The 42,887-nt window shown below is 41.8% G+C and carries 29 protein-coding genes; 18 read left to right on the top strand and 11 right to left on the bottom strand.

All coding sequences use genetic code 11. The annotated features are described in order from the left end of the window. Nucleotides 1–279: 279 nt before the first annotated feature. From gatB to ebsA, 6 genes are all read right to left on the bottom strand, one after another. Entirely contained in the window at nucleotides 280–1,755 is a 1,476-nt protein-coding gene (gene gatB / locus ACE1AT_RS22690; protein WP_374872454.1) for an Asp-tRNA(Asn)/Glu-tRNA(Gln) amidotransferase subunit GatB, read from the bottom strand. Nucleotides 1,756–2,140: 385 nt separating this feature from the next. Then, a complete protein-coding gene (locus ACE1AT_RS22685) occupies nucleotides 2,141–3,505 on the bottom strand; it encodes a serine hydrolase domain-containing protein (RefSeq protein ID WP_374872452.1) in 1,365 nt (454 codons plus the stop codon). 285 nt (nucleotides 3,506–3,790) lie between these two features. Beyond that, nucleotides 3,791–4,909 carry a bifunctional DNA-binding transcriptional regulator/O6-methylguanine-DNA methyltransferase Ada gene (gene ada, locus ACE1AT_RS22680; protein WP_374872450.1) on the bottom strand — a complete coding sequence of 373 codons (1,119 nt, stop codon included), beginning with the start codon at nucleotides 4,907–4,909 and terminating at the stop codon, nucleotides 3,791–3,793. 329 nt (nucleotides 4,910–5,238) lie between these two features. Continuing rightward, entirely contained in the window at nucleotides 5,239–5,904 is a 666-nt protein-coding gene (locus tag ACE1AT_RS22675) for a DNA-3-methyladenine glycosylase family protein (RefSeq protein ID WP_374872448.1), read from the bottom strand. Between the two features lie 196 nt (nucleotides 5,905–6,100). Beyond that, nucleotides 6,101–7,195 (bottom strand): phosphotransacetylase family protein, encoded by a 1,095-nt coding sequence (locus ACE1AT_RS22670; protein ID WP_374872446.1) that lies wholly within the window; start codon nucleotides 7,193–7,195, stop codon nucleotides 6,101–6,103. 180 nt (nucleotides 7,196–7,375) lie between these two features. Continuing rightward, the gene (gene ebsA / locus ACE1AT_RS22665; RefSeq protein ID WP_374872460.1) at nucleotides 7,376–7,750 is read right to left on the bottom strand and encodes a type IV pilus biogenesis protein EbsA; all 375 of its coding nucleotides are present in this window, start codon (nucleotides 7,748–7,750) and stop codon (nucleotides 7,376–7,378) included. 290 nt (nucleotides 7,751–8,040) lie between these two features. Here ebsA and ACE1AT_RS22660 point away from each other — a divergent pair, with 290 nt between their 5' ends. Then, entirely contained in the window at nucleotides 8,041–9,015 is a 975-nt protein-coding gene (locus ACE1AT_RS22660) for a radical SAM protein (RefSeq protein ID WP_374872444.1), read from the top strand. Beyond that, nucleotides 8,969–10,375, top strand: coding sequence for a glycosyltransferase (locus ACE1AT_RS22655; RefSeq protein ID WP_374872442.1), 1,407 nt, complete (start codon nucleotides 8,969–8,971; stop codon nucleotides 10,373–10,375). The genes ACE1AT_RS22660 and ACE1AT_RS22655 overlap by 47 nt, the downstream gene beginning before the upstream one ends. 157 nt (nucleotides 10,376–10,532) lie before the next feature. Here the strand turns inward: ACE1AT_RS22655 and ACE1AT_RS22650 are convergent, their stop codons facing one another. The 3 genes from ACE1AT_RS22650 to ACE1AT_RS22640 are packed head-to-tail and all read right to left on the bottom strand — an operon-like array spanning nucleotide 10,533 to nucleotide 14,713. Beyond that, complete coding sequence (locus ACE1AT_RS22650; RefSeq protein ID WP_374872440.1) at nucleotides 10,533–12,836, bottom strand: PAS domain S-box protein; 2,304 nt, start codon at nucleotides 12,834–12,836, stop codon at nucleotides 10,533–10,535. Nucleotides 12,837–12,849: 13 nt separating this feature from the next. After that, a complete protein-coding gene (locus ACE1AT_RS22645) occupies nucleotides 12,850–13,293 on the bottom strand; it encodes a response regulator (RefSeq protein ID WP_374872438.1) in 444 nt (147 codons plus the stop codon). Then, nucleotides 13,253–14,713, bottom strand: coding sequence for a GAF domain-containing protein (locus ACE1AT_RS22640; protein WP_374872436.1), 1,461 nt, complete (start codon nucleotides 14,711–14,713; stop codon nucleotides 13,253–13,255). Before ACE1AT_RS22640 ends, ACE1AT_RS22645 begins: the two co-directional genes overlap by 41 nt. A gap of 761 nt (nucleotides 14,714–15,474) precedes the next feature. Between ACE1AT_RS22640 and ACE1AT_RS22635 the strand changes: the two genes are divergently transcribed. Continuing rightward, nucleotides 15,475–17,412 (top strand): iron uptake porin, encoded by a 1,938-nt coding sequence (locus ACE1AT_RS22635; protein WP_374872434.1) that lies wholly within the window; start codon nucleotides 15,475–15,477, stop codon nucleotides 17,410–17,412. On the opposite strand, the gene dnaX is transcribed toward ACE1AT_RS22635, so the two are convergent. Continuing rightward, on the bottom strand, nucleotides 17,409–20,621 hold the full coding sequence (dnaX, locus tag ACE1AT_RS22630; RefSeq protein WP_374872458.1) for a DNA polymerase III subunit gamma/tau: 3,213 nt from the start codon (nucleotides 20,619–20,621) through the stop codon (nucleotides 17,409–17,411). The two genes, ACE1AT_RS22635 and dnaX, sit on opposite strands and share 4 nt — an antisense overlap. Nucleotides 20,622–20,853: 232 nt before the next feature. Between dnaX and ACE1AT_RS22625 the strand changes: the two genes are divergently transcribed. From ACE1AT_RS22625 to ACE1AT_RS22595, 7 genes are all read left to right on the top strand, one after another. After that, nucleotides 20,854–21,558, top strand: a complete 705-nt coding sequence (locus tag ACE1AT_RS22625; protein WP_374872456.1) for a hypothetical protein — start codon at nucleotides 20,854–20,856, stop codon at nucleotides 21,556–21,558. Between the two features lie 527 nt (nucleotides 21,559–22,085). Next, complete coding sequence (locus ACE1AT_RS22620; RefSeq protein ID WP_374872432.1) at nucleotides 22,086–22,970, top strand: phosphotransferase family protein; 885 nt, start codon at nucleotides 22,086–22,088, stop codon at nucleotides 22,968–22,970. Nucleotides 22,971–23,284: 314 nt separating this feature from the next. Then, on the top strand, nucleotides 23,285–27,088 hold the full coding sequence (locus tag ACE1AT_RS22615; protein ID WP_374872430.1) for a tetratricopeptide repeat protein: 3,804 nt from the start codon (nucleotides 23,285–23,287) through the stop codon (nucleotides 27,086–27,088). Nucleotides 27,089–27,234: 146 nt separating this feature from the next. Then, nucleotides 27,235–27,738 (top strand): hypothetical protein, encoded by a 504-nt coding sequence (locus ACE1AT_RS22610; RefSeq protein WP_017310875.1) that lies wholly within the window; start codon nucleotides 27,235–27,237, stop codon nucleotides 27,736–27,738. A gap of 301 nt (nucleotides 27,739–28,039) precedes the next feature. Next, entirely contained in the window at nucleotides 28,040–28,420 is a 381-nt protein-coding gene (locus ACE1AT_RS22605) for a hypothetical protein (RefSeq protein WP_374872428.1), read from the top strand. 157 nt (nucleotides 28,421–28,577) lie between these two features. Continuing rightward, on the top strand, nucleotides 28,578–29,072 hold the full coding sequence (locus ACE1AT_RS22600; RefSeq protein ID WP_374872426.1) for a hypothetical protein: 495 nt from the start codon (nucleotides 28,578–28,580) through the stop codon (nucleotides 29,070–29,072). Nucleotides 29,073–29,127: 55 nt separating this feature from the next. Further along, nucleotides 29,128–29,907: a photosystem II S4 domain protein gene (locus tag ACE1AT_RS22595; protein WP_374872424.1), complete on the top strand. Its 780-nt coding sequence runs from the start codon at nucleotides 29,128–29,130 to the stop codon at nucleotides 29,905–29,907. A 79-nt stretch (nucleotides 29,908–29,986) separates the two neighbouring features. On the opposite strand, the gene ACE1AT_RS22590 is transcribed toward ACE1AT_RS22595, so the two are convergent. Beyond that, the gene (locus tag ACE1AT_RS22590; protein WP_374872422.1) at nucleotides 29,987–30,763 is read right to left on the bottom strand and encodes an SDR family NAD(P)-dependent oxidoreductase; all 777 of its coding nucleotides are present in this window, start codon (nucleotides 30,761–30,763) and stop codon (nucleotides 29,987–29,989) included. A gap of 508 nt (nucleotides 30,764–31,271) precedes the next feature. Between ACE1AT_RS22590 and ACE1AT_RS22585 the strand changes: the two genes are divergently transcribed. From ACE1AT_RS22585 to ACE1AT_RS22550, 8 genes are all read left to right on the top strand, one after another. Beyond that, nucleotides 31,272–33,602, top strand: coding sequence for a GMC family oxidoreductase N-terminal domain-containing protein (locus tag ACE1AT_RS22585; RefSeq protein WP_374872420.1), 2,331 nt, complete (start codon nucleotides 31,272–31,274; stop codon nucleotides 33,600–33,602). An 88-nt stretch (nucleotides 33,603–33,690) separates the two neighbouring features. After that, nucleotides 33,691–34,755 carry a DUF6765 family protein gene (locus tag ACE1AT_RS22580; RefSeq protein ID WP_374872418.1) on the top strand — a complete coding sequence of 355 codons (1,065 nt, stop codon included), beginning with the start codon at nucleotides 33,691–33,693 and terminating at the stop codon, nucleotides 34,753–34,755. A gap of 288 nt (nucleotides 34,756–35,043) precedes the next feature. Beyond that, on the top strand, nucleotides 35,044–36,006 hold the full coding sequence (locus ACE1AT_RS22575) for an NAD-dependent epimerase/dehydratase family protein (RefSeq protein WP_374872416.1): 963 nt from the start codon (nucleotides 35,044–35,046) through the stop codon (nucleotides 36,004–36,006). A 96-nt stretch (nucleotides 36,007–36,102) separates the two neighbouring features. After that, complete coding sequence (locus ACE1AT_RS22570) at nucleotides 36,103–37,233, top strand: alpha/beta fold hydrolase (protein WP_374872414.1); 1,131 nt, start codon at nucleotides 36,103–36,105, stop codon at nucleotides 37,231–37,233. 124 nt (nucleotides 37,234–37,357) lie between these two features. Next, a complete protein-coding gene (locus ACE1AT_RS22565; protein WP_374872412.1) occupies nucleotides 37,358–39,550 on the top strand; it encodes a family 1 glycosylhydrolase in 2,193 nt (730 codons plus the stop codon). Between the two features lie 389 nt (nucleotides 39,551–39,939). Then, entirely contained in the window at nucleotides 39,940–40,209 is a 270-nt protein-coding gene (locus tag ACE1AT_RS22560) for a GlsB/YeaQ/YmgE family stress response membrane protein (RefSeq protein ID WP_374872410.1), read from the top strand. A 465-nt stretch (nucleotides 40,210–40,674) separates the two neighbouring features. Beyond that, on the top strand, nucleotides 40,675–41,412 hold the full coding sequence (locus tag ACE1AT_RS22555) for a class I SAM-dependent DNA methyltransferase (RefSeq protein WP_374872408.1): 738 nt from the start codon (nucleotides 40,675–40,677) through the stop codon (nucleotides 41,410–41,412). Nucleotides 41,413–41,497: 85 nt separating this feature from the next. Beyond that, nucleotides 41,498–42,736 (top strand): sulfite exporter TauE/SafE family protein, encoded by a 1,239-nt coding sequence (locus ACE1AT_RS22550; protein ID WP_374872406.1) that lies wholly within the window; start codon nucleotides 41,498–41,500, stop codon nucleotides 42,734–42,736. The last annotated feature ends 151 nt before the right edge of the window (nucleotides 42,737–42,887 follow it).

The following is a 42,887-nucleotide window of genomic DNA, read 5'->3' as shown; positions in this document are numbered from 1 at the left end:
GTTACTCTGCGATCAGCCGCGCAGGGCGCGTCTACGTTCCTCAAACGCCAGGTGCTACAACTCTTGGGACCCCCGCAACGCACTGGCTCCCCAACCTACGCTAGTTTTAGTTTTTAGCCTTAACTGAACCGTATTGGGTTAAGAGCGTTGTAGCACGTGGCGTGGACAAGGGAGATTTGTCTCCCCTTGTCACTCACTCTCCCTTGTCACCGCGACTTCTCCCGTTCGCGTAGCGTCTCCGTAAGGAGAATCCCCTTTCCCCTTTCCCCAATCCCCGACCTATGCATTCAACTTTTTCTCTACCAATTGGTTAGTGAGCTTGGGATCGGCGCGTTTGTTGGTCTTTTTCAGGACTTGTCCGACGAAGAAGCCTTTGAGATTGACGTTACCGTTGCGGTATTTCTCTAATTCTTTGGGATTTGCAGCAATCACTTCATCAATGATGGGTTCGAGGACGCTGGGGTCACTGATTAACTCTTGACCTGCAAATGCTTTTTCTGGAGAAACACCACTGAGCAAATCGGGCAATTTTTCTTTAGCTTGGGCGTTGCTAATTTTACCCTTTTCAATTCGACTGATGACGTCGGCGAGATTGACGGGAGTGAGGGCGATTTCGGTAATGCTGAGTTTATTTTTGTTGAGGTAAGCAGCGATATCTTGAGTAATCCAGTTAGCAGCAGCTTTGGGGTTAGCACCGAGAGCGATCGCACTTTCAAAATACTCAGCAGTAGCGCGTTCCTCAGTCAAAACTCGCGCATCGTAGGTTGAAAGACCCAACTCATCTTCGTAACGACGGCGTTTTTGGGCGGGGAGTTCCGGTAATTCAGATCGCCATGTGAGTAATTGTTCGTCTGATACTTCAATTGGTGCTAAATCTGGTTCTGGGAAGTAGCGATAATCGCTAGAACCTTCTTTAGTTCGCATACTAATTGTGCGTTGAGCGCCTTCTTCCCACAAGCGGGTTTCTTGAATAATGCGTTCACCCGCTTCTACGGCTGCAATTTGGCGTTCGATTTCGTATTCAATCGCCTTTTGAATGGCGTTGAACGAGTTCATATTTTTAATTTCTACTTTCGTGCCAAATTTTTCTTGACCGACGGGACGCACAGAGATATTAACATCACAGCGCAGTGAACCTTCTTGCATATTGCCATCACTGACACCGAGATAACGCATGATCCGGCGTAACTCTTGGGCGTATTCCGCAGCTTCTTGTCCAGAACGCAAATCTGGTTCTGAGACAATTTCTACCAACGGCACACCAGCACGGTTGTAGTCTACCAAAGAATAGGACGAACCAGACAGGCGATCGCTACCCGCATGTACTAATTTCCCTGCATCTTCTTCCATGTGCAGACGAGTAATACCAATTTTTTTACGGAAGGGATTACCATCTGCATCTACCAACTCAATTTCTAACCAACCGTGTTCGGCAATGGGTAGATCATATTGAGAAATTTGATAATTTTTAGGAAGGTCAGGATAAAAATATTGTTTGCGATCGAACTTGCTATACTCAGCGATTTGACAATTCAGCGCCAAACCTGCTTTGACGGCGTATTCTAGAACTTTTTCGTTGAGTACAGGTAATACACCAGGCAAACCCATACAAACGGGGTCAATATTAGTATTAGGATCAGCTCCGAATTCTGTGGAACTAGAAGAGAAAATTTTAGTTTTGGTACTTAGCTGACAATGGGTTTCTAGACCAATAATCGCTTCGTACTCTGTTTTTACAGTCGTAGCAGCAGTCATAAAAACACAAATTATGGTTAATTCTGGTTCAGGCTACTATTTTAGACTGGGATGGACTGTGCTTGAATACGGTTTTTCGGTAGAGCAAAGCGTACTATTGGTTCAACATATTAGACTTCTTGCACGAATGCAAAACTTGCCCTCATCCCCAACCCCTTCTGGTCAAAATTGACCAGAAGGGGAGCCAATTTCAAAGTCCCTCTCCCAAGCTTGGGAGAGGGATTTAGGGATTTAGGGTGAGGGTAAAGATTCATGCAAGAGGTCTATTGATTTTGATGGGTTCGTAGTGTAGACGCGGTAGCGGCTTCCCATACGCCGTCGTAAGGCGTTCCCGTAGGGTAGGGTACGCTTAAGCGCTCATAGATATAGAGGACTAAAGTCCTCACTACAAACCAGTACTAGTTTTCTCTTTTGTGGAACTACTCTCCGGTAAGGGTTTAGCTGTTTTCTTTGCCACTTCTGGTGGTTTTAAACGAATATGTAGCTCAACTCCTGCAACTGTTCCTTCTGTATTTTTTATAAATTGAAGCTTGGAAAAACTATTTGATTTGAAAATAAATTCGATTGGGGAAATTGCTATAAGTTCTTGGGGAGTAGAACTTTTTCCTTGGCAGAAAAGGGTATTTTGCTGGCAGGTAATAATGATTTCTAAAGCTTCATTCAGTTGGTAGACACCAGTATACGTCGCAAGAATTTCTGAATTTACCTGAACTGCTTGTGGTTCTTGATATGGTTTTCCAATGGTGAGGGCGACTATTTTCACTATGAGTTGTTGGATAACTGAACCTTTACTTTCACTATTTGAGAGTACAGCTACAAAAATTTGGTCATCTGGTACGCGGATAGCGTGGGTGGAGAAACCGTTAATTGAACCACTATGTTCTACCAATCGATGTCCTTCATAATCAGAAATAAACCAACCATAACCGTAATTAGTCAATGAACCATCTATTAATTTATAGGTTGTAAATGCTTGCTGGAGTGTTTTCTGTGGGACTAATTTATTTTTGTAAAGTGCTGCATCCCAGATTGCTAAGTCATCCACATTTGCAGCTAAGGAACCCGCAGCATAGGGTTGTGTCATACTCAGATAGTTGGCATTGAGATAACCATTTGCTCCAGTTTGATAACCGCAAACACGCTGAGGAATAATACGTTGTGCCACATCATAGTAGGAATGCTTCATTCCCAGCACATCAAATATATGCTGCTGAATAAATTCCCCATAAGTCAGCCCCGATATTTTTTCGATAATCGCGCCCAGTAAAATATATCCTGAATTGTTATAAATCCATTGCTTTCCCGGTGCAAACTGCATGGGCTGATATTTGAAAAAATCAATTAATTCACTGACGGTGAAATCTTTTGTTTGTAAAGACCACCACTCAGGTATAGTGGTATAGCTCTTGATCCCAGAAGTGTGAGTCAATAAATGTTCTATTGTAATTAAGTGGTCGTGAGTAGGATAATCAGGCAAAAACTTAGTAATTGAGTCGTCAAGGGCGAGCTTACCTTGCTCTAGTAGAATTAAAATAGCCACTGCTGTGAACTGTTTGGTGATTGAGCCGAGGCGGAAAACCATGTCTGGCTGAATCTGCACACCAAGTTCCAGGTTTGCCATTCCATAGCCTTTGCGATAGATAACTTCGCCAGCTTGAGTAACAATGACTGCTACTCCAGGTTCATCTTGAGTGAAAGCTGATTTTACAAGATCATCTATAACTATTGAGAGGTCGTGACTGGTTGGCATTGACGACTCCTAGTTGAGTATTGTTATGAAGACTCGTAACTTAAACTCTTTTGGGTTAACTTGCTTGATTATGGGTAAAGCTAAAGCTTATGCGATCGCCCAACAAATCGCAATGTAAGCCCATACATTAACAATGTAAGCCCATACATTAACAATGCAAGCTGATACATTAACAATGCAAGTCGATACATTAACAATGTAAGCCAATACATTAATAATGCAAGCTGATACAAAATTCCTATTAGATTTTTGTTAGCGTAGCCTGCGTTTAAAAAACTCAGTATTCTACTCCCCGTTCCCTGTTCCCCCTTCCCTCTTCCTTGTAGTCCCTGCTTCTTGTGCTAACAAAAATTGTTTGCGTTCAATACCCCAGCGATAACCACCCAAGCTACCATCAGAACGAACGACGCGATGACAAGGGATAATTAAAGATACGGGATTTGTCGCACAAGCACGCGCCACAGCCCTAACAGCACTGGGTTGACCAATAGATTGAGCAACTTCACTATATGTTTGTGTGCTACCACTGGGAATTTGACGTAAAGCTTGCCAAACTTTAGCTTGAAAAGCTGTAGCTTGAATATCAAGGGGTAATTCTGAGAGATGGGAACTCGGTTGTTCGCCATTGAGGTATTGTAGAAGTGCGTAGAAGCTTTGCTTCTTGTCGTCAGACATCGCCCACTGACTCAACTTATCTTCATTTAGCTCACATCGGTAAATCTTAGCCGCCGGAAATTCTTTGAGCAAAGCAGTTTCTAATCCTGTATCAGAATCACCCAGACTCACCATGCAAATTCCATATTCAGTAGCAGCTACTAGCAAGTAGCCCAAAGCAGAATCTACAATCATGTAGTTGATTACCATACCATCGCCGCCGCGTTTGTACGTAGCAGGAGTCATACCAAATTGTGTTTTTGCACACTCATAAAGACGACTACTTGAGCCATAGCCTGCATTGTAAATGCTATCAGTGACACTGCTTGTAGTTTTAAGTTCTGTTTTTAAAATTTGCATTCGTTGTGCTTGTATATACTGCTTAGGTGTCACACCCATGACTCGCTTAAACATTCGCTGCAAGTGAAAAGGGCTAACATTAACCTGGGCGCTGAGTGTTGCTAAAGTTAGTGACTCTGTCGGTTCGGCTTCGATAATAGCGCACACACGCCGCACTATTTCTGTTTGCGGGTCTATTGGTTTTTGCGGTTCACAGCGCCGACACGGACGAAAACCCTCATCTTCAGCTATTTGCGACGAAGCAAAGAAAACAACTTGCTCTCTTCGTGGCTTGCGTGCTGGACAAGAGGGACGACAATATATACCAGTAGAGCGCACTGCATACACAAATACACCGTCAAAGCAAATATCTCTGTTTAATACAGCTTGCCAAAAGTCTGCTTCACTCATGGATTTATTGCAATTTCAAATGGAGAATTGGTATAACTCACCCACGCTCCCAATCATAAGCAAAGCAAACAAGTTGAATCTATCTGAATCTTGCGGTCAAACTTTGCAATTAAAATCATCACTCTTTTCCTAAAGCACTTAGTTCAACCACATTTAATTTTTTAGCTTGTGCCATACTTCTGTAAACTTGTTGTCCAATCTGTCAAAACTTTGGAAGAGATGTATTTACCCCGCTCCTTGATTAAGGTATTAGCCATTGGCAAAGAATACAGGTAATATACACATCAATCCAAAATCCACAATCCAAAATCCAAAATCAGATGACCAATTTAAGACGATGAACCTGTAGAATTTTTTCTTGGTTGTGGCGATCGCTCACTCAAATAATAATGCCACAACAACCGCGTCGCTACTGCTCTCCAAGGACGCCAATTCTCAGCAATAATTTCGATTTCCTTTGGTGTGGGTCGTTGTGCTAATTTCTTCACTTTTTGGATTGCTAGTATTAACCCTAAATCTCCCTTTGGTAAAGCATCTGGTCGCCGCAACGCCATTAATAAATATATGTCTACTGTCCAATCTCCAATTCCTTTAAGTTGTTTGAGGACACTACGAACATCTTCATCACTCATGGTGTTGAGAATATCTAAATCAACTTGTCCAGCAATAATTGATTCTGCTAATAAACTTCCATAAATAGCTTTTTGGCGACTAAAACCAATTGTTTTTAATTCTGTATGATCAAGTTGAAAAAACTTTTCGGGAGTAATTGGTGAGATTTTTGCTTGCAATCTTTCAAAAACTGCTTTTGCGGAAGCGAGAGAAACTTGTTGTTCGAGAATGATTTGAATCAGAGTTGCAAAACCTGGTTCTCGTAACCAAAGTGGCGGTAAACCAAAAGTATTGAGAATGTCAGCTAAGTCATGATCATTTGCTGCAAGTACATTTAATGCGTGAGTAAAATTCTCCTCACTTAGGGTTTCTAAATAATTCATTATTCACGCCTGAGATAAATAAAAATTACGATAAAGATATTTTTTGGAAATCAAACACCGATGCACACAGATATAGCAATCCTATATGATTTGTGATCATTGCAAAGCGCAGATCCCCGACTTCTTAAAGAAATCGGGGATCTTGTGTCTCACGAATGATTTAGGAATGCTATATCTTCCAGAAAAACAGTATAGTTTATGGCAAGGCTGCTGCTGGACTTAAATCTAGGAGACTGAGCAAACGAGTAATATCAAAATGTTCAGCCATAAGATTACGAATACAGTGAACTTTAATCGGTTCGTGAACGCGTACTTGACCAAAAGTCCGATCAATAATTTCCACAGTAGTCAGAGTATCCAAATCTACTGATAAAATGGGGATTTCTAGTTCTTCGGCGCGGGTGAGAATAAAATGAGGTGGTGGTAGTTGTCCAGTTAGAATCAGACATTGGGTGGAAGTTTCCAATGCTGCTTGCTGAATTTCAACGCGATCGCCTCCTGTGACAACCGCCATATTTCGACGTTTGCGAAAATACTTCACGGCGGCGTTTACATTCATAGCCCCAATCGCTAAACTTTCCACCATTAAATCTAAGCGATCGCTGCGACAAAGAACTTCCGCATTCAATTGATGTACGAGTTCGCGGACACTGACACTACGTAACAAGTCACTTTTTGGCAAAATTCCTAACACAGCTATATCCTGCTGTTCCAAAAATGGACGGATAGTACTATCCAGCGCTGGTATTTGTTGTGCAGGAACATCGTTAATCACGACACCAATTAGGCGTTTTCCTAATCGCTTTTTAGCAGACACTAAAGACTCAACCGAAAGCAGCGATTGATAGCGGCTGACTAACACCACAGCAGCATCAATAATTTCAGCCACTTGTGGTAAAGACAAGTTAAACAAACTGCCTTCTTCCAGATTACCTGGCCCTTCTAGCAACACCAAATGACCAACCGAGATTGGTAGATATTGTTGTGCTAAAGATTGACGATAATCGGTTTTGTCTTCCCCGCGCAGACGTTTTTGAATTGTGGCTTCATTTAAAGCCAATACGGATGGTACGATGCGGTTTTCAGGAAGATTGAGGCTAGCCGCAATAAATTGGACATCATCCTCAACCATGCTACCAGCAGATTCACTCAAACAGGTGCCTATTGGTTTGCCATAGGCAATATCTAATCCTTTTTGCTGTAGCAGATGAGACAAACCTATAACAGTTGCAGATTTGCCACAGTAAGCCTCAGTCGAACCAATTAGCAAATGTTTAGCAGATTTCGGCACACATGCACTCCTAAATTCAAAAGTCGGCACAACCTTTGCTTGGTGTTTCCCCATTTTAGGACTAACCAATGCGATCGCGTTGTCGCAAGAGAAGACAAAACAAGTCAAAAGTCAAAAGTCAAAAGTCAAAAGTCAAAAATTTCTTAATTATGCCCAATGACTAATGACCAATGACCAATATTATTCGTCTATTCGTAAGAGTTTACGGTAAAAAGCTTGAGAAAAATCAGTGAGGCGATAGCGTTTGTAATATTCCATCATTTCAATTAAAAAATTTATAAACTCGAAGCTAGCCATCATCACTTCATAGCTGAGGTCTGCGTTGCCTTCAAACTGGACTCGACAACGGGTCAGGTCTGAGGGTAAGGTAGCAGTATTCCAAGTCGCTACAAAAGGAATATTCTCACTCCCTTCTATTTTGCGCTGTCCTTCTAAAATACCTTTGTGATAGAGACTGATGGCGTATGGTAAAAAATTACGCTTGCTGCTTTGAATGTATGGCAAGTAGACATTAGCCTGTTGCGGCGTAGCAGGTTGAAGTTGCTCAAAAGACATACTAAGTATTCCTTCTGTTGCTTGATAAACAAGCATATTAGTGATTTCACATAGTATTCCCAAAAAAGTATTTTGATACACAGTTGATTTGGGGATTGGGGAAAGGAGACGAGGGGGAGTAGGGAGACAAGGGAAAGTGGGGGGAGAATTATTTCACAAGTCTCTTCCCTTTCCCCTTTCCCCTTTCCCCGATCCCCAATGACAAATAACTAAATAATTGTTGACTGTGTGTAAACTACGTTTAAAGATGTCTTAAGGAAAACTTTAGTGGTTGAACACTATAAGATTTTATGGCTCCACTAGTTGCAAACTATTACTTGACTTATCGCTGTAATGCTAGATGTCACTTTTGTAACATTTGGGCATTAGAACCTGGGAAAGAAGCTGATTTTGAGACAATTAAGCATAATTTGAATGATTTACGCCGTCTGGGAGTCAAATATGTGGACTTTACAGGTGGTGAACCGTTGCTGCGGCAAGATGTGGGTCAGATTTATACTGAGGCAAAACGCCAAGGCTTTTATACCAGCATAACCACAAATACAATTTTGTATCCGCAGAAAGCAAAAGAAATTCAGGGGTTAGTGGACTTTTTGAATTTCTCTTTGGATGGGGGGGATGCAGAAACTCACGATCACTCACGTGGAGTGAAGATTTTTGACAATTTGGTCGAGTCGGTAAAAATTGCTAAGTCTTTGGGAGAATTCCCAGTCCTCAATCATACCGTTACTGCCCAAAACTACGAACGTATAGATGAAGTGGGTGAACTGGGTAAAAATTTGGGTGTGCGCGTCTGGCTGAATCCTGCTTTCACAGCCCATGAACACTACAACTCAAATAAAAATCCTACTCCTCAAATGGTGGCAGCAATCGAAGCTACTGCCAAGAAATACAAGAATGTCGGGTACAATAGGGCTGCATTGGCTTTTATTGAAGCTGGAGGCAATGACACTAAAAATCCTCGCTGTAAGGCGGTAGATGCAGTCATTGCAATTTCTCCTAATGACGAACTGTTGCTACCTTGTTACCACTTTGCCCAAACTGGAGTTCCCATCCAAGGACGGCTTTACGAACTTTATCGTGAATCAGAGGAGGTAGAAAGTTACCGCCAATCTCAAGGTAAGTTAAAAGTGTGTGAAGGTTGTACAGTTTGGTGTTACCTGATACCCAGCTTCTTTATGGGTGTTGACAAATATTGGTGGTTGAATCAAGTGACCTATGCCAGCGAATTCCTGGCCCGAAAACGATTCTTACAAAGAGCTTGATCCGCTCGACTCTTTACTTTCTGATTTATCAATGGAAGAGGAGTTAGAAGAAGAGACATCGCCTTGTGTGTCTCTTCCATCCCGGTTTCAAGGTCGCAGACGCAAAGCTGCTCTAGTTCTGACAATGGTCTGGAGTGGCACGATCGCTTTGCATCTTGTTTCCTGGGGTTATTTGTTCGTACTAGGACTGACTACTATCATCGGGCTTCATGTATTTGTGCTGGTGTTTGCTAGACCGCGCCATAGTCATGAAGGAATAGAGGGTGATTATCCTTATGTTTCGGTGTTAGTAGCTGCGAAAAACGAGGAAGCTGTAATTGGCAAACTCGTGAAAAACCTTTGCAATCTGGAATATCCAGAAGGAAAGTACGAAGTTTGGATTATTGATGATAATAGCAGCGATAGGACGCCGCAGTTTTTAGCAGAACTTGCTCACGAATACGAGCAATTAAAAATTCTGCAACGATCGCCAGGATCTGGTGGTGGCAAATCTGGAGCCTTGAATCAGGTTTTGCCACTCACTAAAGGTGAGATTTTGGCGGTGTTTGATGCTGATGCTCAAGTCTCACCAGACATCCTGCTACAAGTTGTACCTTTGTTTGAACGTCAAAAAGTGGGGGCGGTGCAAGTGCGAAAAGCGATCGCCAACGCCAAAGAAAACTTTTGGACAAAGGGACAAATGGCAGAAATGGCAATAGATGCCTATTTACAAGAGGGACGGACTGTCATTGGTGGTTTTGGCGAACTACGGGGTAACGGTCAATTTGTCCGGCGAGAAGCATTGAAACGTTGCGGTGGCTGGAATGAAGAGACAATCACCGATGATTTGGATCTAACATTCCGCCTCCACCTAGATAACTGGGATATAGAAAATGTCTTCAACACCGCAGTTGAAGAAGAAGGTGTAACGAATGCGATCGCTCTTTGGCATCAGCGTAACCGTTGGGCAGAAGGTGGTTATCAACGCTATCTGGATTATTGGGATTTAATTCTCAAAAACCGCATGGGTAGCCGCAAAACTTGGGATATGCTGGTTTTCCTGCTCAGTCAGTATATTTTGCCCTCAGCAGCAGTACCAGATTTATTGATGGCGATCGCTCGGCATCGTCCACCAATACTCAGCCCCATGACGGGCTTGACCATTACAATGTCTATGGCAGGTATGTTTGCTGGTCTGGTAAGGATCAGAAAACAAAAAGGGCTGAATTTATCTAGTTATTTTGTGCTGCTGCTTCAGACTTTGCGTGGTACTTTCTATATGCTTCACTGGCTAATAGTCATCAGTAGCACCACCGCTCGCATGTCTGTGCGTCCTAAGCGTTTGAAATGGGTGAAAACTGTACATACAGGAAATAAGTGAACTACCCAGCGCTCACGCTTAGTGTAGAGCGCGGGTCTTCCTGGTTCATTTTTCTAGTTGATTTTGAATCTGCCCAAAGCTCAAGACTGCTATGACTTTCTTGAGCAATTTGTTATAGGGTAAAAAGTGCGATCGCTACCTTGTTGTCTAGCATTGTCTACGATTGGTGTAGTACCTTCTGTAAAGCGCTCAGTAAGGCCTGGTTTGTGAAAGGTTTAGGCAAGAATTCTTGGATATTCAGACTTCTGTTGTGAAGATTAGTCCAACTGGGTATTAGTCCACTCATGGCAATGATTTGCACCTGGGGATTAATGCGTTGTAAGGTGAGAATCGTAGTAGAACCATCCATCTCTGGCATCATCAAGTCTATCAATACCACACTAATGTCGTCCTTGTACTCAGAATAGAGTGCAAGTCCACCGATTCCATCGCTGGCGCTTAAAACCCTATAGTTATGAGTTTCCAGCATCGTTTTAGTAATCTTGCAGATTGTGATTTCGTCATCTACTATCAAAATCAATTCGCCATTGCCCTTTGGTAGTTCTGCATCAACTGGTGTTTGGGGTTCAGTGGCTTGGTTACTCGGCAGATATACCTTAAAGGTGGTGCCTTTTCCCACCTCGCTATAAACATTCACAAAACCGTTATGATTTTTAATAATGCTCATGGCAGTGCAAAGCCCTAGACCAGTTCCCTTCCCTAACTCTTTTGTGGTAAAAAAAGGGTCAAAAATGCGGTCTATAATTTCTGGTGCAATCCCTGTTCCGGTATCAGCAATAGTAATCACAATGTAGGAGCCTACCTGAGCATCCACATGCATCCGAGCATAACTTTCATCAACCCAAAGGTTTTCCGCACTAATACTCAGGATACCGCCATTGGGCATGGCATCACGAGCATTGACTGTGAGGTTCATTAGCACCTGATGGAGTTGAGTTGCATCTGCAAAAATCGTCCAAAGATTGTGTGCTAAATCAGTTTGGGTTTCAATAGACTTTGGGAAAGTTTTTTGCGCGATCTGTGCGACATCCGCAAGCAAATGCCTAGCTTGGACGATGGTGCGAGTCCCTTCAATTCCTCGACGACTAAACGAAAGAATTTGCTTGACCAAATCAGCACCTCGTTTGGCACTGTTTTCCAAGATTTCCAACAGTTGCCGACTTTTTTCATCCAAGTAGGGGAATTTGATGGGCAGCAGTTGAGCAACTGCCAAAATGGGAGTAAGGATATTGTTGAGATCGTGGGCAATACCACTGGCGAGAGTACCAATACTTTCAAGGCGTTGGGCGCGGAGAAACTGCACTTGGAGTTGTTTTTTTTCGGTAATATCAGTACTGACAGTCAGAATGGATTTGGGATTACCTGCTTCATCGCGCACAAGTGTCCAGCGACTTTCGACGATGATGTTCTTTCCATCCTTGGTGACTTGCTGCAACTCACCTTGCCATTTACCCTCTTGAGTCAGTATTGTTTGTATTGCTTCAAATTGCGCCAAATTTGTGCTATTTTGATACAAAACTTCAACGGCTTTCTTGCCCAAAATTTCTGCTGCTTCCCATCCGTACAGGTGTTCAGCACCTTTATTCCAAAATAAGAGACGCTGCTCCAAATCTTGAACAAAAATCGCGTCGGTGGCGACATCCAACAAAGCAGCTTGTTCGCGGATCTGTTGTTCTGCCAGCTTACGAGCGGTAATGTCCTCCGCAATTCCCACAACTCGGTGAGGTTCGCCAAATTTATCTCTAATGGGGAAACCGCGATCGCGTATCCATCGCAACGACCCATCGGGACGGATAATGCGATACTCCTCGTCATAGTTGCCCGCTAGTGACTGCTCAAAAAAGACGTTCTGAATGCGTTGCCGATCTTGGGGATGAATTGCCTCTAGCCAGATCATAAAGTTGGCATCCAAGCTCTCACAAGTACGTCCCCAGATGGTTTCGTAGGCAGGGCTGACGTAGAGTAACTGACGTTCTTTGGGGTCTGCCATCCAAAAGACCATCTCAGTTATATTCTCTGCCAATTGGCGAAACCGTTCTTCGCTTTCCTGTAGAGCCTGTTCTGTGATCTGCTGTTTATAGCGTTCCTGTGCTTCCCGCAACTCCCGTTCCACTGCGGGTACTAGGCGAGTAAGATTACCTTTGATCAGGTAGTCGTGAGCTCCGGCTTTCATCGCAGCAACAGCAATATCCTCACCAATCGTACCGGAAACAATAATAAACGGTAAATCTAACTTCCGACTTTGAAGAAATTTCAGCGCTTCTGGGGCAGTAAAAGCAGGCATATTGTAATCTGCAATCACGATGTCCCAAGTCTGTTGCTCTAGAACTTCCTGCATGGCACTTGAGGTATCCACCCGCACATAGTCTACGGTGTAGCCACCCCGACGTAACTCCCGCAGAGTTAGGAGAGTATCATCTTCCGAATCTTCAAGAATCAGAACACGCAGGTGAGAGTTCATCTTCACTACCTCGTTAAATCGGTGGTGCTTCGTTCAACAGTAACCAGTACATCCCCAGTTGTCGTACTGCTTCCGTAAATTCGACAAAATTTACAGGTTTGCGGATGTAACTATTACACCCCAAGCTGTAACTATTGAGCATATCTTGTTCTTCGCTGGAGGTAGTCAGAACCACCACAGGCAAAAGTTTGGTGCGATTATCTGATCGCAAGCGGCGCAGTACTTCAATGCCATCAATGCGAGGCAGCTTGAGATCCAACAAAACCACTGTAGGTTGGACGCTAATATCCCGTCCAGTATAAACTCCAGTTCCAAACAGATAATCTAGGGCTTCAACACCGTCATGAGCCACTACAATCTCATTACTGATGTGATTTCGCTTGAGAGCTCGAATAGCCAAAGCTTCATCATCAGGATTATCTTCCACCAGTAGAATAGTTTTGTTGCTCACCCTCATCCCCTGCCTTATCTAATATTAGTGTAAAGTAAAAGGTAGCCCCTTGTTCCACGGCCCCTTCTGCCCACACCCGACCGCCATGCCGATGCACAATTCGTTGCACAGTGGCGAGTCCGATTCCATTACCCGGAAATTCATTCATACCATGCAAACGCTGAAACGGTCCGAATAATTTGTTGGCGTAAGCCATATCAAAGCCTGCACCATCATCTCGCACAAAGTAGACTGGGATGCCACTTTCACTATTGATCGCTCCAAACTCAATCTTTGCTTGGGGGTGCTTGGAGCTAAATTTCCAAGCATTGCTCAGTAAGTTCACCAACAAAACTCGTAGCAGACGGCTATCCCCTTCGGCTAACAACCCTGTTTGAATGACAAACTCTACCTGTCGCTCTGGCTGACTCTGCTGTAACTCAGTACAAATATTACTAGCTAACAGGCTCAGATCCGCAGTTTCCAAGTGCATATCGCTGCGCGTCACCCTAGATAAGTTGAGGAGATCATCGATCAATTGCCCCATCCGGTGAGTCGCTAAACGAATTCGTCGCAGGTAGTCCTGTCCGGTTGCGTCCAGCACGTCAAAGTAGTCTTCCAGCAAAGCTTGACTGAAGCCGTCAATACCCCGTAAAGGAGCGCGCAGATCATGGGAAACAGAGTAGCAAAAGGCTTCCAGTTCTTTGTTTACTGCCTGTAGTTCAATGATTGCTCGTTGTAGCCCTTGGTTTAAGGATTGAACTGCCTGCTGTGCCTGTAGGCGCTCCAGTACTTCTGCCCGTAGATCAGCCAAGAGTTCTGCGTGTTTGAGAGCTACACCGAGGTGGTTAGCAATCTGGCTAACAAACTCGATTTCTGTTGTTTGCCACTCTCTAGGAGCGCGACATTGGTGAATACAGAGCAATCCCCAGAGCTTTTGACCTTGTAGAAGCGGCACCACTAGGTTAGCTCGGATTTGAAATTGGGAGAGGATTTGAATGTGACACTCACTCAACCCATAACTATAGATATCTGCAACCGCCTGAACCCGGCCCTGCTGATAATGGATGGCAAACTGCTCCCCAAAGCAGTGGTCGTGAATTTTTTGCGCCATAGCTGACCCAAAAGCAGGATCTACATCTTCAGAAACAAATTCCCCATCATCCCAGCCTGAGTCTGGGTAGAAACGAAACATCCCCACTCGGTCTGCTTGCAAGAGTTGGCGAACCTCAGTAGCTGTGGCTTTAAAAATCGTTTCCAAATCAATATGTTCCCGCAGGCGGGTAATCACACGGAACAATGCTTTCTGCTGCTCAACCCGGAAATATGCTTGATTGATTTCCTGCTCTAAGTGTTGGACTTCGCCTGCTAGGATCTGCTTGGCATCCTCAAATGCCGCTTCATCTCGACACAAGCTCCGCAACCTTGCTAATATTTCTGGGTTCATTTGTTTTAGCTAATTAGCTCAAAAAATCACTGAAAGATTAGACAAACTTTTGGGTCAGCTAGTTCAGATAACTGCTCCAAGTGTTCAAAATAATGTAAAAATATAGCATACAGATGCATTAGTTACTTAAAAATATAATATAATTTAATTGGATGATAAAGATTGTTTAATAATAAAAAATCAAGGCTATTATTAGGACTAATATTTGATTTTTGAAAAACTACCTAATTAGAATTTTCCTATATAAAATTTGTAAATTATATCAAGATTATAGCTATAAGTAAATCGATGAGAATAAACTAAACCATGTTAAGTAATACCAATTCTTCGTGAAGCTGCATAGAATTTTACCCCTCCCCCAACCCCTCCCCGCTTGCGGGGAGGGGTGGCGAAGCCGGGGAGGGGTCTTTGTATGCGTCTTCATATAGAATTGGTATAACGTAAAATTATTAAAATAAGTTCGTAGTAAGGACTTTAGTCCTTACTACGAACCTTTGATTGTTATATGGTAATCATCAAAATTATAAATAATTCCTAGTGTTAACTTATAATAAAAATAGTATTTACTAGAATTTAATACTTGCGATACGATAAATATCTACACAGTAGCACAGTAAATTCAGTGAAATAATTTCCTGAGTTAAATCATGTAAAGCAGGCAAGTTTTATTTGCAAAATAACGCTTTACATCTACTTGTCTATTGGTGTTAAATATCGTAGTCAAATTTCCCATATCTTCTGTATATCTGTGAGGAGTTATCATGACGAGATATCTGCTAGCCTCTTGTGGTGGAGCGGGTTTATTGTACTTACTTTTGGGATTGTTACCAGTGCAAGCCCTAACTAAGTCTGAGGTTTTAGATAGCAAGCTAGTAGAAAAATCTTCTGAAAAATTAGTAATTGCTAAGAAAGAGAACAGGCATGAAATAATAACAAATAATGGTGGTGTCTTACCTCATAAACTGAAGAATCAACCAGTTATAGGTAATAATAAACAAGATTCATCGGTTTTAAGCCAGAAGCAAGAGAACAGAAACATAGAATTAAATTCTGCTCCTAATTCTTCATTACAAATTTATCCAACATCTGCAAATTCATCTCAGATATCAAACAAAATCGCCCAAGTCACATCCGTATCACAATTGTCTGATGTCCAACCAACAGACTGGGCTTTCCAAGCATTACAATCTTTGGTTGAGCGTTACGGTTGTATTGCCGGGTATCCCAATAGTACCTATCGGGGTAATCGTCCCATGACTCGCTACGAATTTGCTGCTGGCTTAAATGCTTGTCTTGATCGAGTCAGTGAAATAATTGCTACCGCAACTACTAATTTGGTAACAAAAGAAGACTTAGGCACTTTACAGAGATTGCAAGAAGAATTTGCTGCGGAATTGGCGGCACTACGGGGCCGAGTAGATACACTAGAAGCTCACACAGCAGAACTAGAAGCAAATCAGTTTTCCACAACTACCAAACTCAATGGTGAGGTAATTGTTGCAGCGATTGGTGCTACAGGAGGTTCTCCAGGTACGGATGACCCTAATATCATCCTGACAAATAGAGTGCGCTTGAATCTCAACACCAGCTTTACAGGTAAAGACTTATTAATTACTGGTTTGCAATCTTATAACTTTTTGGGCGGTTTGGATGGTCGTGGTAGTTTGCAAGAATCTTTGGGATTAGCTTCGCCCCTACTTAGCGCTAGTAGCGCCCGTACTAGTTTTGAACCTCAGTTTCCTGGTATTGACGTTAAAACTTTATCGGATGTCGGTGCTAATGATGTTGAGCTTTACAAATTGCTTTATATCTTTCCGGTTGCTGATAAATTAACTTTGTTTGCTGGAACTGCGGCGGAAGTTTCAGATGCTTTTCCTGCGATTACACCTTTCTATGGTGAAGGACAAGAGTCGATTTCTCGCTTTGGCAACTTGAACCCTGTAGTACGTGTTTCCGGTGGTACTTCTGGTTCTGGTTTGGCCTCAGCTGTAGGATTTATTTTTAATATTTCTAACCAGTTGGACTTAAGAGCTTTATATGGCAGCGTCAATGCTAATATTCCTCAAAATGCTCCAGATATCCTACCAGGAGTTTCTGGAACACCTTTAGGATCTGGTTTTTTTGGTGGTAGTAGCGTCATCGCCACACAACTAACCTTTAGACCAACTAGTTCTATAGATATTGGTCTTAACTATGCCAATAGTTATCACGAAATCAATATCTTGGGTACAGGATTAACTAGTAGTGACATTGGGGCTTTGGCTGGTGTTTCACTAGGAACACCCGTCAAACTTAATTCTTTTGGTGGCACAGTAACTTGGCGATTTTCCCCAAAAATTGCTTTATCTGGTTATGGTGCAGCAATATTTGTAGATGATTCTGCCCGTGATGTCGATGCTTCTAGTACCTTCACTAGTTGGATGGTAGGGCTTCACTTCAATGATTTATTCCACCAGGGAAATAACGCAGGTATTTTGTTTGGACAGCCACTGTATCGGACTTCTGCTGATGGGGATGCTGAACTTGCCTCTACAGGTGTTGATCGGGCTACTCCTTACCATTTAGAAGCGTATTATCGCTTGAAAGTGAGTGATAATATTAGCATTACTCCTGGGGCATTTGTGCTATTTAACCCCGAAGGTGACAGCAGAAACGACACAACAACTGTTGGTGTACTCCGTACTACCTTCACTTTTTAAAACTCATCATCTGCTTCTGCTTCGTTTTCCCAATCAGAGGTAGCTTTAGAGTCGGTAACTTCTACTACATCATCTGCAAAGCGAATAATTTCCCCATCAAAAAATTGTGCCAGACGTTGGGCTGCGATCGCTCCTTCATCACTTTCCCAATTAGGTGGTGACATCTGAGGTTGTGGTGTGGAGAAAGTTGACGCCGCATGAGTAGTATTTGTTACCGATTCTGTTTTTGTGATTAGTGGTTTTGTTGGTTGATGATTTTCAGTTACAGGTGGTTGTGGTTGTTGGTTGTAACTAGGTGGAGAGGGCTGATGAGGTTGAGGAGTATTATTTTGAGGAAAATCTTTTTTTTCATTGCTAGTTGAGGGTTTTGCCTGATTTGCAACCAAGCTCACCTTATATTTTTGCTGAAAAACTTTGACAAAAGCGGCTTCTACATCAGCTAATTTACCTTGAGCAAGTTTGATTAGCTTTGGTGGTACACCTACAACAGCAACACCATCGCCAATACTTAATAAGCGTCCGTGCTGATTCAAGAGTGCTTTGGCAGGTATTGGCAAGGATTCGACTATTTTTTGCCAAGTTGCTTCCAATGATTCTTCAGTGGAAGATGGGGAAGTATTTGGAGTGTGGGAGGTGGGGGGAGTGTGGGGAGTGGGGGAGGTGGGGGGAGTTTGAGGAGTTGTCGTATCTTGTTTATTGGCTGTGTTACTGTTTGTCTGTGTCACCTTGCCGTTAGAAACTGGGGAAGGTGGGATGATAGAAGGAGTTGGTAATGGTGAGACTGCGGGTGCTACAGGTCTTGTTGTTGCTGGCTGAGTGTTAATAATAGTTGCTGAAGGTAGCAATCCCAGTAATGTGACTTCTAACCACAAGCGCGGTTGGGTGGTGTTTTTTAGTTGCACCTCGGCAGTTCTCAGGTGTTGTTGTCCTTGTAATATTGTGCTGATATCTAAATTTTGAGCAGAATTAACAAGTGCTTGCCAAGTTTGGGGAGTACAAGCAACCAAGTTTTGACGGTTGGGTGCTGTTTTAGCTATGAGTAAATCGCGATAAAAAGCAGCCAGATTTTGGAGAATAATCAGAGGTTCTCGACCACGATCTAGAATTTGACGAGTACAATCTAGAACTGCTTCAGGGTTGTCTTTGGCGATCGCACTCAAAAGTGTGAGTAAATCTTTTTCACTTACTGATCCTACCAAATCCCAAACTCGATCCGGTGTCACTTCCCCTGATAATAAACTTAGTTGATCGAGCAAGCTTTCAGCATCCCGCAATCCTCCCTGAGCAATTTGAGCTACAAGTGTAATCGCTTCCAAATTAATATTTATATTTTCGTTGGTAGCAATAGTACTTAAATGCTGCACCATTGCTTCTAGGGGTATCCGACGAAAGTCAAATCGTTGACATCGGGAAATAATTGTGGGTAGTACTCTTTGCGGGTCTGTTGTTGCGAGGACAAAGACTACATGCTTAGGTGGTTCTTCGAGAGTCTTAAGTAGTGCATTAAACGCCGCGGTACTGAGCATATGACAATTATGCACCAGTAGTCCATTAGCAACAAAGTTGTGATTGTCTGCTACTTCAATATCATAAACTCGTTCAACCCCAGCGAGGTTGACAGATTCGACCGTTGCCAAACTTGTAGTCCATTGAAGGGATGGAATACTGTTTGAGGTCTGCCAACCATTTTCTACTGGCATCTGCGCCCATCCATATGTACCAGTATGTTTTGCCAGTGTTACGCCTGGTGTAAAATCTTGCTGCTGCTGGATAACCGGAAGTTGTGAGCCAACTGGCAATAATTTGATTTTCTTCTGGGGAGTATCCTTCCGTATGAAATTGGATTTGTGGACTTCCTTGTGGAGTGAGACTGAGAGATCCGTCATCCATGTACCACCAAGCAAGTCCTTCTGAAGTGACCTGATTGAGCCAAGCCATAGAGACGAGTTTTTTATCCCCATTTGGCTTGACGATATCAAAAACATCTTTAAGTTGGGGATGGCAGGATGTGTTACATGTAACTGATGTTTTACCGTATCCCCTGTTAGGTGATAGTCGTAATTTTGGTTGCAGTTCTTTAAGACAACAGACCTTGTATTCCAGCCATTTTTGCTGGCTTTCTGCGTGTGTCCAAGCCAACCTGGGGAATCTACTGTATTGATTTGGGTAACAGATGGAGCAATCTCCGAGTAGTGTTCCGTAGATAAGTCCCAGTGTTTCTGTTGATAAAACTTCCGCATCAGTGAGGAATTTTTTTGTTCTAAGTTCCCAAATACCGTGTCCTTTTTTGTATGGATGTCTTTGCCAATGAGATTGAATGCTACTAATTCCTTTACCTTTTTTCTGTAAAAAGGCTGGAATATCAAGCTGTTCTCCACACCCACAAGCGCACATAGGTCGGAGTAATTCAGCTTGTTGCAGGATGGATTTGAGATTATATGTTTTTTGCCCGTAGGTATTACCTTTAAATTGGTGTCCACGAACAAATCGCCGGACACCTCCATCTGTCCCATATTTGTAAATGGGAGTACCACATCCGCATTCGCAGGGGACAGTATCCTCATTCCTTCTTTTACGTCTTTTGCTGCTATCCATCCCCTATCTGTCCTAATTAAATGATTGCTAGTACATCTGATTTCGCAGCTAGTTGTCTTAATAACTAAGGTTTGACGTTCGCCTCGATCTAGCCAGCGAATAACTTTTTTATACTCCCATTGTCCTGTAGAGTCGTTATAACTGAGTACTTTTTTACCTTTAATTTTGGGATTATCAATTCTGATCAATCCTTTATCAGTCAATACCAAAGAATCTCCTGTCAGACACTCATCGACCACATACACTTTGTAACGACATTGAACAGGGGCAAATTGCGCCCTTTCGATCATCTCTCTGATGTTGTCTACGCCTGTGTTGCTGGCAGCGTCTATTTCAATTACATCTAAAGAATAACCCTTGGTGATTCCCTGACAAACATCACACACACCACAGGGTTCAGCTGTGGGTTTATCACTTTTAAGACAATTGAGTGATTTAGCTAAAATGCGGGCGCTGGAAGTTTTACCTGTACCTCTTGGCCCTGTAAATAAATAGGCTGGTGCAATTTTGGACGCACAAATAGCATTAGTGAGAGTGGTAGCGATCGCTTCTTGCCCTACCAGTTCAGCAAAACTCTTTGGGCGATACTTATGGTGCAGAGGTTCGTAAAACATGGATGGCAATGCCTTTTCTGTTTTGGGAGTCGCACCCAGTCGAGTTTGGGATTCAATCATTTTAGCTAAAGAGGGGAATGGGGAACGGGGATCGGGGAAAGGGGAACGGGGAAAGAAAGGGGACAAGGGAGAATAACCAATGCCCAATGCCCAATCCCCATCCAAATGCGTAGCGACTGGTCGTAGACATCGCTACAATCTTAGGGTAAACAAAACTCAGGGGGTGCCGGAGATGCTCAAACGGCTCATTCAATGGTTAAAAAGGTTTTTTCAACGCTTATTGGGCAACCAAAAGGCTCCAGCAGCATTTGGAGGTGATTATCAAAAAGAACCACCTCCAACCCTAAGCGATACAGATTTAGAATTTCTGTTCACAGAACTGTTAGAAGGAGTACATCAAGCCAGAGGACAACACTGGGCATTGAAGTGGCTACATAATATTGAGCATCGCGTCTCAACAGAACGTTGGATAGAGTGGTTGCATCGCTTTGGTGAAAAACTGTTAGCATCACCCACTCCTAATACTGAATTAGCCGCTCGGATGGTGCAATTAGGCGAATTAGAAGTTGGAGAAGTGGGAGATTTTGCCCATAATATAGGGATGCAATTATTGGAACGTAATCAAGGAGAACCGGTATGGGAATATGAAGGCCCAGACGCCCAAATTGGAACCTCTACCTCAGCAACAGATAGTGGTGTAGAAAATTTCCCAACCGAGCAAATTTTCCAAGTAACAGATGAAGTACAAAATCTCCCTGAAGGAGAATTTCAAACTGTAACCCTGGATGAATTGCTGATTCTGATGCAGCAGGATGAGAATTTACGTCTGATGATTGCTCAACAATTGGGAATTGAGACTGAAGATCCCCAAATGATTATCCAAGCTTTGATTGATCAATTTCATGCTGCTAATCAATCAACTACAGAACATGGATAAACTATTGCGCTCCTGGTGGGCGCAGTTCAAATACTGTAGTAGAAAGCAAGAGCTTGTAAGATTTATCTTAAACATCTTGTGTACGTAGTTCATAATCATCGCTCAATAGCTAGATTGATATTTTTAGTGAAATTCAATAGTACATATATACTAAAATATTCCCAGAGAAAATGTCAAAGTTTTTAAAAAATTATATTTTGTAAATTTTTGTAATGATATTCAAGAATGACTGTAATATTTAAGTAAGTCGGTGAGAAAAAATCAAACTATATTAAGCAACGTAAAATTATTGAAATCAGTTCGTAGTAAGGACTTTAGTCATCAAGTAAGGACTAAAGTCCTTACTACAAACCTTTTGTTATTTGCGCTGTCTTAGTTATATTTGCGATAGTCTTGTGAAATAAAATTTAAATCAAAGTGGTACGTTAAAGCAACAAAAGAAACAGACAAATTATTGGATTCGCTTCAGTCGGGCAAAAAGTCCGAAATAATTGTGTTTTTTGTTGCTAAACTTTGTTGGAGCCACTGTGAAAATACCTGTATACTATCTAGACAAAATTCGTGCTGCATATCCCAATATTGAGTTTGAACATCTGGATTTTAATCAAGATGGGATGGTTAATGATGTGGTAGTGGTCAATCACGAGCTTGTTTGTCGCTTTGCTAGAGAAGATTGGGGGAGGGAGGTTCTTGTTCAGGAAGCAAAATTATTAGAAGTCGTCAAACGCTATGTAGATTTACCTGTTCCCCAATTTGAACATCTGGAAGCAGGTTTTGTTAGCTACTCATATATTCCAGGTAAACCGCTTTCTCGCAACACCCTATTGAAATTAAGCGATACTGTGCGATCGCGTATTATTTCACAACTCTCTACATTTCACTACCAGTTACACAGTATCCCGACAGAAATTTTACTACAGGCTGAGGTATCTACCTCTAGTACTGTGCGATCGCGCCAAGATTGGTTACAACTTTACGAACAAGTTCAAGAAAATCTGTTTCCCCATCTTTGGCGCCATCAGAAAACTTGGATACAGGAACTATTTGCGCCTGTGGTGTCGGGTGAACTCGACTTTAACTACACACCTGTACTCATCAATGGTGATTTGGCAGTTTATCACGTTTTGTTTGACCCTGTATCAGAAAATATTAGTGGTGTGATTGACTTTGGTGTTGCTGGTTTTGGCGATCCAGCTTGTGATATTGCTGTTCAACTCAGCAATTATGGAGAGAGTATTGTCTTGCAAATGGAAAAAGATTATCCCATGCTAGGAAACGTAATCGACCGGGCGCGATTCTGGGCAGGGACTTTAGAGCTTCAGTGGGCTAATTATGGTCTCAAGTATAACGATACTTCCCTATTGCTAGCACATATTGGTTTGGCAAGAGACATTCAACTCATAAATAAATGATTTTTGGGTTCGTCGAAATGGTTTATAAAGTCTTCTTTATGTATTTGTGGCTCTGTCTCCCTTGTCCCCGTTCTCTGTCCCTTATTCCCAAGTCAGATTTTCACAGAGAATTATGTATACTATGGACTTGACCTTCACTGAGGGAATAGCTATAAATTTTAGACCAGTATCTTACTGTAGAATTAGTGAGATATTTTGGTTACATTTTTACAATTTTTCTCTGTGAAAAATCTAACGGGTTTTTACGTAATTGATGAGTTTTTTCAAACATCGATCGCTAAAATCTATATGAAAATCACCTAAGAGTTTCCGAAATGCTCAAGTGGCTATTACAGTGGGTTAAAAAGTTATGGAAGTCCCCCTATGGCAGAAAGCAGACTGCTGGTAGTAAAGCTATGGCAGGATATCAGGTGGTACAGCAGCTACCAGAACTGACAAACGCGGATCTGGAATTTTTGTTTACCCAACTGCTCGAAGGCGTGTATCAGGCGCGAGGACAGCATTGGGCGATCAAATATCTGCAACGGATGGAACACCGGATCAGTACAGATCGCTGGATAGAGTGGCTGTTAAATTTTGGCGAGAAATTACTCACCTCACCCGCACCAAATAATCATCTAGCAGAAAGGATGGTGCAACTAGGTGAGTTGAGGATTGGCATGATCGGAGACCTTGCCTATGATATAGGTATACGCCTGTTAACACGCAATCTAGGCGGAGAATTTTGGCAAACTGATGCACAAAAATTGGAAATCCCAGCCCCCGTACCTACGCCTGTTCCCTTACCACAACTAGAATTGACCTCAAATCTACCAAATCAAGATGAGGAAAACACTATACCTACACTTGTTCCGGAAACTCCAGGTATAGATTTGATACGCAATCTTGGAGAACTGTTGTGGGAGTATCAGGAAGATCATGTAGCAACCAGAACACTAACTAATTTTGTCCCACCCTTGGATATAGTAAAAGAGGATACTGTTTGGCAAGACTATGAGGAAGAAACTTGGGTCAGAGAAAGTCTCGCAGCCACAGCACTAGATGAATCTTGGAAAAATGCACCGCCAATAGTAGACACTTCACTGGATGACTTATTGGTGAGGTTAGAGCAGAGTACTAATTTAGTACAACAGTTAGCTGTGGGATTGGGAATTCAAACCAGCGACACTCATGCGATTATTGAGGCACTCAGCGATGAAGCAAATGGAAATAGTGTCCAAGCAGAAGCATGGTTTTACGAAGGTCTGCAACAAGCTAAAATAGGTGACTTGGCAGGAGCGTTGAAATACTATAATAAAAGCTTAGAATTAAATCCCGATGCTTATGAATATTGGTTTAACCGGGGTTTAACACTATTTTATTTAGGAAATTTTACCGAAGCGATCGCCTCTTATGATCAAGCAATTCAGATAAAAGCTGATTTTTACAAAGGCTGGTACAACAGAGGTGCAGCCTTAAGTGAGTTAGGAAATTTTACCGAAGCGATCGCCTCATTTGATGAAGCTTTAAAATTGAAAGGTGACTACCAAGAAGCTTGGTCTGCACGAGGCTTGGTACAGTTAAAGCTAGGAAATTTACACGAAGCAATTGCTAGTTTCGATGCTTCATTACAAATACAACCCCAAGATCCAGAAAGCTGGTATTTCCGGGGAACTGCATTAGCAGAAGCTGGACAAAATTACGACGCGATCGCCTGCTACAATCACGCCCTTGAATATTACCCTGAATATGATATGGCTTGGTATAAGCTCGGCGTAGCACTATTTCACATCGGTAACTGGGAAGACGCGATCGCCAATTATCATCAAGCCATTCAAATTAACCCAGAATTGTACCAAGCTTGGTATGGGTTGGCTGGTGTCAAGGAAAAATTAGGCAAAATTGAAGAAGCGATCGCAGCCTATGATCGATGTACACAAATTCAACCCAACTTCCATGAAGCTTGGATTGATCGAGGCGTCATCTTAGCCAGTTTGGAAAAATGGGAAGAAGCGATCGCCTCCTGGGATAAAGCCATAGCGATTAATCCTGATTTTTATTTAACCTGGTTTAACCGGGGTGTAGCCTTAGACAATTTAGGACGTCGCCAAGAAGCGATTTCATCCTACGACAAAGCCATAGAAATCCAAAGCGATTTTTACCTTGCGTGGTACAACCGGGGTTTAGCCCAATTTTATTTAGGACAATTTGAAGAGGCGATAGTCTCTTATGATAGCGCTTTACAAATTCAACCAGACTACTGGGAAGCTTGGCTAGGTCGAGGTAATGCTGCTGGAAATGCAATTATGCTGGAATGGCAGTCAAATGTTTATAGTAGCATCGCCGCCGATAATCATGCCCTCAACGAACGTGGCTATGAGGGAAAATTGGCCAGTTATCAAGAAGGGTTGAGATATGTTAACCCAAATACTCATCCTGAAGGCTGGGGTAGATTACATCTGGCGATCGGTAATGCTCACTATGATCGGGGTAAAAGACATCCTGTACCCCGTCATTATTGGCTAGAAGCTGCTGCTGCTTACGAAAATGCACTGATTACCCTGACAGAAGAAATCTTTCCTCTGTTGCATTTGGAGACTCTGCAAAATCTCATCAAAACTCTAGTTGTTTTGGGAGAAACACAACCAGCACACCAATACCAACAACATAGTATTTATTTATTGCAAAGTCTGTTAAATGAACCTACTCGCAGCGATGCAGACAAAAAACAACTGGCTTTAAGATTTGCGGGTTTAGGACAATTAGCAGTTGATATCGCCATACTATTTGGAGAATTAGCACAAGGTTGGGAAATTGCCGAATATGGCAAAAATGCTTGTTTTACCTGGCAACTTTCTGATTTATCTCAGCAAATTAACTCACCCAATTACACTGAAATTCACCAATTACTTAATCCTAAAACCGCAATAATTTATTGGCATATTAGCCCGTGTACATTACGCACTTTTGTAATTAAATATAAATCGCCTGAACCAATTCCAATTTTTACACCTGTACTCAATTTTGCCTCAATTAATGATTTACCTGTACCTGAAGCCGTCGCACGTTTGAGTGCATTTGAAGATTGGATGGAACAATGGTATCAACAATACCAAGAATATTTCAGTCTCAGTGAAGAAGAACAAAGCAGAAACAAGTATTCTTGGGACTTAGACATTGAACGTAAGCTGCTACAACTCAAAAAAATACTTAATATTTCTGCGATTGTCCAAGAACTAGAAGACATCAACAAATTAATTTTGATTCCTCACCGTGACTTGCACAAATTACCTCTTCATGCACTTTTTGAACTAGATTATCTTGGTGAAGAAGAATCACAACATGTGTCATCTCATTTCACAATCACTTACCTGCCAAGCGCACAAATGGGTTTATCTTTGAAAGCAAACCCTATAGAAAAAACAGTTCAAAAGTCGATGTTATGTGTTGAACAAGCTACAGGTTCCTCAAAACAAAAATTTACCAAGTTTGAAACTGAAGTAATTAGTCAAATATTTGCTAATTTCCAATGTATTTCAGAAACACGAGCGACTAAAGAATATGTAAAAAATTGCCTACTCAAGGATTACAATATCTTTCATTTTATGGGGCAAATAATTGAGAATAATAATCAACCATATGCATCAGAATTAGTATTAGCCAATCAAGCGAAAGTCACTCTTGCAGAACTTGATATCAATCAATTGGCAAACTACAAATTGCTTACATTATGTAATAATGAAACTACTTCTGTTGGTTCCCAAACTATTACTACTGAATATATTGGTTTAGCTACTGGTTTGCTAAATTTGGGAATTCCTCATATAGTCACTAATCTCTGGAATGTAGAATCTGTGGCTAGCACTTTGGTGATCATCGGATTCTATCAACGAATCAAGCAAAATAAATCACCTGCGATCGCTTTGGCAGAAACAATACTATGGCTGAAAGAATTAACTGCTTCTGAACTAACACGATGGTATGAACAATTGTTAGAACAAATGCCTTCAGAGGGATTAAGAATCAAAACCCATCTAGCATCGGAACTATACAGAACTAGTCAAATGGCACCAGAGACAAAAATTTATCATCATCCCTATTATTGGGCAGGATTTAAGATTACAGGTCAATTGGACTAGTCATTAGTCATTTGTCATTCATTATCTACCTTGCTTGCGCTCCCCGCTCCCCCTTCCCCTAAAACAACATATAACTTAAAGCAGCTTTGCGTTTCCTCTGAGTCTGATAGAATATCTAGGTTGTTTAATTCTGATTCCGTCCGTCTTTGAGCCAGTCAATAGACCTTATTAACGTCGATACATTAGCCCAAGAACTGGCGACCATCCAGCAAACTGGTTCTAAACGAATCGCCTTATTGGGTTCACGTCATGTCCCGATTACGCATCAAAATCTCATTGAGATGATGACTTTTGCCCTGGTTTTATCAGGGAACCAGATCATCACCTCTGGTGCAACGGGAACTAATTCAGCTGCGATCAAGGGAGCTATGCGGGGCGATCCCAAATTGTTAACTGTGATTCTGCCCCAAAGCTTGGAACGCCAGCCCTATGAATCCCGCCTGCAACTAGAACAAGTTATGCATTTGGTGGAAAATCCCAGCAATGATCATCTGTCTCTCGCAGAGGCTAGTTACCTGTGCAATAAGGAGATTGTCTCCCGTTGCCAGCAGTTAATTTGCTTTGCGTTTCATGACAGTGGTATTCTGTTGCAAACTTGTCAAGAAGCAGAAGAACATAGAAAATTGGTGACGCTGTTTTACTTTGATTAGTCATTGGTCATAATGCCAGCGGTACACTCTCTTCCCCAACCATAAGGAGTGAGTGTTTTCAACTGTAAGACTAGTGACTTTTGAGTAATGATTAAGCGTAAACACTATGGACACGTGTGAGTCAGAAAAACTGATCTTGCAAGTGTCCTTGAGTTTGTTTTGCTGCTAATAGGCTGTGCGCCCTTACTAACCACTAACAATCAATACATTTATTTCAACTAGGTTACGGAATAAATTTTTCGGTCAAATTTGGAATAACATAAGCTGAGTGGTCAATTGCTCGGCTAGGAAAAACGTTTTTATGACAAAAGTCACAGCGCAAGAAATAGCACAGTTTCGCTCTCAACTAGCAGAATATCCGACAGTGATGGAAGCACTGGACGTAATTGAAGATTGTGATGGCGATCTGGAAGATGCAGCAATGACATTAGCTATTCGAGCTGGACAAGAACCAGAAACAGGTAATTCAGAGTGGTTAGATGCTTTGGCGAAAAAGTGGCGTGCTGTGATTTGTGAACAAGAATTTCGCGAAGATTTGCTCCAAGGTTCAGTCCAAAGCTTGATGGCACAAATAAAAACAATATCTACATTTCCGCAAATTTTAGCAACACCAGTTTTGATGTATATCTTCAAACAAGGTGTAAACTCTTTTTGTGAACCACTAGATGAAGTTTTGGAATAGCATTCCTAAATCTTTCGTGAGATTCAAGATCCCCGACTTCTTGTAGAAGTCGGGAATTTAGGCTTTGCTATTCTCATAAATCAAAAATTTTTACTACTTACCCCTGATACCCTGGTAAATAGGGCAAATATTAATTAAGACAAGTGTTGTTACATAAATGAATTACCTTATTGCCGTATTAGCAGATCGTATTCAAGCCGAAGCAGCTTACTTAGCCTTAGAGAAAGAAGGGATAAAAGGTACAATTCTCGGTAAAGGCTATAAAAGTGCCGATGAGTTTGGCTTAATTGACCCCAAAGAAGTTGCTCAAAAGCAAGCAAGACTCATGGCTTTCTGGCTAATACCCTTTGGATTTTTTGCAGGAGCAACTTTCAGCCTGATCACTGGGTTAAATACCTTTGCTTGGGCAGGTGAAATTGGTAATCATGTAGTAGGGGGATTGCTGGGAGCAGCGAGTGGTGCTTTGGGTAGTGTATTTGTTGGTGGTGGAGTTGGGTTAGTTGCTGGTAGTGGGGATGCTTTACCTTACCGCAACCGTTTGAATGAAGGTAAATACTTAATAGTGGTGCAAGGTACTGAAAGTGTTCACCGTCAAGCAACTCGGATTTTACGTCAGTTTGAGCCAGAAAATATTCAAGGTTATAAAGAGTAGGTTTTGTTTGTTGTTTGGCAAAATCACCACTAACCACTAACACAATTATTTAATAATGCTACCAAGAGAAGAACTTTTAAAAGGTGTTGAAAATAGAGATACTGTTGCTCGTGTAATTGATCAAGCGGAACAGGCGATTAAAACTTGGGAAGTTGTCTTCACAGATTTTGTATCTCCTCCAGAATTGGCGGAAGTTCAACGGGTATTTAATCGGTTAACTGAGGTGCAATTACAGGTGTGGGGAGGATATCCGCAAGCAGAACGTCAAAGAATTGCGATCGCACGTTCGGAACTTCCTTTAGATGTATCTCAAGTGGCGATCGCAGCACTAGATATTGCGGGAAATTTTCTGTTTGATACGGCGACTCACCGCGACTTTTTAGGCGCGATGTTAGGAACTGGTATTATCCGCGAAAAGACTGGGGATATTATTGTACTAGGCGAACGGGGAGCGCAGGCGATTGTCGTACCGGAATTGGTGGAATTTTTAGAAATGAACTTGAAGCAAGTGCGTTCAGTTCCAGTGAAAACTCAACGCATTGACTTAAGTGAATTAAAAATCCGAGAACCGAAGAAAAAAGAATTAACCACCGTTGAAGCTTCCTTAAGATTGGATGCGATCGCCTCAGCCGGATTTGGCATGTCCCGCAGTAAAATGGTGGAATTAATTGATGGCGGTGATGTGCGCGTCAATTGGAAAGAAATCACTCAAGCTAGTTCTCAAGTCAAAACCGGTGATTTAATTGCTATTCGCGGTAAAGGGCGTTTGGAAATTGGGGACATTGCGATTACCAAAAAAGACAGATATCGTGTCCAACTAACTCGTTATATGTAGTTGTTGGTTTTTTGGTTGGTAGTTGGTTATTTTTTGGAACAATCAACAATCAACCATCAACAACCAACAATCAATACTTTTAAGCTTTAAATTGCTTTTCCAAAAGATTCAGCAAGGTTTCTCGTGGAACTAAATTAGCTACTTTTGTGAGTACGTGAGTAGAAAAGCCACCAATCACAACGGTAGAATCTCCTCTTTCCAATGCTTTGAGGGTTTCTTGGACTACTTCTTCTGGAGTTGATATTTGATTGCTTTTATTGGCTAGCGTTGGCGGAAATTTTGCTTCTGTAAAAAAATCAGTTTCCGTTGGACCTGGACAAGAAACTAAAACGCGGATACCATATTGACGATTCTCTGCCCACAATGCTTGACTGAAATTACGAACAAAAGCTTTGCTAGCAGAATAAACAGATAGATATGGCATTGGTTGAAATGCAGCAATTGAGGATATATTAATTATGCTGCCAGAACGGCGTTGTCGCATCAAAGGTAAATATTTATGCGTTAAATCTACTAATGCTAAAATATTGAGTTGGATCATTTTAATTTGCCGTTCTTCATCAGTTTCGGCAAAATCTCCATAGTCTCCAAAACCAGCATTATTAATTAATAAATCAATCGTCAATCCTTGTTGTTGAGTAAATTCAAATACAGAATTAGTCGCACCTGTTTCTGTTAAATCCTTAGCTATTATATCAACTTTAACTTGAAATTTTTTGGATAGTTGCTCTGCTAATTCATTTAATTTCTTCTCTGAACGAGCAACAAGAACAAGATTATGATTTTGTGCAGCTAGCTCTTCAGCAAAGGCTTTTCCAATACCACCAGAGGCTCCTGTAATTAAAGCAGTTGGCATTTTAAATAATTAGGATAAATTTTAGTCATGTTATATATATTAACAATACTTGCTTGATATTTTACCTGCCCAGAGTCATAAGCCAAAAAGCTCAAAAACATGATGAAGCGCTCTATGTAATTTTTCCACTGCTGATGGGAAGAATAAAATCATGAGATAGAGAATCTTTAATTATGTACCGTCTTAACAACCGAGCTTTTGAAATTTTAAAAACCTACACTTGTCAGGCGCTGAGGGTTAGGGCTTGTACCGATGATTCCAGCAGGGTTTTATACCTATTCTCTATAATCTCGCAACAGATCAATCTCCGCGTCTTGGCGTCTTTGTGTCTCCGCGTCATCGAAGTTGTAAATATGTACATTTGCAAATTTTGCGGAACCGCTTTTTGTGTTTTTGAAGTACACAATAACCCAGCAATCTCAAATCAGCGTTTCACAGATTTTTGGCTTCCTTATGTCTTTGTTGGGGCTGATGTAGTAAATTTCGCTGTGCCAGGGGAATATATAGCATGACTCGTTTAGCAAGTCCTATTGAAAACATCAAAAATCACTACACAGTAGTAGTAATTGGTTCTGGATATGGGGGTGGAATTGCGGCTTCACGCCTCGCCCGTGCTGGACAACAGGTGTGTGTCCTCGAAAGAGGTAAAGAGTTTCAACCTGGGGAATATCCAAATGAACCAAAAGAAGCAGTCAAAGAAATGCAAGTGGATTTACCGAATGGTAAACGCATCGGTTCACCCACAGGTTTGTATGATTTCCATATTAATAAAGATATTAATGTTTTCGTAGGTTGTGGTTTGGGTGGCACATCATTAGTTAATGCTAACGTCTCTTTGCAAGCGGAACCCCGTGTTTTTGCAGATACCCGCTGGCCGAAAGGTTTGCGTGATGATGTAGATACTTTATTGGCAGATGGATATCGGCGTGCGGAAGAAATGCTCAAACCAACTCCTTATCCAGAAAATTTCCCACATCTACAAAAATTACAAGCCTTGGAGAAATCTGCTCAATACTTGAATGAGAATTTTTATAGACCACCAATTAACGTTACTTTTGAAGATGGGGTAAATCACGTCGGTGTAGAACAGAAGGCTTGTAAGCTCTGTGGTGATTGCGTTTCTGGTTGTAATCATAAAGCCAAAAATACTGTACTCATGAATTATCTGCCCGATGCTAAGAATCATGGTGCAGAGATATATACGCAAGTATCAGTACGTTATTTAGAACGGGAAAAAAATCGTTGGTTGATTCACTACCAATTAATGAATACAGGACAGGATAAATTCAACGCGCCGACAATGTTTATCAGTGCTGATATGGTAATTTTGGCGGCGGGTACGTTGGGGTCTACAGAAATTTTATTACGTTCTCAAGCCCAGGGTTTGCCTGTATCTCATCAGGTAGGACACTACTTTACAGGTAACGGTGATGTCTTGGCTTTTGGATACAACACCGAACAAGTAATTAATGGTGTTGGCTTTGGCGATCGCTCTGCTAATGAACAGGAACCTGTAGGGCCTTGCATCACTGGGATTGTGGATATGCGTCAACAGCCCGTCTTAGACAACGGTATGGTGATCGAAGAAGGTTCCATTCCTGGCGCACTTGCTCCGATCCTGCCGAGTAGCTTTGCTGCTGCTGGTAAAATCTTGGGTGAAGATACCGATCAAGGTATAGGCGATCGCATACAAGAAAAACTCAGAGAAGCAGAAAGTTTAGCTCACGGTGCTTACACCGGTGCAATCCGCAACACTCAGACTTACTTAGTCATGACTCATGATGATGCAGCCGGACGGATGTACTTAGAAAATGATCGTCTCAGTATCGAGTGGGAAGGCGTAGGTAAACAACCCATCTTTCAAAGAGTCAACGATCGCCTAGAAGAAGCAACCCGTCCTTTAGGTGGTACGCAAATTCCTAACCCGATTTGGACTAATGTTTTTGGTCACGACTTGATTAGCGTTCATCCTTTAGGTGGCTGTATCTTAGCAGAAGATGCTGAACATGGTGTAGTTAACCACAAAGGACAAGTATTTTCTAGTCAACAGGGTACAGATGTCTACGAGAATTTGTACGTTGCTGATGGTTCAGTAATACCTCGTACACTAGGAGTTAATCCGCTACTAACTATTTCTGCTGTAGCTGAACGTTGCTGCGCTCTAATTGCCAAAGATCGAGGTTGGACAATTAACTATGATCTATCTTCTGTACCAACACCAACAAACCCCACACCCACAGCCAAAGTTGGAATTCAGTTCACAGAAAAGATGCGTGGTTTCTTCTCTACCAAAATCAAAGATGACTATCAAAAAGCAGCACAACAAGGTAAAAAAGATGCCTCACCTCTAGAGTTTACCGTGACAGTCATTGCTGATGATTTAGAGTTACTCCTCAACGATCCTCAGCACCCTGCCAAAATCATTGGTACAGTCACAGCCCCGGTAATTTCTTCAGATCCACTGACAGTAACCAAGGGTGATTTTAACTTATTTATCGAAGCAGAAGATCAGCCCCAAACCCGTAAGATGTGCTATGGCATGTACATGACCGCAGAAAACGGGCAAACCTACTATTTTGAAGGCTTTAAGCAAATTCACGATGACCCAGGTTTCGATGTCTGGGCTGACACCACCACTCTCTACGTCACTGTGTATGAAGGTGACAGCAACAAAAATCCTGTGATTGGTAAGGGTATTCTCAAAATTCAACCTGTAGACTTCATTAAGCAAATGACCACTCTGAAAGTCATTAATGCCAAAACCCGTTGGGAACAACTGCAAGCAATAGATCGCTTTAGTCGCTTTTTTGCTGGTACCTTAACTAAAATTTACGTTTAAGAAAAAGTGAGTGGTTAGTAGATAGTGGTTAGTAGTGTTTGACAATTAACTACTAACCAAACTACTAACCATTAACAACTAACTATATATGCAAATCGACTTTCATCATGGTGTTACTTATGTAGTCGCACGACTAGCCGGATTTGAACATCAAACCGCTAGTATCATTGCATATTGCGCTCAATACGTAGATGATGCCACGAATGCCGGACTTATCCGCTTTGATAACGGTGCGCTGTTTAGTCGCATGAGTTCGGCACATAAAATGCTTGACTACCGTAACTTTAAGGAACTAGCAAATCATCGCGTTTGGATTCCCTTTCATTTTCTACCTGGAAATGGTGAAAAAAAAGCAGAAGAAAATCTTACAGGTAGCTTTATTGACAAGCTCATTTGTCGTCCCAACAGTTACATAGCTCAGGATATGGTTAACGAATGCATTCGTCGCCGCGATTCTATCTATGGACTGCATCGCTTGGGAATTACAATGCATGTATATGTAGATACTTGGGCGCACCAGGGTTTTGCGGGTGTCAATCATCGAGTTAATGAAGCGAAAAAGCTGGTTGATGAATATGGTAATCCCGATCGCAGTCTCATGGATCGTCTCAAAAACTACTGTGTCAGTGAAGCTTTACCCCTGGGACACGGTGCAGTTCTGAGTCATCCAGATAAACCTTACTTACGTTGGGGTTACACCAATGGACGAGGCGAGAAAATTACCAGAGACAATCCGAAAGATTTTCTGGAAGCAGCAGAGCATATGTGTAAAGCTATGCAACGTTATATTGCAGGTAATCCAGATGCAGATGTACCAGGGCTGCCAGAATCTGATCGGGATACAATAGCTTCTATGCTCAAAAATCTTACTGTAAACAAAAGTCATTTTAGACACAAAGAATGGTTGCAAGCGATCGCTCAAGGTAAATTTAGTTTTGGTAAAGAATATGTCACCTATATCCCCAAAGGCAAAAATTCTTGGAAATACCAAGCTCTTGGTACAGAAGAATATATAGACCGAGAAAACGAGATTTTTTCTTATCACACCACCTTTTTAGCCAGTGATTGGAAACTATTTCACGATGCTTTACAAGCACATCACTTTTATATTATCCACGAATTATTACCTATGTATGGCATTTGTGTTGCATAGCACTTAAAATGATGAAAATGTGGCATTGAGCTTCAAAGTATAGTTGTCTTAGTGTCTTAGTGGTGAACAAATAAATCTTAATTTAACCACTAAGACACCTTAGACGCGCAAGCGACTTCCGTAGGTAGACGCCAAGTCAAATCGCAAACAATCAGCCCATAAAAGCAGGTTTTTACCCACTTTATAGGTATGGTTAACCAACATCCAACAACAATTTCCGGAAATTACTATTTATAAATTGTAGGTACAAGGCGTATAGCAGTGACATATTTATAATCGAGGTGTTTTATGAATATTTTTGTCACAGGCGGTTCAGGTTTTCTTGGCAAGAGATTAATAAAACGTTTAATTCGTGATAATAACAATGTTACAGCTTTAGCTAGATCAGATTCTGCACAGAAAACAATTGAGCAGTTAGGCGCAAAAGTTATTAAAGGTAATTTAGACAAGATTAACGAATGGGAAGCGCAACTGTTAGGACAAGATATTGTGATTCATTGTGCCGCACCAGTTGAATTTTGGGGTCCTTGGGATAAGTTCTATCAAGAAATCACTCTGGCTACGAAAAACTTATTAATTAGTGCTAGTCAGATGAATGTGAAAAAATTCATCTATATTAGTTCCGAATCAGTTTTACAGGATGTTTCTCCTTTAATTGATATAGATGAAACATATCCCTATCCAGCAGAACCTAATTCCTATTATGGCAAAGCTAAAAAATTAGCAGAAGCAGAAATTTTAAAATTTTCTACAGATATGGAATGTATTATCCTGCGTCCTACTTATATTTGGGGCAAGGGTGATAAAACTCCCCAAACATTAGCCGAAAAAGTTAAGTCTGGACAATTTTTATGGATAGATAACGGTGAATGCGTAATTGAGACAGTTCACGTCGATAATTTAGTAGAAGCAATCTCTTTAGCTTGTGTCAAGGGAGAAAATAAAGAAATATATATAGTTACCGATGATGATCCAATAACTGTGAGAGATTACTTTACTAAACTTTTCAACATCAATGGGATTAATCCTCCAAATACTAATTTGCCAAGTTTTGTTGTTAATTATCTGGCAAATATTTTAGAAGCAATCTGGAAATTATTCAAGATTAAAACTGTACCTCCTCTTTCTCGATTTGAAATTTCTTTTGTGGCTATGCCGAGAAAATACAATATTTCTAAAGTGAAACGGGAGTTGGGTTATAAACCTATTGTTACAAGAGAAATGGGGTTGCAGGAGATGATGAATGGTTAGTGGTTATAACGACAATAAATATTAAGAAACGCAACATAATTTCGGAGATTTTGGAGGGCTAAATCCCTCACTACAAACTTAGATTGAGGTAATTTTATGAAACGTGAAATACCGCTTTATACTTTAGAAGGTGTGAAGAATGCAGAAGTTTCTACACATCATTTTTCTACGGAAGATATGTTGGGATTGAGTATGTTACGCTTCCAACGTGCAACTTCTGATGATGTAGTTTTGATTATTCACGGTTTGACTACATCAACTGATATGTTTATCATGCCTGAACATTACAATCTCGTGCAGTATTTGTTGGACAACGGGTTTGGTGATGTTTGGACTTTAGATTATCGGATGAGTAATAGACATTCCTATAATTTGCAGATGCATCGGTACAACATGGATGATATTGCGCTGTTTGATCATCCCGCAGCGATCGCAAAGATGCGCGAACACATAGGTAATCGCCGTATCCATGTGATCTGTCATTGTTTAGGTTCTGTATCTTTTGTCATGAGTTTATTTGCCAAAGCTGTCACGGGTATTTCCAGCGTGATTGCTAATAGTGTGGCATTGACTCCACGTGTGCCTAACTGGTCGCAAGTTAAATTAACTTTTGCACCTTTCTTGGTGGAATATGTTTTGGGAATTCCTTATATAAACCCACGCTGGAGTGAAGATCCAGGTTTGACAAAAGGTAAAATCTTCTCTAAAGCTGTGTCAGCATTTCACCATGAATGTGATGTCCCAGCTTGTCACATGTTGAGTTTAATGTGGGGAACTGGCTGGCCTGCTTTGTATAGCCATGAAAATCTTCATGATGTTACCCATCGTCGAGGCGGCGATTTGTATGGTGGAAACGGGTTACATTACTATCGCCATGTCCGCAAAATGTTGGAAAACAATAATACCGCAGTCAAGTTTGAGCCAAATAATCTTAAATATGATCGCCTACCGAATAATTATTTTGAGTATGCAGGGGAAATTGAAACTCCTGTTTTATTTATGACGGGCGATCGCAATCATGTATTTACCGATTCTAATATTGTCTGTCACCAAAGACTTGAGCAAATTGTCCCAGGTAGACACGAACTTCATGTATTTCCTGGTTATGGACATCAAGACGTATTCATGGGTAAAAATGTCCACGTCGATATCTTTCCTCGACTGCTGCAATTTTTGAACAAGCAACAATCCAAACACATAAACCAAAGCACAGTAGCAGCTGGCTAAGACTAGGTAATTCAGCACAAATGTAGAGACACGTTCGCTTTTAGCGTTCCCGCAGGGTAATTTCGCGTCTCTACTTATCCCCAATCCCGAATTTCCATAACAACTAAAAAAGGGAAATTTAATCATGAACAATCTTGCACCATTTCCAGAATCATTTATGTTTGGTGTTGCTTCTGCTGACCACCAATGCGAAGCTTATGATCCTAACTTTGAAGATATTCGCGATGTTTGGGAACGTCGTCGTGCTATGACGCTACGGGGTCAGGCTACAGACTTTTGGAACCGCTATGCTGAAGATATTGCGCTCGCTAAATCTCTTGGTTGCAAGATGTTCCGTTTTTCTCTTGCTTGGTCGCGGTTAGAACCGGAACCAGGACAATTCAGCGATTCAGCTTTTGACCACTACCGCCAAGTGATTGAAACCATCCGTTCTCATGGTATGGAACCTATTGTTACCCTACACCACTTTACTCATCCGTTACATGTAGAAAAACGGGGTGGTTTGATTGCCAAAGATTTTCCCACGATTTATGCCAGTTATGCCACAGAAGTTGCTAGACGTTTAGGTAATTTAGCCCGCTACTGGATTACTTTTAATGAACCTAGTCAATTAATTTACGGCTACGTCAAACCTTGGTGGGAACGGGCTTATTTTATGCCTCCTGGGCTATCTCGTGGCGCTTCCATGTCAGAACAAATGTCCGCAGTGGGTGATTTGATGCGGAATTTGTTCATTGCTCATACTAGAGGTAGAGCCGTTCTCAAGCAATTTAACCCAGATGCTCAGGTCGGAGTCAACCCGATGTTACTAGGTTTACCTCTATGGTTGCAAAAAATTGCGGATTACAACGTCACTCGTCTTCGCAGCAAAGAAGATTTAATTGCTCAGGGCAAACGTTTCACTGAGCGGGCTTTACTAGAAAAAGGGCAAGTAGATGTAGTGATTGCTACGCTCACTGTCAGCCAAGAACGGGAAGAAGAAGTGGCATTTTCCGAGGTTTATTATCTAGCAGGTGAAGTTTTATTGGTGAAGTCCCGCAGTCAAATTCAAGAACTAAGTGATTTTGCTGGGAAAAAAGTCGCAGTGATTAAAAGCACGACTGCTGAAACCAATATCTACGCAATGTTACCTAACACAGATGTAGAGGTGTTCTCAGATTATGAAGATGCCCTCAGAGCCTTGGACTATGATCAAGTCAGTGCAATCTTGGCTGACGATGCCATTCTGTTAGGAATTATCCAACAGCATCCAGAAGAGTATCGAATTGTTAACCACAGATTGACAGAAGAACCCTATGCTGCTGCTGTCGTGAAAGGCGATCGCTTTTTACTCAATGCTGTAGATCAAGCAGTGCGTCGCTTTAAAGAATCTGGGGCTTGGTCACAAAGCCTTCAGGAGCATTTCCCCGGTCAACCGATACCAGAACCACCGAAAATGGGTAGACGTTCGACTTTAGGGGATATTAGCAGTCAGAATAGAGTAGAAGACGCGGGGGATTCCCTTGCTAAACCAGGAACAGCGTTACGTCGCATTCAAGATCGGGGTTATTTGATTGTTGCAGTTAAAGATAATGTCCCCGGTTTTGGCTATCGTGACCCAAAAACAGGCGAATTTAGCGGTTTGGAAATAGATTTGGCGCGGACAGTCGCAGAGCAAATTTTTGGCGATCGCACCAAAGTCCAATTTCGTCCAGTCAAGTCTGAACAACGTTTACCCCTATTGCGTTCTCTTGTTAGCATCTTTGACCCAGTGCAGAAGATTTTCAGCATCTTGTCAACATCCTTGACTAGTAACTGGTGGCACCTCGGTATGGCAGGAAAATTACCAGAATTCCTCTGTCCCAAAGAATGCATCGGTCAACAGGATTTTGTCGGGTTTGACTATTACTGGGGTACTAGCAATTTACAAATCCACCGCGTTAAACAATTGATGGACGCTGCTTTCGGACGGTATAATAATGCACCCGTTTGGTCTGGTGTACTCTACGATATGCTCAAATTCCACGCCAAGCTATTCCCAGACAAAGAGATTATGATCGTTGAGAATGGTTGCGTTGATGTCGCAGATGATGTGAAGCGCGAAGAGTACCTGCGTCAGCACATCCAGCAAGTGCAACGCGCTTGTAACGAAGGCGTCAAAGTCATAGGTTATGTCTGCTGGAGTCTGACCTCTAATCGCGAGTGGGGTTTGAAGTTCAACTCAGCCAGCGACTTTGGACTGTACCACATAGACCTAGACAAAGACTTGCATTTAAAGCGCATCCCAACTCAAGCGGCGGCTACGTATCGAGAAATAATTGAAAAACGCAGTGTGTAAATTCATGAGTCGTCACCGCTATATCGCTTGGTTAGCGGTGGGAGGATGTCATTAGCTATGACTCACCAGGGGCGATCGCACACTTCTACATCTGTGAAAAAAGCCTAATTTGAACTTGAGCTTAACTCTTCAAGTAGAGTTAATAATTGATTAAAAATGCATATACTGCAATTACTAAGCAAGAATTCTATCAGTCCCTAGTCTTAGACCTACTGGGGACTTTTTCTAATTTATGATCAATTTCCAATCAGGCGTATATCAAAAGAAATGGCAGCAATTTAATTATTACTTAGGGCTAATTAATAATTAGTACTGTTGATAGATTGGATGTCAATTTGTGACTGTTAATCTGTATTTGTTACTGAAAAACGTTTACCAAATACAGAACAATGAATATTCTTGCTTGGATTGTTTTAGGTCTCATCGCTGGTGCTATTGCCAAAGCTATCTACCCCGGTCATCAAGGCGGCGGCATTTTAGGAACAATTCTTTTAGGAATTATTGGTGCATTTGTTGGTGGTAGTCTAGGTGTATTCTTCGCTACAGGACGCTTTGCACTGGCAGCTTCAAGTTTGAGCATTCCCGGTATTTTAGTGGCAGTTCTTGGTGCAATTGTTGCCATTTTCTTGTGGAACGCATTAAGTCGTCGTACTGTATAAGCAATTAAATTGCACTCAATTTATAGTAAACTTCAGGGAATTCATTTCACTATATTTTCTCCCTGAATTTAAATAAAGCAGTAGCGCCTGCCTGTATTGAGGTTGGCGCTATGATTATTTTTAATAAACAAAATAACTGGGTGCGATCGCTTGATTGAACTACATAGATAATTGGTATAATAAAAAACTTCTGCCTTTATTGTTGTAATGCATCCCAATACTGCAAGGGATAGGATTTTTCGTCATAATTTTGGGGTTGTAGAGACGCGATATATCGCGTCTCTACAGGATTTAAATGTCAATTGATTTGTCTTATCCGAGCAGTATTGTAATGCATCCGTGCTTTTTATATATAGCTTTCAGCTTTTTAACCCAAACATAGCAAAGCTACAACCAAGTATAATATAGTACAAAAATACTAATATGCCTATGAGGCCATCAGCGTACTGTGGAGGAACAGCATCTATGGAGCAAGCAGGCCCAGACTTCTATGACGATGAGGCAGTTTTTGCAAGCTACATGAGCCATCGTCAACGTGTAGATACGCCTAACGATACGCTGGAAAAGCCAGTGATTATGGATCTCATTGGATGCATTACTGGCAAGCGTATCCTCGATCTGGGGTGTGGCGATGCGGCAATTGGGCGAGAACTCCTCCATCACGGCGCTGCGAGCTACACTGGTATTGAAGGCTCACACAAGATGGCTGCCGTTGCGAGCAACAAACTTGCTGACACGGCAGGTCTGGTCATTGAGGAGACGATTGAGAATTGGACGTATCCCTACACAGCGTTTGATCTAGTTATCGCTAGACTCTCCCTGCATTATGTCGCTGATCTGGCACCAATTTACACACAGATATTTCATGCACTCACACCTGCGGGACTATTTGTCTTTTCGGTCGAGCATCCCGTGATCACTTCCTGTTACCAAGGCTGGACTTCTGGGACACTCCGCCAAGATTGGATTGTCGATAACTATTTTACGACCGGAGTGCGAGTCACCCATTGGCTTGGCGGCACGGTGCAAAAATATCACCGTACGGTCGAAGACTATTTCCATCTCCTCAATGAAGCTGGATTTATGATTGAGGATCTACGTGAAGCGCGTCCGCAACGCGAACACTTTCACGACGTGCAAACCTACGAGCGGCGAAAGCGTATTCCACTATTTTTGATTCTCGCAGCACGCAAGCCCGTATAGCCTTCAACCTTAAATTTGACAGTTCGTCTTTTGACAGGCGCACAAACTTAGCTTAAAGTCTCTCAAGAAACACAGCTAAGTTAACATGCTCGATTTGTGGCTACTCATAACTTTAGGATTCCTGGGAAGTTTTGGACATTGCTTAGGAATGTGTGGCCCTTTGGCTGTGGCTTTTTCTCTGTCTCATCAACAAGAAACTCGTAACTGGCGACAACAAATCAAATTTCACACCCTGCTAAATTTAGGGCGGATGCTGAGTTATACCCTAGTTGGCGGAGGAATTGGGGTATTAGGTTCTGTATTACTTGCCAGTAGTCAAATGGCAGGCGTTGGTAGTCAATTACGCCAGTGGGTTGCAATCTTGACTGGTGTGATGTTGATTTGGTTTGGGTTAGGACACATCAAACCCGACTTACTACCGCGCATACCAGTATTACACCCTCTATTACAAAAAAGTTTGCACAACCGCTTGAGTAGTGCAATGGTCAAACTTTCCCTAGAAAATAGATGGTGGACACCAGCAGTTTTGGGTATGACTTGGGGTTTAATGCCGTGTGGTTTTTTGTATGTTGCCCAAATTAAAGCTGTGGAAACTGGTAATTTGTGGATGGGTGCAGCAACAATGCTCGCTTTTGGGTTGGGAACTTTCCCGATGATGTTGGGTGTAGGTGTGTCTACATCTGTATTGAGTAAAGACAGACGTAGTCAATTGTTTCGTTTGGGTGGCTGGGTAACTCTCACCATTGGTGTGCTGACACTACTGCGGACTGGTGACACAATGGCAGATTACACCGGACATGCGGCACTGATATTGTTGATGCTAGCACTGGTTGCTCGTCCGATCAGTGAATTGTGGGCAACACCTTTGCGTTACCGTCGTGCTTTGGGGGTAGGCGCTTTTGTACTTGCTGTTGTTCACGCCGTCCACATGATGGAACACTCGCTGCAATGGAATATTGATGCTTTCTGGTTCTTACCGCCTGATTTTCAGTGGGGGATGATTGCGGGGGCTGTGGCGTTAATCTTGATGACTCCTGCTGCTTTAACAAGTTTTGATTCACTGCAAAAGTCTTTAGGTAAACGCTGGCGACAGATTCATTTATTAAGTTTACCAGCTTTATTATTGAGTACCATTCATACCGTCATGATTGGTTCTCATTACCTGGAAAATAAATTTACAACAATACTGTTGGGAATAATTACTTTGAGTGTATTACTAGTCAGAACCAAATTATTTTGGTCAATATTATCGTTAGAAAAGTTTTATATACCTCCGAGCAAATCAAACCAAATGAAAAAGACAGAAGCAGAAAAGCATATATAAGTCAATACGCTTCAGTTAAGGCTAAAAACTAAAACTAGCGTAGGTTGGGGAGCCAGTGCGTTGCGGGGGTCCCAAGAGTTGTAGCACCTGGCGTTTGAGGAACGTAGACGCGCCCTGCGCGGCTTCTCGCAGAGTAATATAACCCAACATT

Source organism: Pelatocladus sp. BLCC-F211, assembly GCF_041928655.1.
In the GTDB taxonomy this organism is placed as follows: domain Bacteria; phylum Cyanobacteriota; class Cyanobacteriia; order Cyanobacteriales; family Nostocaceae; genus Pelatocladus.
This window is presented reverse-complemented; position numbering and strand designations above follow the sequence as displayed.

What these genes read in the sequence shown, in the direction of transcription:
- ACE1AT_RS22650 (WP_374872440.1), bottom strand. Translation starts at nt 12,836, where the DNA reads ATGAACTCTCACCTGCGTGTTCTGATTCTTGAAGATTCGGAAGATGAT.
- ACE1AT_RS22600 (WP_374872426.1), top strand. Translation starts at nt 28,578, where the DNA reads ATGAATTACCTTATTGCCGTATTAGCAGATCGTATTCAAGCCGAAGCA.
- ACE1AT_RS22585 (WP_374872420.1), top strand. Translation starts at nt 31,272, where the DNA reads ATGACTCGTTTAGCAAGTCCTATTGAAAACATCAAAAATCACTACACA.
- ada (WP_374872450.1), bottom strand. Translation starts at nt 4,909, where the DNA reads ATGAGTGAAGCAGACTTTTGGCAAGCTGTATTAAACAGAGATATTTGC.
- gatB (WP_374872454.1), bottom strand. Translation starts at nt 1,755, where the DNA reads ATGACTGCTGCTACGACTGTAAAAACAGAGTACGAAGCGATTATTGGT.
- ACE1AT_RS22575 (WP_374872416.1), top strand. Translation starts at nt 35,044, where the DNA reads ATGAATATTTTTGTCACAGGCGGTTCAGGTTTTCTTGGCAAGAGATTA.
- ACE1AT_RS22660 (WP_374872444.1), top strand. Translation starts at nt 8,041, where the DNA reads ATGGCTCCACTAGTTGCAAACTATTACTTGACTTATCGCTGTAATGCT.
- ACE1AT_RS22565 (WP_374872412.1), top strand. Translation starts at nt 37,358, where the DNA reads ATGAACAATCTTGCACCATTTCCAGAATCATTTATGTTTGGTGTTGCT.
- ACE1AT_RS22685 (WP_374872452.1), bottom strand. Translation starts at nt 3,505, where the DNA reads ATGCCAACCAGTCACGACCTCTCAATAGTTATAGATGATCTTGTAAAA.
- ACE1AT_RS22645 (WP_374872438.1), bottom strand. Translation starts at nt 13,293, where the DNA reads ATGAGGGTGAGCAACAAAACTATTCTACTGGTGGAAGATAATCCTGAT.
- ACE1AT_RS22615 (WP_374872430.1), top strand. Translation starts at nt 23,285, where the DNA reads ATGCTCAAGTGGCTATTACAGTGGGTTAAAAAGTTATGGAAGTCCCCC.
- ACE1AT_RS22675 (WP_374872448.1), bottom strand. Translation starts at nt 5,904, where the DNA reads ATGAATTATTTAGAAACCCTAAGTGAGGAGAATTTTACTCACGCATTA.
- ACE1AT_RS22595 (WP_374872424.1), top strand. Translation starts at nt 29,128, where the DNA reads ATGCTACCAAGAGAAGAACTTTTAAAAGGTGTTGAAAATAGAGATACT.
- ebsA (WP_374872460.1), bottom strand. Translation starts at nt 7,750, where the DNA reads ATGTCTTTTGAGCAACTTCAACCTGCTACGCCGCAACAGGCTAATGTC.
- ACE1AT_RS22580 (WP_374872418.1), top strand. Translation starts at nt 33,691, where the DNA reads ATGCAAATCGACTTTCATCATGGTGTTACTTATGTAGTCGCACGACTA.
- ACE1AT_RS22640 (WP_374872436.1), bottom strand. Translation starts at nt 14,713, where the DNA reads ATGAACCCAGAAATATTAGCAAGGTTGCGGAGCTTGTGTCGAGATGAA.
- ACE1AT_RS22625 (WP_374872456.1), top strand. Translation starts at nt 20,854, where the DNA reads ATGCTCAAACGGCTCATTCAATGGTTAAAAAGGTTTTTTCAACGCTTA.
- ACE1AT_RS22590 (WP_374872422.1), bottom strand. Translation starts at nt 30,763, where the DNA reads ATGCCAACTGCTTTAATTACAGGAGCCTCTGGTGGTATTGGAAAAGCC.
- ACE1AT_RS22560 (WP_374872410.1), top strand. Translation starts at nt 39,940, where the DNA reads ATGAATATTCTTGCTTGGATTGTTTTAGGTCTCATCGCTGGTGCTATT.
- ACE1AT_RS22605 (WP_374872428.1), top strand. Translation starts at nt 28,040, where the DNA reads ATGACAAAAGTCACAGCGCAAGAAATAGCACAGTTTCGCTCTCAACTA.
- ACE1AT_RS22635 (WP_374872434.1), top strand. Translation starts at nt 15,475, where the DNA reads ATGACGAGATATCTGCTAGCCTCTTGTGGTGGAGCGGGTTTATTGTAC.
- dnaX (WP_374872458.1), bottom strand. Translation starts at nt 20,621, where the DNA reads ATGTTTTACGAACCTCTGCACCATAAGTATCGCCCAAAGAGTTTTGCT.
- ACE1AT_RS22555 (WP_374872408.1), top strand. Translation starts at nt 40,675, where the DNA reads ATGGAGCAAGCAGGCCCAGACTTCTATGACGATGAGGCAGTTTTTGCA.
- ACE1AT_RS22570 (WP_374872414.1), top strand. Translation starts at nt 36,103, where the DNA reads ATGAAACGTGAAATACCGCTTTATACTTTAGAAGGTGTGAAGAATGCA.
- ACE1AT_RS22655 (WP_374872442.1), top strand. Translation starts at nt 8,969, where the DNA reads ATGCCAGCGAATTCCTGGCCCGAAAACGATTCTTACAAAGAGCTTGAT.
- ACE1AT_RS22550 (WP_374872406.1), top strand. Translation starts at nt 41,498, where the DNA reads ATGCTCGATTTGTGGCTACTCATAACTTTAGGATTCCTGGGAAGTTTT.